The organism is Flavobacterium davisii (genome assembly GCF_042182265.1).
GTDB classification, from domain to species: Bacteria; Bacteroidota; Bacteroidia; order Flavobacteriales; family Flavobacteriaceae; genus Flavobacterium; species Flavobacterium davisii.
In genome coordinates, this window is record NZ_CP097869.1 from 2,303,186 (window position 1) to 2,360,856 (window position 57,671).

Consider the following 57,671-nt stretch of genomic DNA (forward strand, 5'->3'; position numbering starts at 1 on the left):
TAGTTTTTCCAGAACCCACTTCTTCTGCGGCGGGGACTAGAATTGTACAACTCATTAACTTATATAAAGAGTTAGGATATGAAGTAATTTTTGCTTCAACTGCGCAAAAAACAGAAAACTCATTTGATTTATCATCTATTGATGTTTTAGAATATGCTATTGAGTTAAATCATAATAGTTTTGATGATTTTATTTTAAATCTTGATCCTGTTATGGTTGTTTTTGATCGTTTTATATCAGAAGAACAATTTGGTTGGCGTGTTGCTACAGCTTGTCCTAAAGCAATACGTATATTAGATTCAGAAGATTTGCATTGTTTACGTTATGCTCGACATACAGCCGTAAAGAAAAATAATGTTTTTGATACAAAAGACTTATTAGAGGAACCCTTGGCTTTAAGAGAAATAGCTAGTATATATAGGTGTGATTTAACATTGATTATTTCTGAATTTGAAATGGAAATTTTACAAAATATTTTTAAAATAGATAAATCGTTACTATTTTATCTACCTATATTTTATTCAAATAAAACTAAAACACTTGCTTATGAAGATCGAGTAAATTTTGTTTTTATAGGAAACTTTTTACACGAACCTAATTATGATGCTGTTGTTCAGTTAAAAACAATTTGGAAAGAAATACGTAAAGAATTACCTACTGTAAATCTTACCATATATGGAGCTTATGCTTCATCTAAGATAAATCAAATGAATAATGAAAAGGAAGGTTTTTGTATTAGAGGTAGAGCATCTTGTGTATACGAAATACTGGAGCAAAGTAAGGTACTATTAGCTCCCTTACGATTTGGCGCAGGAATAAAAGGAAAGTTATTAGAAGCTATGGTAGTTAATACTCCTTCCGTTACCACATCTATTGGTGCTGAAGGAATAAGTACTCCAAAGTATTGGAATGGTTATGTAACGAATGATATGAATGATTTTGTCAAAAAAGCAATAAATCTGTACAAAGAAAAACAAATTTGGGATAAAGCATGTAAAGAAGGAGAACGAATTATTTTTACAAAATTTAAAAAAGAATTATACGAACAATTATTCAAAGAATTAATTTTAAAAATAAAAGAAGATATAAACCATCATAGAAATCAAAATTTTATAGGAAAATTATTATTACAAAATCAATTTGCAGCCACAAAATATATGTCAAAATGGATAGAAGAAAAAAATAAAAAAAAGATCGTTTAAGAGAGACGTTTTTTTGTATTTTTAATAGGAGTTTAGAATAAAAAATAAATTTATATTTTTGATTAAGGTTTTGTATTTTCAAATGATTCAGTTGTCAGGATTAAATGTTTACCAATCATCTTGGTTCTTACTTTTTTTCCTATTTGTTGCTTTTTTTGTATTTTATTATTATTTTTTTAAGAAATCTGTGGTTAATCGTGAAATGATGCGTGATTTTTCAGATTTCGATGGTTCTTATGAACAATATCGCTTGTATTTTTTATTTGTAGGGATAGGATTAGCTTTTATAGAATTTACCGTTATTTTTTTACACTTAAGAGAAAAAGAAGTTTTTCCGATTAATTTTACAGTAGCTAGTATTTTACTTTTTGTGTATGCTGCTAGTTATAAAATTTCATTTATAGAAAAGCATTTAAGAGCGTTTTTTACACTCATGTTTTTTACGTACTTTTTAATTACCTTATTACGTATTGTTGCACATCCAGAATATATATTTACTTATTTTGACTGGATTGTTTTATTCTTTTTTTCATATTATCTTTTTACTACCATAAACTATTATTGGGTTTTTGTAGTGTTTAACTATATGTTAATAATATTTTTGTTTTTTTATGAAATACTTAATGAAGTAATGTTTGTTACTTTAGGAAATAGTTGCTTAATGATTTCTCTAATCAATCAGGTACGCTATATTATAAAATATAAAACAAAAGATAATTTTTTATTTACCAATAATGCTATTAATAAAAAAGCAACGTTAGTTATAGCAATCAATAAAAATGGAACAATAGTTTATTGTTCTCAAAATGTAAAAAATATTTTAGGATATACAGTTGAAGATTTACAAGGAATGAGCTTTTTAAGTCTAATTGAAGATCCTGAGTTTACAATTGAAAATTATAAAAATAATCAGGAGTTTTATACTCGTAAGGTATTAGCAAAAGAAGGAACCTACAGATATATACAATGGAAAAATGTTAAGAACTTAAATGATATTTATTTAAGTATTGGACAAGATATTACAGGATTAATTGATTTAGATCATCAGTATAAAAATTTAATAGAAACAGCTACTGATATTATTTATGAAACAGATCGAAGAGGTAAATTTACTTTTGTTAATACATTTGCTAAATCCTTATTTAATTTAAAAAATGAAGATATAATAGGACAAAATTTAATTCTTTTTATTAGAGAAGATTATATAAGAAAAGTACTTAGATTTTATCATTCTAATTTGTTAGGAAGAAAAGAGGCGTCTTCAATAGAGTTTCCTGTTGTTATTAATGAAAATACAGAATTATGGTTGTCTCAAAAAGTTAATGTAAAAAGAAATCAAAAAGGAAAAGTTTTAGGGTTTTCAGCAATAGCAAGAGATATTACCTTGCTTAAAAATGTAGAAATACAACAAAAGAATAGACAAAAGAAAAATGAAATTTTTAATAAAACAATAAATAAATTAGCTACTTTATCTTACAAGGAAGAAGAAACTTTTAGTGATAGAATAAACCTTATACTAAAGTCTACAGCAAAGGGAGCCCTGATAGATAGAGTAAGTTATTGGACTTATGATCCTTTAAGCCTTCAGTGTTTTTCTTTATATGATCTAGAATTAGATGAATTTAAAAAAGGGTTGGTTTCTTTTAAATCAGATCGTCCTAACTATTTTGAACACTTCGAAAAAGAACAATTAGTAGTAGCAACTGATGTCTATGAATACTTTGGTACAAATGAATTGGTAGATGATTATTTCCTTAAAGGAGAAATCAAATCAATGTTAAATCTTCCTGTTTTCATAAATGGCAAATTATGTTCCTTATTAAGTTTTGAAACAACAAAACAAAAAAGAGTATGGGATAATGATGATATTAATTTTGCAAGATCAATAGCGGATATCGTTTCCTTAGCAATTGAAACATATAAGAGAAGAGAAACAGAAGAAAAATTAGAAGAAAAAACAAAAATATTAACAGCAATTGCAGTTTCTACAGAAAAATTACTTAAAAATAATAACCTAGATCCACTATTTGAAGATGTCTTTTCTATAGTAGGACAAGCGACAAACATTGATAGAATTTATTATTTTGAAAATAACGAAGCAGAACATTATTTTAGTTGTAAAAATGAATGGGTAAACAGAGAAAAAGATATACAACCTCAAATTAATAATAAAGCCTTGAAAAAAATGTTTCACCAAGAGAATTTAATTTACTATGAAACATTGTCAAAAAAAGAAGTTTTTAGAGCTAAAAGTGCTCAAATAAAAGATCCTTTTATTTACGAAAGATTATGTTCACAAGGAATATTGTCTATTTTACTATTTCCTATATTTATAAATAATGTATTTAGAGGTTTTTTAGGATTTGATGATTGTTCAAAAGAACGTGAATGGGCAGAGGAAGAAGTTAGTATATTGCAAATATTAGCCAATAACGTTTCTATTACGATAGAAAGAATAGAAAATTTAAATCTGATAGAAGAATCTCAGAAACAGTTTAAATTGTTAGCAGATAATATACCAGGTGTCGTGTTTTTGTCAGAATATAATCAAAAGTTTTCTAAAATATATATTAGCGATAAAATAGAAAATCTGACAGGATATACGCGTGAAGAATTTTTAGATGGTCAAGTATATTTGATTGATTTGACACATAAAGAGGATAAAGAAAAAGTAATATCTGAAAATAAAAAAGCATTTGAATCAAATAATCCTTTTCAATTAATCTATAGAATTAAGAGAAAATCAGGTGAATATATTTGGATTGAAGAGTTTAGTGATACCGTAATTAAAGATGGTAAAGTGTCTTATATAGGAGGAATTTTAGTAGATGTAACGGAAAAAAAAATAATAGAAAAAGAAATTAAAGCCCGTGAATATGCAGAAACCTCTAATAAAGCTAAGTCTGAATTTTTGGCTAATATGAGTCATGAAATTAGAACACCTTTAAATGCTATTATTGGATTTTCTGGTTTAATGAAACAAACTCAATTAAATCATATTCAAAATGAATATTTATCAACAGTAAATGAATCAGCTAAAATTTTATTAGAGGTGGTAAATGATATTCTTGATTTTTCAAAAATTGAAATGGGAAAATTAGAGTTAGAGTTTAAAAAAACTAATCTCTATGATTTGGTCTTGCAAATTGTTAAAATAATACGTTTTGATTCTGAAAAAAAAGGTATTGCTTTAGATTTTATTTTTGACGAAAGAATTCCTAAATACGTTTTAATTGACCCACTAAGAATAAAACAAGTCTTATTAAATTTATTGTCAAATGCCGTTAAATTTACAAATGAAGGAGAAGTAGTTTTAGAATTAAAGCTTAAAGAAATTGAAGGAAATAAAATAAAAATTCAATTTTTGGTTCGAGATAGCGGAATAGGGATCAAAAAAATAAGTCATCAGAGAATTTTTGAACCTTTTTCTCAAGAAGACAATTCAACAACCAGAAAATATGGAGGAACTGGCTTAGGATTGACAATATCTAATAATATTTTGACTCTAATGGGAACTAAACTTCAGTTGGAAAGTGATTATAAATTAGGAAGTACCTTCTTTTTTGAATTAGATTTAGTTTTTTGTTCTCAAGAAGAAAAATGTGTAGAAAATTTAATTCATAATTCAGATGTTGTTGTTTGTGAAAATTTTTCTGCTGAATATTTAGATAGAATCAAAGAATCGAAGTTTAAAGTATTGATAGTAGAAGATAATAAAATTAATATGATGTTGGCTAAAACTCTATTAAAGAAAATTTGGCCTAATTTAATTCTTTTTGAAGCTGAAAATGGAGTTGTTGGAGTTGAGAAATACATTCAAAACACTCCAGATTTAATACTACTAGATATTCAGATGCCTTTAATGAATGGATATGAAGTTACATTAGAAATTAGAAAAAAAGATAAGAATATTCCAATTATAGCTCTTACGGCAGGTACTATTAAAGGTGAAAAAGAAAAATGTTTAGAAGTAGGGATGAATGATTATATATCTAAACCTATAGATAAAGATTTTTTTGAAAAAACAATGTTTAAATGGTTAAATCAAATAACTAAAAAATAAAGATATGAAATGGGAAGGAAGACGTCAAAGCGATAATGTTGAAGATAGAAGAGGTGTGTCTACCAGAGGTAAAATGGTGGCAACAGGAGGCGTTCTAGGTGTTATTATTTTGTTGTTAAATCTTTTTGGAGGTGAAACAGGTAAAATGATTGCCCCAGTTTTAGAACAAATGAACCAATCTACTACTCATCATGCTCCTTTAGTAGAAGGTTCACTTACACCAGAAGAAAAAGAAATGGGGAAATTTGTAGCCACTATTTTTGCTGATACAGAAGATATTTTTGGTAAATTATCAAAAGAAAATAATATTAATTATAGAAATCCCAAAATGGTTTTGTTCACAAATGCTGTTGAAACTGCCTGTGGTAGTGCTTCTGCAGCTTCAGGTCCTTTTTATTGTCCTGGAGATGAAAAAGTTTATATGGATTTAGATTTTTTTGAAGAATTAAGAACTCGTTTTGGAGCTAAAGGAGGGGATTTTGCCATAGCTTATGTTATTGCTCATGAAGTAGGACATCATTTGCAAACGGTTATAGGGACATCTAATAAAGTGCGACAATTGCAACAAAGTATGACACAGGAAGAAGGAAATCGTTTATCCGTAGCTTTAGAATTACAAGCTGACTTTTATGCCGGTGTTTGGGCTAAACATAATCAAAAATATTTAGATGCAGACGATATTGAAGAAGCTTTAAGTGCTGCACAAGCAGTAGGAGATGATGCTATTCAAAAAAAAATGCAAGGTTATGTTGAGCCTGAATCATTTACACATGGTACTTCTGAACAGCGGAAAGAATGGTTTTTAAAAGGTTATCAAACAGGAAATTTATTAGAAGGAGATACTTTTAAAAGGATTCAATAATGTTTTTTTTAACCATATAAATTATTCAAAAAAAATGTTTTACGTGTTAACTAAATAGGATCTGCTGAAAAATTCAAAACCTTATGAGATTTAGTACTTCTTAAGTTGATTGAATGATTTTTTTGGAATTATATTTTTAAACTTAATTTTTAGGAGCTTTATAAGAATTAATATCGCTCAAAAATTACCAAATTCGAAGGTTTTGAATTCATTTGCGCAAGTTATTTTTTAGTAGTCTTAAAATGAATATATTTAAAATAGAAATGAATAAGTTCAAGATCTTATTGTTTCTTGAATTTACCTTAGATTTCGTATTAAACTTTGTTATAAAACAAAAATTCCGAATAGATTCAAGCATTTATGGAAAATTGTAGAAGAAATAAATGAATTACTTTTTATGATTAAGATTTGAATAGATGCTTGGATTGGAGGAGAAATAAAAGGGTATAAATTTGGCTTTGCCAATTTATTTCGAGTTTAACCCAGATTCCGCATTAGACTTCGTTGTGAAACAAAAATTTTCAATAAATTCAAGTGCTCACGGAAAATTTTAGAAGAAGAAATAGTGAACTATTTTGATGATTAAAATTTGAGTACATGCTTGAATTTGAAGAAAAATAAAGTGGAATAGATTTACTTCGTCTATTCGCTACGCTCGGGTCTAATGCGTAATCTGGGTTTAATGCGGTATTTGAGTTAAAATATAAATTTGATAAAAATGTTAAAGCCTGATCATAAGATCAGGCTTTAAAGTAAAAAAACTATTATGAGAAAATATGATTTTATTTTTATTTATTATGGTTGAGCAAATGAAGCTCTAGCTCCACCAGCAGCAAAGATAGCTAATGATCTTTCTTTTTGTCCTTGAGAGAACATATACATACCTCTGTCATCAGTGTAATCCATATAATTCATATACATTTCTAGTGGTGTACCAGTACAAGTTGATCTATGTCCAACAGCAGGTACTCCATAGTTTGAAGAATCATGAAGAGGAGTGTCTGCTACAAAATCATTTCCACAGTTTGCATCACCCCATATATGACGTAAATTCATCCAGTGGCCTACCTCATGAGTAGCTGTTCTTCCTAAATTGAATGGAGCAGTAGCTGTACCCGTTGTTCCTGTATATTTATAGTGTAATACAACACCGTCAGTTGCAGCAGCACCGCCAGGGAATTGAGCGTACCCTAGTAAACTAGAACCTAAATTACAAACCCAAATATTTAGTTTTGTTGTTGGAGAAGTAGGGCTTATTCCACCTTGAGTTGATTTTTTCATAGAATCGTCAGTCCCCCAACTTCTTTTTTTGGTGCTTTTACGAATTACTTGATCTAAGACAAAACGAACATTGAAATTACCACTTCTTACAGAAGAATAAGGGTTGTTAGCCGTGTTATAGTCTGCATTTGTAGCTGCATAATCTGCATTTAAAACATCGATCTGAGACTGTAATTGAGCTAATGAAATATTTTCTGTTGTGCCATTGTATAAAACATTGAAAATAACAGGAATTTCGATAACACCGTTTACCAAACGATTATTTTTGATAACTTCAGATGTTTGTTGTTCGATAGCAGCCATTCTTGAAGCTAATCCTGGGTCTTCTTGCATTTGTCTTTCTAAAACTTCATGAGAGGCACATCCTCTATGAGCTGTAGTATCTACTTGGTCTGTTGAAGAATTATCCTCTTTTTGACAAGAAAACATCATGAATGCTATTGATGCTGACAATAAAACTTTTTTCATAATTAATTGGTTTTGGGTTGATAATTTTTGTTTTATTCTGGTGCAATGGTATAAAATATATTTTAATTTTAAAAATATATTTATCATTAAAATTGATTTTTTTTAGGTTTATATCTATTTTATTTTGTTTTAATATGTATATAATGTATTTATTGTTTGTTTTTGTTGTTTATTTATTAAAAATATAATGTTAATTTTTATTCTTATTTTTTTGCTTTTTTGTTTGTAATGTATAAAAAATCAATATGTTAAATAATTTTAAAATGTATAATTCTGTTTGTAAGTCTAAAAAAAATGAATATAATCAGGTATTAAATGTTTATTGAAAAGGAGTGATTTTTTATTAAAAGATTAGAGGTTGTATATGAAATGGGGAAAACTTTTTGTTTGAAACAAAAAAAAGAAGATTTTTGTTTTTTTACATGACATAGTAGGGCTGTGAAGTGAAAAATAGATAAAATAACGTGAGTTGGACTTAAGAAAACTTTTAACTTGCTAATAAACAGTTCTTTCATATTTCTTTGAGGAACTTTGTGTAATAGCTATACGATGAAAAACACAAAGAAAACGCTAACGGAAGCACAAAGTTTTTGTGTAATGTGTTAAAAATCAATGTTTTTATATCGAACTCATGTTAAAATATGAAATAGAAAGATCATTTGTAGTTAATTAACCTATGAATAAATAAAGTAAATTGCATAAGGCTAATAATGTGATTTTTCTGTTATATAAGAGATATAATGTGTGTTAAGTAGTTGATTTTTAGATTGTAATATCTGTAAGGGGAGTTTTTGTTCATTTTCATCACAAAGTCTAGTACATGATTTAGGTTTATCTTATAAGGGGGGGTAGATTTAAAAACATTTTATATAAATAAATATTTTGTCTGTAAAGTTTTATCCAAAATCTGCTATTAGACTTGAAGTGAATTGGTGAAGCTAAATGTATACTACTTTTTTTAAAATTAAAGCACGTATGTCTTTTTAATCGTCAAAATAATTCGTTATTTCTTCTTTTAAAATTTTCCATGCGCATTTGATTTATTAAAAAATCTTGTTTTATAACGAAGTTTAATTAAGAATTTGGATTTAAATAGGTGTGTTATTCAGATTTTAAAATTATTTTAAAGTAATAATATTATGATGTAATAGATTTTGTTATAAGTGGAATGCTTGAGTTAATTCATAGAGAGCTATAGATAAAGCTTGTACAACATTCATGCTACTGTTATGACCAAACATGGGGATGTGAGTTTGAATAGTTGAAAGTGTTAATATTTCAGGAGAAATACCTTGTATTTCATTGCCAATTATTAAGGTTATGGGAAGGTTTGAAGAAATTTTGATTTTGTTTAAAGGAATGCTAGATTGGGTTATTTCTAATGCAATACAAGTAGAAGGGGTTGTATTGAGGTAGTTTATAAGAGATTTCTGTTCTTTAATGATTTCAAAAGAAATTTTTTTGTGAGTACTTCTAGATGTTTTGTTTATTTTACGTTCAGAAAAAATAAAGTTAGATCCAGAAAAAATGATTTTAGAAACCCCCATGGCATCACAAATTCGGAAAATACTTCCTATGTTTTCTTGAAAGTAAACACCATCGCAGACTACAGTTATAGGGAATTTTTTAGTTTCGAAAGGAGAGTTGTAATGAGTAAGTTGTTCCAAATTATTAATGATTAAAAACGTAATTTAAGATATTGGCTCCCATTTTTAAAGCTTTTTCACGTACTTCTTTAGGGTTGTTATGTACCTCATAATCTTCCCATCCATCGCCTAGGTCACATTCGTATGTGTACAATAGTGTTAGACGATTATTTAGAAATATACCAAAAGCCTGTGGTCTTTTACCCTCATGTTCGTGTATCTTCGGTAATCCAGAAGGAAAAGAATAGGGTTTTTGAAAAATAATATGGGAAGAAGGAATTTCAACTAAAGATTGGTTAGGGAAAAGTTTTTTAATTTCATTTCGAACATACTGATCCATACCATAATTATCGTCTATATGTAAAAAACCTCCTGCATTTAAATAATTTCTTAAATTTTCAGCTTCTTGTGGGTTAAAAATAACATTTCCATGTCCGGTCATGTGTATAAAAGGATAGGAAAAAATATCGTTGCTACCAGGAGTAACTGTTGAAGGTTTACTTTTTATGCGTGTATTGATTGTTTGGTTGCTGAATTTTATTAAATTAGGGAGCGAGGTGGGGTTAGCATACCAGTCGCCACCACCGCTATATTTTAATAAAGCTATTTCTTGAGAAAAAACAGATAAGTTGAAAAAGCTAAAAAAAATAAGATATATTCTGATCATTTTTAAAAACATATAAACTTTATTTATTTAAATAAAATAGAGGTATTGCAGGAATAAAATTATATTTTTTTATATTACGATTAAGGAATTACTATTCTAAAATTGTAAAAAAATAAAAAAGGTCTTTATTCGTTACTAAAAACGACACTATGGCAAGCAACCACAGCAGCAGTTTCTGTTCTTAATCTTGTGTTTCCTAAAGTAACGGGAATAAATCCTTTGCTGATAGCTAATTTTATTTCATTTTCTGAAAAATCACCTTCAGGACCAATTAAAATAGTGTATTTAGAGTTGGCTATAATTTCATTTTTTAAGCTTTTCTTATGGCTATCTTCACAATGAGCAATAAACATTTGTCCTTCAAAATTTTGATTAAGAAAATCTTTAAAAGGAATAGCTTCGTTTAATTTAGGTAAATGAAATTGATTAGATTGTTTCATGGCGGACTGGATGATTTTATCTAAACGGTCTATTTTTATAATAGTTCTTTCAGAATGCTCACAAATAATAGGCGTTATTTCTTGTATGCCTATTTCTGTTGCTTTTTCTAAAAACCACTCATAACGTTCATTCATTTTAGTTGGTGCGACTGCTAAATGTAAACGAAAATGATTTTGTTTAAATTCTTTATGATTTTTTATTATTACTATACATTTTTTTTCTGAGGCTAAAACAATTTCTGTTTCAAATAAAAAACCAGTACCATTGGTAACAAATAAAAGATCATTTTCTTTTTTGCGTAATACTTTAACTATATGCTTACTTTCCTCTTTGTCAAAAGAAAAATCACTAGAAGTAATCGTTATATCTGGATTGTAGAATAATTGCATTATCGCTTTTTTTGTTGTTATTTTTTGTTTTCAATCAAGTGTAGTCTTTTAAAACTCTATTCTAGCTTTAGAAGTGACAGTGTTATTACTAAAATGATTTTCTAAAAATTTGTAGTAGCCAACTATACCTATCATACCTGCATTGTCAGTCGTGTATTCAAATTTAGGGATGAAGGTTGTCCAGTGATATTTTTTTTCAGCTTCCTTTAAAGTTTTACGAATACCGCTGTTGGCAGATACACCGCCTCCTATAGCAATTTGTGTAATGCCTGTTTGTATAGAGGCTTCTTTTATTTTATCCATCAGAATTGTAATGATAATATTTTGTATAGAAGCACAGATATCATTTAGATTTTCATTAATAAAATGGGGGTTTTCTTTTACATTTTTTTGAATAAAATATAAGATTTGTGTTTTAAGTCCACTAAAACTAAAATGAAGTCCATCAACCTTAGGTTTCGTGAAAATAAAACGTTTAGGATTTCCTAGTTGAGCGTATTGATCTATAAGAGGGCCACCAGGGTAAGGTAGACCTAATATTTTAGCAGATTTATCAAAGGCTTCTCCTACGGCATCATCAGTAGTTTCTCCAATGATTTCCATATCAAAAAAACTTTTAACTTTTACAATCTGAGTATGACCTCCTGATATGGTGAGCGCTAAAAAAGGAAAATCAGGTTTAGAATATCCATCTTCATTTATAAAATGAGCTAATATATGAGCGTGCATGTGATTAACTGCTATTAAAGGTATGTTTAAAGCCATGGCCATACTTTTTGCAAAAGAACCACCAACCAATAAAGATCCCATTAATCCAGGGCCTTGTGTAAAGGCTATAGCAGATAACTGCTCTTTCGATATTCCTGCTTTTTTAAGTGCTACATCTACTACAGGAACAATGTTTTGCTGATGTGCTCTAGAGGCTAATTCGGGTACTACGCCTCCATATTCTTCATGAATATTCTGACGTGCAACAACATTTGATAACATTTTATCGTTGTGTAATACGGCACAGGCCGTATCATCACAAGAGCTTTCAATTGCTAATATATAAATATCTTCTATTTTCATTTTAAAGCATAGAATTTGTTTGTAAAGTTGTATAAAATCAAGGAATAGATTATTTTTACAACCCGTGCCAAAGTTACTAAATTTTAACTCAAAAAAATATTTCCTTTGGAAGAGCAAGAAGGTGAAGTAAAAAAAAACAAAAAAAGACTGTGGGTAACGATTTTAAAGTGCAAGATGTATTTTTTTCTTGGCTTAGTATTATTGTTACTCACATTGGTCATAGCACTGTCTATGCCTTCTGTTCAAACTCGATTAGGCCAATATGCAACAGCCTTTTTAAATGAAGAATTTGGTACAGATATTACAGTTCAAGAAGCAAATTTTACAGTTTTTGGGGGAGTTAAACTAAAAAAAGTTTTCATTAAAGACTATAAAAAAGATACACTTTTTCATATAAATGTATTAAAAACCAATATTTTAGATTTGAAAAAATTGATAGATGGTGATTTGCATTTTGGAGAGGTCAGAATGGATGGGCTTACATTTAAAATTAGAAATTATAAAGGTGAACGTGATACAAATTTGGATAAATTTATAGAACTTTTTGATGATGGAACTCCTTCTACTTCCAAGAAAAAATTTCTAATGACCATTAAAAATATTCACTTAATTAATAGCGCATTTTATTATTGGGACGATAACATGAGAGACCCTTTAGTTTTTAGTGCCAAAAAATTAAATGCAGAAACGCATAAATTTAAAATTTTAGGACCTGACGTTACAACTCAGATTGATGAAATGTCATTTGTAGATAACAGAGGTATAGAAATAGAAGAATCCTCGTCTAATTTTACCTATACAAAAAAAAATATTCATCTAGCAGAACTAAAGCTAAAAACATCAGAATCTAATTTAATAGGAGATGTTGAATTACGTTATGATCGCAAAGATTTTGCAGACTTTAATAATAAAGTCCTATTTGATGTGAAAATCCAAGAAGGAATAATTTCATCTAATGATTTAAATAAATTTTACGGAGAGTTCGGTAAAAATTTAAAATACAAAGTAAAAGGTAAATTATTAGGGACTTTAAACAACTTTTTTACTAAAAGATTGGTTTTATTAGATGATTTTGGATCACAGATAAGAGGTGATTTTCGATTTAAAAATCTCTTTTCAAAGAAAAAAAACGCCTATTATGTAAAAGGATATTTCACCAAAATAACATCGACGTATGATCATTTAACTAAAATATTACCCAATATTTTAGGGAAAAAATTGCCAACCAATTTTAAAAAATTAGGTACTTTTTCATTAAATGGACAAGCAGAAATAAATTTTAAAAACCTAAAAGCAAATGTTTCATTAGTTTCTGCACTAGGAATTGCTAAAACAAATTTAGTCATGACCAATATTAATAATATTGATAATGCTACCTATGTAGGTAACGTTAAACTGACAGAGTTTGATTTGGGTAAATTTTTAAATCGAAAAGATTTAGGAATTGTAAATTTAGATACAGCAGTAGACGGTAAAGGATTTACAGAAAAATATTTAAATACAAAAATAAAAGGAACTGTTCAGAGCATTTATTATAATAAATACAATTACAAAAATATAGTTGTAGATGGCGAGATGAATAAATCTGTTTTTGAAGGCTCGATAAAAGCCAATGATCCTAATTTAGTTATGGATTTTGACGGTTTTTTAGACCTGACTAGAAAAGAAAATAAGTACGAATTTCATGCAAAAGTAGAGTATGCCAATCTTAAAAAAATAAATCTTTATACCTCCGATGCAGTTTCTGTCTTTAGAGGAGATGTAAGAATGAATTTACAAGGAAATTCAATAGATAACATTTATGGAAATGTTTATATAAATAAAACATCTTATGAAAATCCAAAAGAAACCTATTTTTTTGATGATTTTATAGTTCAATCTACTTTTGAAAAAGATGGATTCAGAACCATTACAATTAATTCACCCGATATAGTTGAAGGAAAAGTAGAGGGACGATTTAAATTTAAAGAATTACCCGACTTAGTAGAAAATTCATTAGGAAGTCTTTATGCTAATTATTCACCCAATAAGGTAAGTAAGGGACAATTTATGAAATTTGATTTTAATGTTTACAGTAAATTAATAGAAATATTTTATCCTGAAATTTCATTAGGTGAAAACACTTTTATGAAAGGTGAAATAAATTCAAACGAAGGCTTGTTTAAACTAAATTTTAAATCACCCAAAATAAAAGCATACGATAATGAATTTGATAATATTAGTGTAGACATAGATAATAAAAATCCTCTATACAACGCTTATGTTGAAATGGATAGTATTAAAACAAAACACTATAAAGTTTCAAAAATGAGTTTAATAAATATAACCTCAAATGATACTTTATTTGTTAGAACAGAGTTTAAAGGAGGCGATAAAGCAGAAGACTTTTATAATTTAAATTTGTACCATACTATTGATCAAAATAATAAAAGTGTAGTAGGAATTAAAAAATCAGAAATTAATTTTAAAAATTATTTATGGTTTCTGAATGAAAAAGAAGAAGATAATAACAAAATTGTATTTAATAAAAAACTAACCGATTTCTCAATAGAAAAAATCGCTCTTTCACATAAAAACCAAGCAATGGAATTAATGGGAGTGCTAAGAGATTCCACCTATAAAGATCTTCGATTATCATTTAAAGATGTAGAGTTAGATAAAATTACACCTGCAATAGATAGTCTACGATTGAAAGGGAAAGTTAATGGGAATATAGACTTTAAACAAGAAAAAAGTATCTATGAACCTGCTTCGGAACTGACAATTGATGATTTTAGAATTAATAATTTGCCGTTAGGAAAATTTGATATAGCTGTTACAGGAGATGATAGTTTTAGAAATTTTAAAATTAATTCAGTCTTAAATAACAAAGGAAATGATATTCTAAAAACAGAAGGAAGTTTGTACTTTCAAGGTAAAAAAACTTTGATGGATCTAGATGTCAGACTCAAAGATTTTGATCTCTCCTTTTTTACACCTATGGGAGCAGATATAATTACAGACATAAGAGGACTGGCCTCTGGATCGGCTAAATTTGAAGGAGATATTTATAATCCAGAAATAAATGGACGACTTTATTTAAATCAGTCAGGTATTAAAGTACCTTACTTAAATACAGATTATAATTTTGGCAATAACTCGATAGTAGAAGTAACAGAAAATCAATTTTCATTTCGAGATATAAAAGTAACAGATACTAAATTTAAAACAACAGGTACCATGGATGGTTGGGTAAAACACAACAAATTAAGTGATTGGTATCTGAATTTTAATATTAATTCTGATCGTATTGTTGTACTTGATACCAAAGATCATGAAGACGCATTGTATTACGGAACAGCTTATATGGATGGAAAAGCAAGTATTAAAGGGCCAACAAATGCCTTAGTAATAAATGTTAATGCTTCTTCTGCAGAAGGATCTTCCTTGAAAATACCAATTAATGATGATCAAGCTAGCTCTGAAAAAAAATATATTAAATTTATAAATTCAAAAAACATATCGGATAACGTAAAAAGTAAAGAAAAAGATTATAGTGGTTTAGAATTAAAATTTGAATTAGATATCACTCCTGTTGCAGAAATAGAAGTCATCATTAATAAAAATAATGGACATGGACTAAAAGGACGTGGTCGGGGTTCCTTGCTAATGGAGATAAATACATTAGGTAAATTTAATATGTGGGGAGATTTTCAAGTGTACGATGGGGTATATAATTTTAAATATGGAGGATTCATAGATAAAAAAATAAAAGTTAAAAACGGAGGATATATTTCTTGGGATGGAGATCCATTAAATGCGACTCTAAATATGGAAGCTATTTATAAAACAGAAGCCAACCCATCTATTTTGCTAGATAATCCTAGTTTTAATAAAAAAATACCAACAGAAGTAGTTATAAAACTAACAGATAAATTAACCAACCCGAAACCTGATATTTTTATTAATTTTCCAACAGTAAACTCTGTTCTACGTTCAGAAATAGATTACAAACTTAACGATTTCGATACACGCCAAAAACAAGCATTATCTTTAATCTCATCCGGAAGTTTCTTATCAGATAAAGGAGTCGTAGAAAATGTAATTAGCGGTAATATCTTGGAACGAGCAAATAGCTTGTTTGATGAATTATTTGCAAATGATGAACGTTTTAAATTGGGGCTGAATTATGTACAAAACGATCGATTAAATCAAGAAACAACCACAGGAGGACGAGTAGGATTTACCGTTTCAACCCAAATAAGCGATAAAATTACTATTAACGGTAAATTTGGAGTGCCCGTTGGCGGAATAAACGAATCGGTTGTAGTAGGAGATGTAGAAGTTCAATTACGTCTAAATGAAGATGGCTCACTAAAAGCACGCGTATTTAATCGTGAAAATGATATAACCTATTTAGGTCAAGGAGGAATAGGTTATACACAAGGATTAGGGTTAAGTTACGAGGTAGATTTTAATACATTTAAAGAATTAATGTATAAAGTTTTTAATTCTAAAAAAATTAAAGATCAAAGAAAATCAGATCAGCAAAAAGATCAAATACCAGATTCTGACTTATTACCAGAAATCATTCAGTTTACAGAAAAAAGGAATAAGAAATCTTCAGAAAAAAGAAAAGAAGATGAAGATAGAATTCCTGAATTAAATTAGTTGTTTATTTCTGCAAAAAATAGTACCTTAGATCTCCGTTGAGAGATTTGTCAATCTTTTTTACCTTTTTGATTGTAAAAAAAATCGCTCAAAAAATAATATTTATCATTTTTAAGTAAAGAGAACGTTTGTAACTTTACTTATTAAGAAAACCCTTTTTTAATGTCAAATACTAACATAAAGAAAATAGGAGTCTTGACCTCTGGTGGAGATTCCCCAGGAATGAACGCGGCAATTCGATCCGTTGTTAGAACATGTGCCTTTTATAATGTAGAATGCGTAGGTATTTATAGAGGTTATCAAGGACTGATAGAAGGCGATTTTAAAGAAATGGGACCTCGTTCTGTAAATCATATAATCGATAAAGGAGGAACCATACTTAAATCAGCCCGTTCAAAAGATTTTAGAACTTTTGAAGGAAGAAAATTAGCTTTTCAAAAAATAATAGAAGCTCAAATAGACGCATTAGTCGTAATAGGGGGAGATGGAACCTTTACGGGAGCCGAAATATTTAATAAAGAATTTAATTTCCCAGTTATGGGAATTCCAGGTACCATAGATAATGATATTTATGGAACAAGTCATACATTAGGCTATGATACCGCCTTAAATACAGTAGTAGAAGCTATTGATAAAATAAGAGATACAGCAAGCTCCCATAATAGACTCTTTTTTGTAGAAGTAATGGGACGAGATGCAGGACATATTGCACTAAATGCTGGTATTGGAGCAGGTGCAGAAGAAATCCTTATTCCTGAGGAAGATTTAGGATTAGAAAGATTATTAGAATCCTTAAAAAGAAGCAAAACTTCTGGTAAATCCTCTAGTATAGTAGTCGTGTCAGAAGGCGATAAAATAGGTAAAAATGTATTTGAATTAAAAGAATATGTAGAAGAAAATCTACCTGAATACGATGTTCGAGTTTCCGTATTAGGTCACATGCAAAGAGGAGGTTCTCCTTCGTGTTTTGATAGGGTATTAGCTGCTCGTTTAGGTGTAAAAGCAGTAGAGTCCCTTTTAGAAGGAAAATCCAATTATATGGTAGGATTATTAGAAGATAAAGTAGCCTTAACCCCTTTAGAACAAGCTATAAAAGGACATTCTAGAATTGATCAAGAACTACTTAAAGTTTCCGATATTATGTCTATCTAATAAAAAAACTAGAAATTAAAAAATAAAACAATACAAAAATCGTGAAAATAGATATGAGTAATCTGTTGCGTTGCTAAATAATTTTATAATTATTTAAAGTGTTGAAAACCAAAGGTTATCTGCGATTAGAAATGAATAAAAAAAATATATATGAAAGTAAAAATAGGAATTAATGGTTTTGGTCGTATAGGACGTATAGTATTTAGAGAAATAGTAAAAAGAGATAATGTAGAAGTAGTCGCAATTAATGATCTTTTAGATATAAATCATTTAGCTTATTTGTTAAAATATGATTCAGTTCATGGCCGTTTTGATGGCAAAGTAGAAGTAAAGGAAGGAAAATTATTTGTAAATGATCGCCCTATAAGAGTAACAGCCGAAAAAAATCCACAATTAATAAAATGGGATGAGGTAGATACCGAAATAGTAGCAGAATGTACAGGGATTTTTACAAAACTAGAAACGGCTCAAGCGCATATTGATGGAGGAGCAAAAAAAGTAGTAATATCAGCTCCTTCGGCAGATGCTCCAATGTATGTAATGGGAGTAAATCATACAGATGCTTCAGCTAAAGATACAATAGTATCAAACGCATCATGTACAACAAATTGCTTAGCTCCCTTAGCAAAAGTTATTCATGATAATTTTGAAATCGTAGAAGGATTGATGACCACAATACATGCAACAACAGCTACTCAACTAACCGTAGATGGTCCTTCTAAAAAAGATTTTAGAGGAGGACGTTCTGCATTGGTAAATATAATACCATCTCAAACAGGAGCCGCTAAAGCAGTTGCTAAAGTCATACCAAGTTTAAAAGGAAAACTAACAGGGATGTCTATGAGAGTGCCTACAGCAGATGTATCCGTAGTAGATTTAACAGTAAAATTAGCTAAAGAAACATCTTATGAAGAAGTTATGGCAGTACTTAAAAAAGCATCTGAAACCACAATGAAAGGAATTCTTGGATTTACAGAGGATGATGTAGTTTCGCAAGACTTTATAGGCGATACCAGAATATCAATTGTTGATGCTAAAGCAGGTATTGGGCTTAATTCAACTTTTTTTAAAATTGTATCATGGTATGATAACGAATACGGTTATTCAAGTAAATTAATAGATTTAGCCGTACATATAGCTAATTTATAACGAAAATGATTATTTTTATCTCCCGTTTCTTCATCTTAACGAAACGGGATTTTTATTATAAATAAATCAGTATTATTCAATTGATCGTATTATTCCTTAAATTCAGATTCTGTATTAGACTTCGTTGTGAGACAAAAAAACAAATACTTACGGAAAATTTTAGAAGAAGGAATAGCAACTATTTTGGTCATTAAAATAGGAGTACGTGCTTGAATTGGAAGAAAAATAAAAAGGAATAGATTGGCTTCACCAATTTAATTTGTTCGAGTCTAATGCAAAATTTGGATTAAAAGTGTATCCAAAAAAAATACTAAAAAATAAAATAAATATTTAAAAAGAAAAGATTTACGCATTAATGAAAGTCTTTTAATTATTGTATAAATAAAAAAGAAAATATAAAGAGAAAAACTATACAAATGAAATTAATAATAGACAGTGGTTCTACTAAGGCAGATTGGATTGCAATAGATGATTTGGGAAATATTTTATTTTCTACCCATACATTAGGTTTAAATCCTGAAATTTTAACAGAAATAGAAGTTTTAAAACGTCTAAATGATAATTCGGAATTAAACAAAAATAAAGAAAATATTTCAAATTTATATTTTTACGGAGCAGGATGCGGAACGGATCGTATGAAGAACTTTTTAGTTTCTATCTTTGAACAATACTTTTTGAATGCAAAAATTATTATTTATGAAGATACATACGCAGCAGTGTATGCTACAACCTTAAAAGGAGAAAAGGCCATTGTTAGTATTCTAGGAACAGGATCTAATTGTAGTTATTTTGATGGTGATATATTACACCAAAAAGTACAGTCGCTAGGTTATATTATTATGGATGACTGTTCTGGTAACCGTTTTGGACGTCATTTGTTAAGAGAATATTATTATAACAAAATGCCTAAAAAATTAGCAGAAACTTTTGAAGCATCCTATAACCTAGATGCAGATGTGATTAAACAAAATTTATATAAAGAACCAAATCCAAATGCTTATTTAGCCTCATTTACAGAGTTTTTAATAAAACATAAAAACGAGTCATTCTGCCAGCAAATTATAAATGAAGAAATAGAATCTTTTATAGAAAACAGTATCAAACAGTTTGATAATTATAAAGAAGTATCCAATCATTTCATAGGATCAGTTGCATATTTTTTACAAGATGAAATTAAGTCTGCTTTAGAAAAACACAATATAAAAATTGGCAAGATCTTACAACGTCCAATAGACGGGTTAATAACATATCATTTACAAACCAATTAAAAATATGGTAATAGCACTAATAGCACATGATGTAAAAAAAGCAGATATGGTTCAGTTTGTAAGTAGAAACCTAGATTTGCTTTTAAAAGAAAATATTAAAATTATAGCAACAGGTACAACAGGAAGCCAGGTAGAAGTAACCGGAATTAAGGTTGAAAAATTGTTGAGTGGCCCTTTAGGAGGAGATGCACAGATAGCAGCTAGAGTTGCAGTTGGAAAATGTAAAATGGTTTTGTTTTTTAAAGATCCAATGAGCAGCCATCCACACGAACCAGATATTAATATGCTTATAAGAATTTGTGATGTACACAATATTCCTTTAGCAACAAATGAAGCAACCGCACAATTGTTATTAGATGCTATAGCCAAACAAGATTAAATAGAGGTGAAATTTCGTAAATAAAATATTTTATTATAAAACAATGTATTTTCTTTTAAAAAGGGGTATATTAGTATAGTACTTGCTGTCAGTAAGATAGGCGTTGCGTTCTAATAGATCTTAATAAGAATTTAATTAAACATATAAAATTTATATTTATGAATAAAACAATTTTCTTGCTCAGTCTCAGTTTTCTGGTATTAAATTCAATTCAAGCTCAAAAAAAGAAACCAACAGACAATACAGTTAATCTTTTATTAATTAAAAATGGAGAAGCCAGTATTGTATTTAATAAGAAAAAAGATTTGTATTTAGTTGTTATAAAAGATAGTATGCTTTTAACTAAAAATAAGCCAGAATTTGTACCGAATACAGTTAAAGTTGCTCCGATAAAAGTTAAAAATAAGACATTTTACCATGTTAGTTGGAAAGCTGTTGAAAAAAAGGAGACTTCCTTAGGAAAAGAATTTGTAAACCTTACTGAAAATCAGATTTGGAATCCTGTAAAAAAAACACTTTTAATAGCTAATATTGAAAAGTCGATAGATATAACAGAAATAGAATATTTAGATAAATTTAAAAATGCTTCGCAAACGATTTCCAAAAAAAGAAATGAAGGCTATTTATTTAGCCTATTATCTAATGGAGATTTTAGTTTGAGTAATAAAAATAACATGACTAAATATAGTTATAATGAAAAGACAGATAAATACGAATCTGTCAAACGTTAAGAAAGTTTATTTGAAGATTTCATAAAATAAAAGAATCTGTTGATGAAATATGAAAGAAGGAGGTAAAAATCTTTTACCCCTTCTTCTTAAAAGTCATTTTTTTAGATTTTGCTTCTTGAAATATAGTATTCATAAAAAGTATTTAATACTATTTTACAGTATTTATTCTAAAAGCAGGCTAATAAAAATGTACGATTTTTTTGTAGATATGGAAGTAAAAGATATAATTTGATGGGCATTTGTTACTTCGATCAAAGGAAGAAGTCATAATCTAAAATATGATTTCTACTTTTGTTATATAAATGACAAGATTGAGAATTTTTAAGACAACTTGATTGCTCTCAAAAAATGTACTTTTTTAGATTCAAAAAAAAAATTAAAAACAAGTGTTAAATAAAGAAAAATTAATTTAAGTATTTATTGTATATATTATTTCTTAAATGTGGCTAGATATCGTTTTATTATAAAGAGTGCAAAAAAATACGCATCATTTTTAAACCCAGATTCCGCATTAGACTTCGTTGTGAAACAAAATTTTTCAATAAATTCAATTGCTCACGGAAAATTTTAAAAGAAGAAATAGTGAACTATTTTGATGATTAAAATTTGAGTACGTGCTTGAATTTGAATAAAAATAAAGTGGAATAGATTTACTTCGTCTATTCGCTACGCTCGGGTCTAATGCGTAATTCTATCTAACTTATTTTAAGTAATTGAGAAAAATTAAAATCTCTAATTTGATTTTATCTTGTCCTATGGCTACAAAATGAGAACGTGATCCGACATTAATTGCTGCACATTGGGATTTACAATTCGCATTTTTTCGAAACTTTTCATAAATTTTCTTTTTATTAAAATGCGAGGAAATGTAATATCTTAGCTAAAATTATTCTATACGAGATAACATGATGTTTCATCATTGATTGTCTCAAAGGGCTTCCAAATGGAAGCCTTTTTACATTTCAGCCAAAATCTGGGAGGGGATAAATTCACCATTTTATACATAGGCTTCGCTCACAAGTACAAGTTAGCTCTCATTTGTCAAAGAACAATACTTTCTTGAAATCTGGGTTAAAGACATTAATTTAAAAATTTTCAAAAACACCCAAACCAAATAATGCAAAGTCATATTTAACAGGATCTTTTGGATCTAATAAACGTAAATTAATGTCTAATTCATACAATGCTTTTGAATCATTTTGTTTACGATTTAAAAGACCTAATTTTCTAGCTACATTACCTGAATGAACATCCAACGGACAAGATAGTGAAGAAGGAGAAATTTTTTTCCATATTCCAAAATCAACACCAGCGGAATCTTGTCTACACATCCAGCGTAAAAACATATTAATACGTTTAGCAGCAGAGTTATTAAAAGGATCTGATATATGTTTTTGAGTTCTTGTAGTATGAGGAATTTCAAAAAAAACTTTTTTAAATGCACTAATTGCTTTTTGTGTAGAGCTATTTTCTACATGTTTAGTGAAAACAGTTTCCAACCCTCCATGATGTAAATAAATATGTTGAAGACTTTTAACAAATTGTATAAAGTCTTCTCCATTAAAAGTTCTGTGTACAAATGAGTTTAATTTATCAAGCTGTGACAAATTGTGATTTATAATAAAGTCATAGGGAGAATCACCTAATAAATTCATCATTTTTTGTGCGTTTTTTATAATCATCTTTCGGTTCCCCCAAGCTATAGTAGCACTTAAGAAAGCGGCTATTTCAATGTCTTCTTTAGTATTGAATAAATGAGGGATTTGTATAGGATCACTCTCTATAAAATCAAAACGATTATATAAATTCACTTTTTCATCTAAAAAATCTTTTAATTCTAGAAACTCCATGTCAATTAAAGATGACTTCTATGTCATTTATATCTTTTATGTTACCATCCACAATAGTTATTTTTCGATCAGCCATATTAGCTAAATCTTCATTATGAGTAACAATTACAAAAGTTTGGTTTAATTCATCACGAAGTTTAAAAAACAATTGATGTAGATTTTCTGCTGTTATAGTATCTAAGTTACCAGATGGTTCATCAGCAAAAATGACCTTCGGTTTATTTATCATAGCTCTAGCAACAGCAACCCGTTGTTGTTCACCTCCAGATAATTCCATAGGTTTATGGTTTATTCTATGTTCTAAACCTAAATAACTTAATAATTTTTTAGCTTCCTCTTCGACTTCTTTCTTGCGTCTTTTGGCAATATAACCAGGTATACAAACATTTTCTAAAGCAGTAAATTCAGGAAGTAGTTGATGAAATTGAAAAATAAAACCAAGATTTAAATTTCGAAATTTTGATAGTTCTTTATCATTCATTTTTAATACATCTTGACCATTGATTTCTAAAGAGGAAGAAAGATTAACTCCTTTTCTGTTTTTAAAACTAGGTTGGTCCAAAGTGCCTAAAATTTGAAGTAAAGTAGTTTTTCCTGCTCCAGATGCACCAACTATTGATACGATTTCACCCTTTTTAATTTGAAGATTAACTCTTTTTAAAACTTTTAGCTGTCCAAAGTATTTATGAATATTTGTGGCTTTGATCATTATTAAGTATTTTCACAAATAAACAAAGAATTTTATTCAACTTCAAATAAAGTTTTATTAAGATTGATGCTATGTTTTTTTAACCCGAATTTTGAGTTAGAAATTTATTACAAATAAAAAGAATTTTAAATCTAAAAAAGGATGTTATTTTTTAACCTCAATTAAGATGTGCTAAAGGATCACAATTTTTTCATTTTAACCCTGATTACACGTTAGAGATCTTTTAAAAAAGATACACATTTTGTTGATTGGCAGTACTATAAGAATTAAGGATTAGAAGTGCTAGAAACAGAAGCCATTTTATTTCAATGAGTTATAAAATTTATTTTTTCTAATGCTGAATTTGGGTTTACGCAAAAGAAGGCAAGAATGAAATGGATAAGCGAAGTTTTTATATAGTATTTATTTATAACATCATTTATTTCCCTGTTTGAAGATAGCCCTCGGGATTCCTATTGTGTGAAAAACGGTTGCTTTTAGGTGAAAAGAAATCGGTGTATTTATATCTTCTATACTCTTTTTATTTTCATTATAAAGTTTATGCCGCAATTTAGTTTTAAATGAGATGTAAAAAATAAGTATTTGTTAAATATTTATTTATTTTGTTATATAGTAGTTGTTTAGTTTTTTAAGTATTAAAAAAGTTGTTTTAACATATTTTTAAGTCTACATTGTTAAAAAAGTGATTAATTTTGCATGCTTGCATAATAAAATAACAAATGAAGAAAATTGTAATTTTTGGTTCTGGTGTTACAGGACTTAAACTGGCTCACGAATTAGTTAAAACAGGAAATATGGTTACTGTTTATGAAAAAAAAAATCAACCAGGAGGAAAATGTATAGGAACCTTTCAAAATGGCTTACCAACAGAGCTTACACATAGACAAATGTTTGCCTCTAATATGAATTTTATTAACACATTAAATGAAATAGAATATAATGGAGGTAGCTTACTAAAAAATATTGAACCATTAAATAATGTTCAGTTTTATTGGGCAAAAGAAAATAAATTTATGGATTTCAAACGAAATTTTTTTAATTTTTTTGAACAATTAATCGATAATTTAAAATCAGCAAACTCTTTGTTTTTTTCAGGAGTACCTTTAAATGATATTTATTGGTTTAGATCTAAGTTATTGGTAAATAAAAAGGATAAGAATACATTGAATATGCCTTTATCTGAATACTTAGAATTTGATAAAAGACCAAAACTTGCCAATTTTGTCCTAAAAATAATATCTACATGGATAGGAGGAAATGGAGACACAAAGACAGGAGATTTCTTATTATTATTTAATTATAAAAATTTAACAAAAGAAAAAGTATATACTAAAACAAATACAACAAGTATTACTCTTAATGGGCCTATATCTGATTCTTTAATACAACCATGGTATGATTTTTTAAAGCAAAAGGGAGTCATTTTTCATTTTAATGAAGGTGTGAAAAAGTTGAATATTAGTAACGGAAAAGCTTTAAGTGCAATTTCTGAAAAAGAGAATGTTATTGAAGCAGACGCATTTATTTTAGCAATACCTCCTAAACAGGTTATAGATATGTTCCCTACAATAGGAGAAAGACTATCGGTTAACTATATTAAAAGCCATGGTTTTCAATTCCATTTTAAAGAAATTCCAGATTTATTTGTTGATAAAACAATTGGAATTATTGCTGATTCAGCTTGGGGGTTAAGTTATAAATTATATCATACCAAAAAATACGCAAATAAAGAGTTTTCTAACGATGTTAAACTTACAATTTCTGTTACAGCTACAAAAACTGAAAAAGAAAAAGGATCTTTATATAATAAACCCCTAATAGAATGTACTTTGAAAGAAGTAGAGGAAGAAATATTATTCCAAATGGGTATTAAGGAAAATATGCACAAGGATATTATGTACGGAAATTTAAATATTGGAGTGGGAGCAAAGTATTTAGAATATACAGACTTTAATATAGAAAAATATAGAAATTGGTATCATGGTCCATTAATTAGAGAAAATGATAATGGTAAATTTTTCTGGGCATTCGAAAATGAATTAATTAATCCAGATTACAATAATAGAGTCGGAATTAATTCTGCTAGTTGTGATAACGTTTTTATTTCAGGAGAATGGATCAATGATGAGAATCAGGTATGGACAGTTCCTTCAACAATAGAAAGATGTATGGAAAATGCAGCAATCTGTTCAAAAGTTGTAGATAATTATTTAATAGAGGCGTAAAATATTGTTAAACTCAGATTCCGCATTAGACTTCGTTTTTTGAATAAATTGAGGTGCTTATGAAAATTTTAGAAGAAGGAATAGAAAATTACTTTGATGATTAAAATTTGAGTACCTGCCTGAATTGAAATATAAATAAAGAGAAATAAATTCACTTCGTTCGAGTTTAATGCTAAATTTGGGTTCAATATTAGGTTATAACTTTTTATGATTTATTAATCGTAATTAGTGTTTTTATTTTAAAAATATTTTTAAAACCAAGCTATTACTATGTGTATTGTTTGGATTAATAAATTGAATAAGATTGTTAAAATAAATGAAACCTATAATAAATTATAGATCCTATAATGTTTTATTTCCTCATTTTTGTCAATACCTAGCTAAATATAAATGTAAGAAAAATTAAAAATAAGAAGAAAATGAATTCATTGTCAAATAAAAAATACCAATTATATACTACGTCATTATTTTTCTTTTTAAGTTTATTATATTGTTTTTTTATTCAATATTTAATTGAAAAGAGTGTTTATAATGAGGTTATTATTAGTTTACTTTTCCCATTGTTAGCTATTCCTTTTTTTAATAAAGAAAATTTAACACCAGACATTAAAAGATTACTCGTATTAGAAACTTTTTTTAATCTGATATGTATCACTTTAAAATTTAATACATCTTTAAAAATAGAAATGATTATTTTTGATATTGTATTTGCCATATTCTTTTTTTTTCAATCAGGAGGTTTTTTACTTTCTTTATTAGTTAAGAAAACATATTATAATTTGATACCCACTATTGCGTTAACAATAGGACTTTTTATCTATTATTTTAGATCAACAGGAACAACACTTTCACCAGATAATAAAGTTCTTATTTATGGATATGATGCTCCTCTTGAATTGCAGTTAATCTATTGCTCTTGGTTAATAGGAGTCTTACTAATAGACAATAAACTAATATTACCTAAGGCTACAGTATTAATGGTTCATCTAGCTTCATTTATAGTAGCTTTTCAATCGAGTGAATTTTTTCATTCAAGAATAGCAACAGCATGTCATCTTTTTGTTTTGAATTCCTTATTAGTTTATAAATCAAGAAATTGGGTAAATGAAAACTTTGTGTCTATAGATTCTTTAAAAGAAGTTTTAGATAAACCTATATATTACAAAACCTTATCATTAATGATAAGTATTTTATCTGTGTTTTTTCTAATTTGTCTGTTTTTTAATACACAATGGTAATAATTTTTATAAAAAAATAAGACGAAAATATATAACTTAATGATTCCTTCTTCTTTTGTATTCTACAATAGAAAAAGGAATCATTTTATTTCAAAAATGAATAGATTCTACATTTTAAAATATTAAAAAAGTTGATATTTTTATCACGGATAAAAAATGTTTTTTATTCGGCATTATAGTAAAAATTGAAAGATACAATACGTATTAAAATGCTAAAAAATAATAAATAGAGGTTTTCAACCCAGATTTCGTATTAGACTTTGTTTTGAAACAAAAAAAGAATAAATTTAGTTGTTCATAAAAATTTTAAAAGAAAAAAAGGAAACTATTTTGGTGTTTAAAAAGGAGTACGGACTTGAATTGTAAGAAAGATAAATAGGAATAAACGGGCTTTGCTAATTCACTTCCTTCGAATCTAATGTAAGATCTGGGTTAAAACAAAAGAAAATATTAATCATTTATAATTATTGTCGTGAATCTAACAAAAGATCAACTAATACAAAAAAGTAAAAGAAATAAGCAAGCAACAATTGGAAAACTAATGGTGAGTATCATTATGGATTTTGTAGGTTATTTCAGTTATCTATTTCCTGGAATAGGAGAGTTTTTGGATCTTGTTTGGGCCCCTTTTGCTGCATTTATGATGATCTTACTTTATAAAGGAACAGTAGGTAAAATTGCAGGTTTTTTAACATTTGTTGAAGAAATAACGCCAGGTTTAGATTTTATCCCATCTTTTACAATTACTTGGATTTATGAATATTACCAAGATAAAAAAGAAGAAAAGTAATTTTATATCCCTTTAATTATAAACAAACTCAATCTTTAAAATTTTATGGTTATTAAAAAAATATTTGTTTTAATAATGGTTCTCTTTTCAATGAACAATTTCTCCCAAAATGAAAAAAAAGCTATTTTGCATGATACAACTTTTGTTAATATAAATGAGTACTCCAAGAATTTTGTTTTAGATATCAAATATGCAACGGATGATAATTTTTTAAAAAAGAAAGTATATGATTGTAATGCCTGCTATTTGCGATATAAAACAGTAAAACAATTAATAAAGGCTAACAAAGAATTTGCCCAAAGAGGATACCGAATAAAATTATTTGATTGTTATCGACCTTTGAGTGTACAAAAAAAAATGTGGCAAATTGTTTCAAACCCTAATTATGTGGCAAATCCAGAAAGAGGATCTATCCATAATAGAGGAGGAGCGGTAGATTTGACCTTAATTGATAAACAAGGAAATGATGTAAATATGGGGACTGCTTTTGATCATTTTGGAAAAGAATCGTCACATACTTATACTAATTTACCTCAAAAAGTATTAGAAAATCGAAAATGGTTAAAGGAAATAATGAAAAAACATCACTTTGACTCATTAGAATCAGAGTGGTGGCATTATAGTTTAGAAGGAGCCCGTCAGTTTCAACTATCTAATTTTAATTGGCAATGCAATTAAAATCATTTGAGAAATAAGTTTTAATTTGAGTGTTTCTTTAGATTTTTAAATGATACTTTAAAAAGGAATTAAATTCTATAAAACTTTTCATTATAAATCAAATGATAAAAATCAACGTTATTATCATAAAATACAGTTTTTTCAAAAATTCATACATAAAAAACGATTAGTTCCTTTGTGAAACTAATAAAATTAGTAATATCTGTCGCTAATATACAAGACTTTTGTGATTCAACCCAGATTTCAAGAAAGTATTGTTCTTTGACAAATGAGAGCTAACTTGCACTTGCGAGCAAAGCCTATGTATAAAATGGTGAATTTATCCCCTCCCAGATTTTGGCTGAAATGTAAAAAGGCTTCCATTTGGAAGCCCTTTGAGACAATCAATGATGAAACACCATGTTATCTCGTATAGAATAATTTAAGCAAAGATATTACATTTCCTCGCATTTTAATAAAAAGATATTTTATGAAAAGTTTCGAAAAAATGCAAATTGTAAATCCCAATGCTGCAGGAATTGATGTTGGGTCACGTTCTCATTTTGTAGCCATAGGACAGGATGAAAATCAAATTAGAGAATTTAATGTTTATCAATCAGGATTATGCGCTTTGGTAGCTTATCTTCAAGAGAACAAGATTCGTAGTGTTGCTTTGGAGTCCACAGGGAGTTATTGGCAATCATTGTTTATGATCTTGCAGGGAAATGGTTTTGAAGTTCTTTTGGTTCAAGGGACTCAAACAAAAAACCTTAAAGCAAAGACAGATGTGAAAGATGCACAATGGATACAGAAACTTCATTCTTTAGGGCTATTACGAGGTTCTTTTTTGCCCTCTGAAACCACTTTGCAGATAAGAACACTTCATAGACATCGTTCTAGTTTGATTGAACAAAGTTCAAGCTTTGTAAACAAAATGCAAAAAGCATTACGTTTAATGAACTTCAGACTCGACGTTGTGATAAGTGACATCACAGGAGTTTCTGGAATAAGAGTAATTGAGATGATACTATCAGGTGAAACTTCAGGTGAAAAATTAGCTGAATATTGCGACAAACGAGTTAAAAAAAGCAAAGAAGAAATAGCCGACGCTTTGCAAGGTAAAATAAACAATGAATACCTACATGAGCTTTCCGATTGTTATGATATTTACAGACTTATTCAAGATAAAATAAAAAACACCGATACTCGTATTGATCAAGTGCTGAAAAATCAAACCAGAGAAATTGTTTTATCAGAAGATATCGAATTGGTAAAGAAACAGAATAAAGGGAAAAACCAACCCAAATTTGATGTACAGAAATATAGTTTAAAACTTTTTGGAGTAGATCTCTTTGCTATAGAATCAGTTTGCTCAGGAACCGTTACTAGTTTTTTAGCCGAAATAGGCACCGATATATATAAATTCAAGACCTCCAAGCAATTTGTGAATTGGCTCAGGTTAGCTCCAAATAATAAAATTAGTGGAGGTAAGGTTTTGAGTAGCAGAACTCCAAAAGGGAAAAATAAATTTGCATTGACATTAAGAAATGCGGCAAATACAATTGAAAGAAAAAAAGAAGGTTACCTCGTTATGTTCTTTAAAAGGATTTCTTTTAAAAAAGGAAGAGGTGCTGCAATTACAGCAACAGCAAGAAAAATAGCAGTTATAATTTGGAATATGATAGTCAAAAAACAACATTATATACCAATAAATACAGACCAATATATTCAAGAAATGAAGAATAAAAAAACGATACAAATTAAAAAAATGATTAAAAAATACGGAATCGAAACTACTTCTTTATCAATTCCTTAAATTAAGTTAGATAGAATTCCGCATTAGACTTGGTTGTGAAACAAAATTTTTCAATAAATTCAAGTGCTCACGGAAAATTTTAGAAGAAGAAATGGTGAACTATTTTGATGATTAAAATTTGAGTACGTGCTTGAATTGGAAGAAAAATAAAGTGGAATAGATTTACTTCGTCTATTCGCTACGCTCGGGTCTAATGCGTAATCTGGGTTAAATTTTTTCGCAAAGTAAAATAATCTTATTATTATCTAAATCCGTTGTAAAAAAGGTATACAAATTCCCTCCTTCTTTTATTTTCCATTTTTTTCTAATTGTTTCTACAGTTTCAGGAAAATTACGAGTCGTAATATTTGCTTTTTTGCCTTCTAAATGTTTCTTTATATCTATTTTGTTATACGAAATGGTTTCAATTATTTTAAATTTCCTGCCAGGAAAATAAATAAGTTCAGTATTCGTATATAAATGTGAAAAAGGATGTAGCTTTTTAACAGGAAATAAATGACAGATATAGTCAAAAGCTCCTGATTTCATAATAGCATTATTAGGTTCATATAAAAAAAATAAAGGCTTTGAGTAATTACAATTAAAATTTTCTTTTCCCCATGTAAATTCTATAACTTCATTTTCTTCTTTCGTAATATTAACAGCTTTTATTAAAATAGTATCATTATAATTTTTTTCAATAATCCAAAGGAGTTCTTTTACCTCATTTTGTAAAGCTACAATATGAACTTCTTTTACATTTTTTAATTCGTTCAGACCAGCTGATATGTCTAATATAGGAGCTGTCTTAATTAGAATACGCTCTGTAAATTGAAAATAAAATGCTAAAAAATCAGGAACATTAGGGAGGCAATCTTTTAATAAAAAAACTTTCCCTTTAGTGTCATTTCTTCTAGAAGGATCAATATAAATCCAGTCAAAAGATTGATTTAATTTTTTTAAAGTTTCATGGCTATCTCCAAGATGACATTCAATATTATTGATTTTAAGGAGATTAAAATTGTGTTTTGTGATTTCGTGTAAAAAGGTTTTGATTTCACAATGAATTAAATGATCAAAATTTTTAGAAAAATAATAATCATCTACACCAAAACCGCCTGTTAAATCAATCAAATTTTTACCACTAATAAGCGAAGATTTATAATGAGCTGTAGCTTCTGATGAAGTTTGTTCAACTGATAATTTGCTTGGGAAAATAATATTTTTTTGATTGTACCAACTAGGTAGTTTTTCTTTTGCTTTTGCTTTAGAAGCAATTTGATTTAAAATTTCATTCCAAGGTATTTCAGGAAAAGGATTTTTCATCAATGCTACTTTCGTAAAGTTGAGCGCTATTGAATCCTCTATGAATTCTTGTACTTTAGGAGCTAATAATGGTTCAAAAATCATTATAAATTTTTTGTAAGGGTATAGATGAATTTGTTGTCAGGAAAAAACTCTTTTCCAATTACTTTAAGTATGGTGTAAGAAGGAACAGCAATGATCATTCCCGTAATTCCGAATAAAAATCCAAAAATTAAGATGATCAAAAATATTTCTAAAGGATGGGAGTTTGTACTGTTTGAAAAAATAATAGGTTGACTAAAATTATTGTCAATAAATTGAACAATAAAAAAACCTATTAAAATATAGAAAGAATGATAAAGCATTTCGGCGTTAATACTTCCATTAAAACTGCCTAATAGAGCTAGGGTAACAGCTAAAACGCTGGCTATAATTGGTCCTATATAAGGGATGATGTTTAAAACGGCACAAATAAAAGCTATAATAAAGGAGTTTTCTACATTAAAAAAGAATAATACTATAAAATAAAGTATAAATACAATGAGAAGTTGTAGTAATATACCACTAAAATATTTTAATAATAAAAAATCTATTTTTTGAATAGAAGTGACTATTTTTTCTTCATGCTCATCGGGTAAAATATTTTTGAATAATCGAAGAAAAAGAGCCCTGTCTTTTAAAAAGAAAAAAGTAATAAAAAAGCAAGAAGCAATTCCCATTCCAAAATTACTAATAGCGTTAATAAAAGAGTTTAAAAATTCACTAAGAAAATGAAAGTTGAGGTATTTTGTTAAGTTACTTCTATTAAGTATTTGATCAGCTTTAAAACCATTTGTGTTTAAAAAGGATTCTAATTGAGTAATTAAGTGTTCTATTTGTATAGATAATGCTTTACTGTCAAGTAATGAAATATGGGTGGCTTGACTATTTATTAGAGGAATGAACATTAGGAAGAAACCTAATATGACAATTCCGAAAAGGAATAAGGTTGTTAATACGGCTAAAATACTTTTAAATTTTAATCTTTTTTTTAAAAAATCTACGATGGGGGATCCAATCATAGAAAGTAATAACGAAATGATTAGATAAATAATGACTGTTTTTATTTTGTAAAGAAAATAGAGTAAAATGGTTATAGAAATTAGCGTAATGACTGCTCTTATAATTCCGTTTGCAATAGCTTTGCTTTCCATATTTTCCGTTTTTGTGACGAATATATAAAAAAAATCCTGAGAAATACTCTCAGGATTTTAATCGTATCAAAAATGCTATTTTTTATGGTTGAGCAAAAGAGTTTCTTGCACCTCCTGAAGCAAATACAGCTAAAGCTCTTGATTTTTGTCCTAAAGAGAACATATACATTCCTCTGTCATCTGTATAATCCATGTAATTCATGTACATTTCAAGAGGAGTACCTGTACAAGTTGATTTATGACCTACTGCAGGAACACCTGAGTTTGGAGAATCGTGAACAGGAGTGTCAGATACTAAGTCAGATCCGCAAGTAGCATCTCCCCAAATATGACGTAAATTAATCCAGTGTCCTACTTCGTGAGTAGCTGTACGTCCTAAGTTAAATGGATAAGTAGCTGTTCCTGTGTTACCCGTGTATTTAGAATCTAAAACCACACCATCAGTAGCTGAAGAACCGCCAGGGAATTGAGCGTATCCTAAGATACCTCCTCCAATTGTACATACCCAAATGTTTAATTTGGTTGTAGGAGAAGTAGGGTTAATACCTCCTTGAGTTGATTTTTTCATAGCATCAGCTGTTCCCCAAGATGTTTTAGTAGTTGATTTTCTTATTACTTGGTCAAGTACGAAACGAATTCCTAAATTACCACTTCTTACATTTGCATAAGGATTATTAGCTGTGTTATAATCTGTATTGGTTGCTGAAAAATCTTTGTTTAAAACATCAATTTGAGATTGTAATTGTGCTAATGAAGTGTTTTCAGCTGTTGTTCTGTATAATACATTAAAAACAACAGGAATTTCAATTACGCCATTTACTAACCTTCCTGATTTGATAATTTCAGTAGTTTGTTTTTCAATAGCATTCATTCTAGATGCCAATGCAGGATCTTCTTGCATTTGTCTTTCTAAAACTTCGTGAGAAGCACACCCTCTATGAGCAGTAGCGTCAACTGTATTGTTTGTAGCATTGTCTTCTTTTTGACAAGAAAACATCATTAAAGCAGCAGAAGCTGATAATAATAATTTTTTCATAATTTGTTTTTTGTTTGGTTTGATTAATAATAAGTTTTTAATTGGTTGCTAAATTATATATATTTTTTTAAAAAGCAAATAAATATTTATTTTATTTTATTTTTTTGATTAAAAAATGAATTTAGTTTAATTTTTTTATTATTTTGATTTTAATATTGTAATTATATTTTTTTGTTTTTTTAAATAGAAATAATATCTAATTAGATGTTTTTGTTAAGGTTGTTTGAAAATTTTAGATAGTGTCTTTAGAAGTTAAAAAAGTAGGTCGTATGATGCTAAGTTGCTTTTTAGTTATTGTTTTTACTTGGTTTAAAGAATAATTTATTATAAATATTCAATCAATATAAAAGACGAGTTAGCTGTAATTTTATAAACCGAACTTGAATGGATTTGTTTGTTGTTTCGTCAAACCCAGATTCCGTATTAGACTTCGCTTTTAAACAAAAACTTTCAATAAATTCAAGTGCTCACGGAAAATTTTAGAAGAAGAAATAAGGAATTGTTTTAATCATGAAAACGGAGTACGTGCTTGATTTGGAAAAAAAATAAAATGGAATAAATTGGCTTCGTTCGAAGCTAATGTGGAATTTAGGTTAAAATGAGATAGAGAGAATTACTTATTTTAAAGAACTGCTATTTTAAATAATAAACTTATAACCTATACGTTTAAATTATATTTAACAGAAAGTACTACATTTGAATTACAAAAGATATTCTATGCGTCAATTACCTTTTCTTATATGTTCCATTTTTTTTTGGGTCAATTCATCCATTTTTTGTCAACAATCTGAAATTTATACAAATCCTCTTAGTTCCTACCAAAAGGGGATTCATCTTTTAAAAAGTAAACACTATTTAGCTGCGCAGTTGATTTTTGATAAAGTACAAAAGACAGCTGAGTTTGAAATAGCATCGGATTGCGCCTTTTACAGTGCATTAGCTTCTTTACGATTGAAACAAGAAAATGCGGATCAAAAAATGCTACAGTTTATAAAAGAATATCCTATTAGTACCAAAATGAATTCTGCTTATACGGAATTAGCAACTTATTTTTTTGAAAGCGGAAGATATGCGTATGCCTTAGAATATTTTGAAAAAGTAGATGAATCAGCATTAACTCGTGATGAACTTGAAAAATACTATTTTTATCGTGGTTACACATTTTTTACAACTCATGATCAAAAATCAGCCAAATATTATTTTAATCGTGTTGTATACTCCCATGAATACGGCTCAAAAGCCAAATATTATTTAGGTTTTTTGGCTTATCAAGGGAATCAGTATGAAGAAGCAAATAAATATTTTGATCAAGTAGATAAAGAAGATAAATATAAAGAAAAGCTTTCTTACTTTCAGGCTGATATGGCGTTTAAATCAGGAGCCTTTCAAAAATCTATTGATTTAGGCTTAAAAGCAATGGCTCATTCAAGCATAGAAGAAAAATCAGAACTAAGCAAAATTATTGGTGAAAGTTATTTTAACTTAAAAGAATATGATAAAAGTATTCCTTATTTAAAAGCATATCAAGGTAGAGAAGGCAAATGGAATAATACAGATTTTTATCAGTTAGGATATGCTTTTTATCAAAAGAAAGATTATGAAACAGCCATAGCATATTTTAATAGGATTGTTGAAGGAAACGATTTAGTAGCCCAGAATGCGTATTACCATTTAGGAGAAAGCTATTTAAAAACAGATAAAAAACAACAAGCATTAAATGCTTTTAAAAACGCTTCTGAAATGATTTTTGATAAAAAAATTCAAGAAGATGCTTATTTAAATTATGCAAAATTGAGTTATGATATAGGGAATTCGTATCAAACAACTCCAGAAATACTAACAGGTTTCTTAACAAAATATCCCAATACATCCCATAAAAACGAAATAGAAAATTTATTGATTAATTCTTTTATAACATCTCGTAATTATAAAGAGGCGTTACAATTACTTGAAAAAAACAAATCAATAACCAATCGAATAGTTTACCAAAAAGTAGCTTTTTATAGAGGACTTGAATTGTATGCTGATGGCAACTATAATGAAGCACTGAATCTATTTAAAAAATCTATAAATGAACAAAAAAATCTTGTTTTTACAGCTCGCGCCACCTTTTGGAAAGGAGAAACAGAGTTTATAAAAAATGATTTTTCAAATGCGTTGTTAAGTTATAAACAATTTTTAGGTTTTGTAGAATCCAAAACAACAACCGAAAATGAAAATATAAATTATAACATAGCCTATACCTATTTTAAATTAAAAGAATACGAGCAAGCCTCAAGATTTTTTCAAAAACATACAGAAAATTCTAAAGAAGATAAAACACGATTAATAGATGCTTATTTGCGATTAGCAGATTGTTATTTCGTAACTTCTAAATACAATTTAGCTATTGAATCCTATGATAAAGCCATCGCTTTAAAAGGAATAGATACAGATTATGCTAGTTTTCAAAAAGCTATTTCGTATGGGTTTGCAGGAAAAAATGATCAAAAAATTAGAGAACTAAATAATTTCATCAAAAAATTTTCAGAATCAGAATATCGTGACGATGCTTTTTATGAGTTAGCGAATACTTACACAACAATAGGACAGTCTACAGCTGCTATAAAAATGTACGACCAGTTAATTTCCGAGTATAACAAGGGGCGCTATACCGCAAAAGCCATTTTACGTCAAGGACTTATATTTTATAATGAAGACAAAGACGATTTGGCCTTGTTAAAATTTAAAAAAGTAGCACAAGAATATCCAGGAACCGAAGAAGCCAATGAATCAGTTCGAACAGCTAGACTTCTTTATATAGATAAAGGACAAGTACAAGAATATGCAAATTGGATTAAAACCCTTGAGTTTGTAGAAGTAAATGATACAGAATTAGATCATGATGCTTGGGAAGCAGTAGAAAAGCAATACGCACAAGAAAATAAAGAACAAGCTTTACTTAATTTAAAAAGTTATATTAATACTTTTCCAAATGGGAAACAAATATTAAAAGCATACTTTTATTTAGCAGAACTATATTACCAAAAAGGTGCAATAGATCTTTCTGTTTCTAATTACGAGTACTTAGTTTCCAAATCAAGAAATGAATATACAGAACAAGCCCTTACTCGTTTATCAGAATTATTTTTAAAAAAACAAAATAATACAGAACAATCCATTATATACCTAATACGTTTAGAAAATGAATCGGATTTTCCACAAAATAAAATGTATGCACAAGCGAACCTAATGAAAATTTATTATGAAAAAAAAGAATATAATAATGCCGTTGTATATGCTGAAAAAGTATTATTAAATCCCAAAACAGATAATAAGCTTAAAACAGATGCTCAAATTATTATTGCGCGTGCAGCTAGAGAATTAGGAGATGAAAATAAAACAAAAGAAGCTTATTTAAATGTTCAAAAAAATGCTAAAGGAGAATTAATGGCCGAGGCACTGTATTATGATTCCTTCTTTAAAAATAAGGAAGGAAAGTTTGAACTTTCTAATGCTATTGTGCAAAAAATAGCAAAAGAATATTCCGGATACAAATATTATGGAGCCAAAAGTTTAATAATTATGGCGAAAAATTTTTACGGACTGAAAGATAGTTATCAGGCAAGTTATATTTTAGAAAGCGTAATTAAAAATTTTAAGAATTTTCAAGATGTACTTACAGAAGCTCAAGAAGAGTTGAATAAAATAAAGGCAGAAGAAGCTAAAACAAATTCCTCCATAAAAGGATAATATTTAAAAAAAATATAGTTCCAAATTGGAAATAAAGCTGTTCTAAAAGCAAAGCATCAACATTTAGTTTACCACTCCCAAACAGAACGAGTTTTTAATGAATATGAAACTATTTTGATTAAAAGGAAAGCCCCGTATTATGGTTTCCTTTATAGATAAAAAATAGTTTATTTTAAATAAGAAAAAAATGAATAGAATTAATATATATACCATAATCTTTTTAATGATTTTCTTTCAGAATGGATCAGCTCAAAAAAAAGAGGACACCATAGGAACTGAAGTTGTAAACGTAGTAAAACCTTATACACCTGCAATTTCCGATGCTTTTAAAATAAAAGAAAATCCACCTGTTATAGAAAAAGAATCTACTCAAAAAGAAATAGTAAAATATCAAATTTTTTCATTTCCTGTTGCATCCATCTTTGTACCTTCCAAAGGAAAAGCAGCTCTGATAGAAAAAGCCAAACAAGAAAAAATAAAGCCTAATTATATATCAGCCGCCTATGGTAATTATAATACACTTTATTCAGAACTTTTTATCTCCCATAGTATAGATGATACTCAAAATATAGGAGGTACTGCTCAATATCTAGGTTCAGGAGGAGGCATATCAGGAACATCACTCAATAATGGATATGAAGATTTGTTACTAGGAGGATTCTATGACTACACATTTAATCAAAATATACTAAAAGTTGATGCCTCTTATGGAAGAGAAGGATACAATTGGTATGGTTTACCATTAAAAAATCCCAACTTCAATTTTAGAAATGTTAATTCTATAAAGCCTCAACATATTTACAATACACTAAAAGCAGATGCTGAATTAATAGTAGCTAAAAGTTTTTTAAACAAAATGAATATTCGTTATATCGGATTTTCAGATGATTATAATTCAAGTGAAAATCGTTTTATATTAAATCCCCGATTTAATTTTGATGTAAATCAAACGAATTTAAAACTTAATTTCAATTTAGACTACGTTAACACTTCTTTTGATAAAAGTTTTCAAATAAATGTAAGCAATCAAGGAAAAGACATATCGATACAACAATCCTCTCTCATTTTTAGTACACATCCCAGTATTACTTTTAAAAAAGATGATGTATCTATAGATTTTGGTGCTGAATTAACCTATCAAGCTAGATTAAAAAATATTTATTCAGGAATAGATCAAGGAACTCAATCAGGCTTCTATATTTATCCTAAAATCTACGCATCCTATAAAGTAGTTAATGACTTAATGGTACTAACAACAGGAGTAGAAGGAGGTTTAGAGCAGCAAACATATCAAAATTTTGTGACTCAAAATAAATTCTTTTCTCCTACATTAGACGCTAAACCAAGTGATCGTCAATATGCCTTATTTATAGGTTTAAATGGTAAATTAGCCAATACGGTTTCTTATCATCTAAAATCAATGTATGAATCAGTAAAAAATAAAGCGCTCTTTGTAAGTAATCCCTATTTATCTAACCCTACAGAAAATTATAGTTACGGAAACTCATTTAATGTTATATACGATGATATTAAGAATTTTAGTTTCTTCGGAGAATTAAAAGCAGATGTTAATAAAGATATAGCATTAGGTATTCATGCAACCTTTAATTCATATCAAACAACAAATCAATTAGAGGCATGGAATTTACCTGTTGTTAAAATAGGCTTTTTAGCAGATTTTACTATAGGACAAAAATTTTATGCAGGAACACAATTATTTTATGTAGGTGAACGAAAAGATCAATTTAAAAATTATACAGGTTTTACTTATCCAGATTCTGTACAAAATGTAGAGGCTTATTTTGATATTAATGCGCATCTAGGTTATAAATACAACGATCGTTGGACATTTTTTGTAAAAGCTAATAATTTAGCCAATCAAAATTATCAAAGATGGTTAAACTATCCTGTACAAGGTACACAAATAATAGGAGGGGCAAGCTACAAGTTTGATTTATAAAATAGTCTAAAAATGCTTAATTATTAGTTTTTTTTAAAAAATAAAATAATTATTTTTCTATAAATAATATACCTGTTTATAATTGAAAATGATGCTAAAACAAGAAATTTACAGCCAGTATCTTCAAATCATACAAGATAAGATAGATGTTTTTCAAGATATGATTATAGATCTTACTAAAGACGCTTCCAATGATGCTAAAGGATCCGCAGGAGATAAGCACGAAACGGCTTTATCTATGATGCATCTTGAACAAGAAAAACTATCAACCAAATTGCGAGAAGCAATTGAATCTAAATCTACTTTAGAAAAAATAGACATAACTCAAGAACATAAAAATATTGTTTTAGGAAGTCTTGTAAAAACCAATAAGCTAACCGTTTTTATTAGTTGCGCTTTGCCTAAACTAATAATTGATAATAAAACTATTTTTGGCATTTCACCAAACTCTCCTCTAGGCAAAAAACTAATAGGACAATCAATAGATTACCAATTTGAACTAAATGGCGTTTTATACCAAGTGTTAGAAATCTATTAAAAGTATCTTTATAAAGAAAAATAACCGAAATGAAAGCATTCTTATCATTAATAATATTAAATCTTTTGACTTATTTTACCTCCTCAGCTCAAAAGCAAAAGGTTGATATGATTCTAGCTAACGGAACAGTTTATACAGTTGATAAAAACTTTTCTAGAACAGAGGCATTTGCCGTAAAAAATGGAAAAATTGTAGCCATAGGTAAATCTGCTGACATCATAAAAAAATACCAATCAACAAAAATGATTAATGCACAAGGAAAATATATCTTTCCAGGACTTTATGATGCGCATGCTCATTTTTATAGCTTTGGATTAAACCTTCAAAGAGTAGACTTAAGAGGTACGAAAAGCTATCAAGAAGTCCTAGATCGAATTGTTAAATTTCAAAAAGAAAAGAATCTCACGTTTATAACAGGACGAGGATGGGATCAGAATGATTGGAATGTTAAAGAATTTCCTACAAAAAAGGAATTGGATGCCCTATTTCCTAATATACCAGTAGTTTTAACTCGAATAGATGGTCATGCTCTTTTAGCTAATAAAAAAGCTTTAGAATTGGCTAAAATTACACCTCAGACTAAAGTATCAGGAGGTGAAATTCAAATCAAAAATGAAGAACTGACAGGTATTTTAATAGATAATCCTATGGATTTAGTCTATAATATTATACCAAAACCAACCAAACAAATTCAAGTACAAGCACTAAAAGATGCAGAAAAAGTAATGTTTCAATATGGTTTGACAACTATTAATGAAGCAGGTTTGGATAAAGAAACGATTAATTTAATAGACTCATTACAACAAAATAAAGAATTAAAAATTAATATTTACGCTATGGTAAATGCCACGCAAGATAATGTAGATTTATACACCCAGTTAGGCCCTTATAAAACAGATCAATTAAATGTTCGATCTTTTAAATTTATGGGAGATGGTGCTTTAGGATCCCGAGGAGCTTGTCTACACCAACCTTATAATGATCGACCAAATCATCATGGGGCATTATTAACATCGATAGAAGATATTCAAAAATTGGCAAAACAAATTGCAAATTCAGAATATCAAATGAATTCACATGCTATAGGAGACTCTACAAACACTGTTTTGCTAAATATTTATAAAGAAGTGTTAAAAGATAAACCCAACAGAAGATGGAAGATAGAACACGCACAGGTAATACAAGAAAGAGATTTTAATACTTTTTCCTCTAATATTATTCCATCTGTTCAACCAACACACGCAACATCCGATATGTATTGGGCAGCAGAACGTTTGGGGGAAAAGCGAATAAAACATTCGTATGCTTATAAAAAAATGTTAGATGCGGGAGGGATAATTGCTTTAGGAACTGATTTTCCTATAGAAGAAGTAAATCCCATGCTCACTTTTTATGCTTCGGTTGCCCGTAAAGATTTAAAAAAATATCCAGAAGGAGGATTTCAAATCGAAAATGCTTTGTCAAGAGAAGAAACAATAAAAGGAATGACCATTTGGTCTGCTTATTCTAATTTTGAAGAAGGCGAAAAAGGAAGTTTAGAAATAGGGAAATGGGCTGATTTTGTAATTTACGATAACGATCTGATGATAGAAGATATAGATGCTATTCCGTATATAAAACCAGTTAACACCTTTATAAAAGGACAACGGGTAAAATGATAAGAAAGAGTTCCTAAATCATCTTAAATCCAAATTTTTCATTCGATTTCTTGGTGAAGATAAAAAGACAAAGAAAATAAAAAGAGACAGAATTTTTTTCTCGCAGATATGGAGACAAAAGCCTAATTTAACGCTTGGTTTGTCACTTTGATCCAAGGGAGAAGAAAAGTAATATTATCAATATTATGTAATTTCTTCTATTGTAAAATAATAAGATTGAAAATTTCAAAACAAGCTAATTGAAGACAAAAGAGTATTTTATTAGATTAGAATTTCTTTTTATTTCTAATAAATTTCTAAGATAGAATACGGGTTAATGCGAAAGAAGTTTACATTTCGAATCTGTTATTCTATATTATTTGAGAAAAAATAAATTCAATAATTTACTTGAGAGCTACTATCCTAAGAACTATTGAAAAAAAAATCTTCTAAAACTTATAAAATTGAGTTTTGAAAATATAATTCCCCAAAAAAAATATTAAATCAACTATAAAAGGGCTGGATTTCATGAGGGGTTCAATTTTTCAACAGATCCTACTTAGTTATAATTGGATATCTATAAGATAAATAAAAGGGATAAAAACTTTTTTTAGGTATGATTATTGATGTTTCTTTTTTTATAACATGTATTTTTGTAGTAAAATACTGATATTTAGTGTGATAACTTTCATGTTTTTGTTAAAATATATAAGGGGTTGGTTTAAAAACATTAACTTTGTAGACGAATTTAAATGTAAGAGGGATGAAAAAAAGATTATTGTTAAGTTTTATTATTTTAAGCTCCATGTTACTTAATGGACAGGTCGGAATAGGTACTGTAACGCCAGAAGGAATATTAGATCTTAATTCTAATACAAACGGATTAGTGCCTCCAAGAGTTGAACTAACGGCATCCAACATTCAAGCACCAGTTTTAAATCCACAAGGAGGAGCAATAGTAGCGGGTACTATTGTTTATAACACCGCAACTGCAGGAGTGTCACCAAATGATGTAATACCAGGTTTTTACTATTGGGATGGTAGTAAGTGGTTACTTTTAACCAGTCAAAATACATCTACTCCTACTAATTGGAGTATTTTAGGAAATAATAATACCACTCCAACTTCCAATTTTATAGGGACAACAAATAATAATGATTTTATAACCAAAACAAATAACATTGAAAGGTTAAGAGTGACAAATACAGGTAATTTAGGGATCGGAACAGCTTCGCCTACCTCTACATTAGATATAAATGGAAGTTTACGAGTTCGTAATATTCCAACTACTACAAGTTCAACTCAAATACTGACGAGCGATAGTAGTGGAAATATAGCGACATTCAATAGCTATCTTCCTTCAGATGTAGATGGTATTGTTGCTTCCAATCCTGTTAGCTATTCAATATCAACTCCAGGAACAGTAAATAATATAAATTTAGGCTTATCCACTAGTATAAGTCTTCCTGCCAATAAAAGTTGTATGATTATCATAAACTATTCAGTACCTATAGGTATTTCTAATTTTCCTAAGCAAGAAGTAGTAGGATATTATGGAATCCGGTTTTTAAAAAATGGGGTAGAGGCAGAAGCAGGCTCTAGAAAATCGACTATTGTAAATAATTATGAAGTTTCATCACCGTATGGATCAACAGCCGATATGTTAACGGTTTCGAATACATATATTGAAAAGTTAACAACAGGAGCATCTCCTGTAAATATAACCTATTCTCTTAATGGTTATATAGAGTATTATTCATCTTTTAATTCAACTTTCCTTTTTAATATGTGGTCTTCATCACCTCCTAATTATAATTGGGGAAGGGCAACCATTACAAAACAAGTTTATATATTATAAAATACTTTAATTTTAATATATAAATTATTTTATAATTAAAAAAAATAGAAACTATCTTTAAAAAGATGTTCAAAAAGTTTACAATTTTCTTATCTAACTTTAGTAACTTTACTTTATATTATCAAAGTAAGATAATGTAAAGATTTAAAAGAAAAGTTATTATTTCTTTTGGATAGGTAAACTAAATGCTAAATTGTTACTTTTTGAACGCCTTTTTTAGTTACAGAATTTGCATAAATCAAATCTAAACCCCGTTAATTTAGTTAATCAAACTTTTTTGTGATTCCAAGAAAAATCAAAAATTAAACAGCATAACATCTTTGTTCTATTCATTGTCTGATTTCTTCTATCTTCCGATGTAAAAAATATGTCAGTCATATAAATACATAGCAGTTTGTCAAAATGGGTATTTAGTATAAAAGTGAATATTCGATTTTAAAATGAATATTAGTACTGAATTGACCCCAGATTCCGCATTAGACTTCGTTGTGAAACAAAAAAAATCAATAAATTTAAGTGCTCACGGAAAATTTTAGAAGATGAAATAGTGAACTATTTCGATGAATAAAAAGGGAGTACGTGTTTAAATTTAAAGAAAAATAAAATGGAATAGATTTACTTCGTCTATTCGCTACGCTCGGGTCTAATGCGTAATTTGGGTTAAAAGTAGATATTTCTAAATTTGCACTTTGCCAAGTTGCAAAATCTTATAAGTAAACAAAACCAGCTGTTTGTTTTTAAAATTAAAGTTTTGAGTAAAAGAAATAAAATTATTTTTTTAGCAGACTTTATTTAGGTTTAACCTAAATTCTGTATTATATTCCGTGCTGAAGATGAAAAGACAAATAAAAAATGTACGAAAATTTTTTCTTGTAGGTGTAAACGGACAAAAGCCCTAACTTAATGTATTCTCTGTCACTTTTATCAAAGAAAGAACTCACATTATCAATAGTATCTTATTTTATTTCTCCTTTTGTGTAAAGGATAAGATTTAGAACTTTTAGGCAACCTAATTAAGGGACAAAAAGCGCCATTTTTGACCACAATGCCTTATTTATTTGTAATCAATCTCTAACGCATAATCTAGGTTTAAGCTAATTTGTATAGTGCAATTTGTTTATAATTTCTTCACTTCTGGCAGATAACAAAAACACAGTAAAACCTTTACAATAAAAAAGAAATTCATTTTCTTATTCTGATAGAGGAAGATTTTTATTAAATAATATGAAAAACAGGGTGTTATAATTTTATTTTTACAATTTTATCATCTTTAATAATGACAAGTTCACTATTACGTTCTTTTTTAAATTCCAACATTTTTTGATAAGCAATAGCCAATCCTTTTATAATATTGTTACGACGTTCAATTTTAGCCTCTTTGGTCATAAATATTTTTAATTTCGTTGAATTTTTTAGCTTCCAATACATTCAATTCATCACTACTTGATTTCTCAGCTATCAACTGATGGTTTCCTTCTGAATTATCAAATAGGAGAACTTGTTCTACAATCGGTAAATATAGATCAAATAAATTTAAAATTCCCTTTTTGTATCTTCTTTCTATAATATCATCAGGAATATTGTGTCCACCTTCTTTTACTCTTGTTTTTACTCTTTCTTTGGCTAGATCAGTTGTTCGTAACCAAAAGAATAACAAAGTTATGTTATAATTTTTATTTTTAGCTTCCATAATTTTGTTTTTGTAACTTCTGGTAGACAAGGTAGTTTCAAATGCAAAGCTTTCATCCTGTGAAAGTAACTCATTAATTCTGTGTAACATAATTCTTCCCGCTTCAAAAGCCACTTTTTCAGGTTGAAAAGGGGAGAGCCCTTTGGCAATTTCATCTGCATTTACAAATTCTTTACAATCTAATATTTCAGGTAATATAGTAAAAGAAGCAGTGGTCTTTCCAGCACCATTACAACCTGAAATAATATAAAGATTCTTTTCTCTCATCCATACAAAGCTAATGAAAATTTTATTGATTTTATCTTTACTTTAAAACCAGATTGCGTATTAGAGTTCGTTTTGAAGAAAAATAAAGTGAAATAAGATTTGTTCTGCCAATTCACTTAGTTCAAGTTTAATACGGAAATTGGGTTAAAATCTTATGGATTGATTGCTTTTTGGATTATAAGAATATAAATTTTATGTTATTTAGTTTGTGTCTTTACTTTTTCAAAAGAAAAAGTAAAGACACATAAACTTTTCAATTGGCTATAAAATAATATTTCTGATTCCCATATAATTTTTATATAAAAACTAAATGTTTAAAATACAACGAATTTTACTCAAACCTATCCTTATATTTTTTAAATAAAGTATTCATTACTAGTAATACCACACCTACGCCCAGTAAGACTAAAGCTCTAATTAGAAAGTCGGCATTAGACAAATCGAAAAACATTAATCGAATAAGACATAAACCAACTAACAAAAGCGATACATATCGGAAATATTTCTCTTTTAAAGTAATACCTAAAATAAGCAAGCCTAAAGCTTCTAATATCCAGAAGAAGGTTAATATTCCTTTATCAAAAGTCAAGTATAAAAAGGAGCCTATACTTAACGTAGCAGGGTAAATTAATAAGCTATTTTTGAGTTTAAACTCTTCCATCCATTTATAACTTAGATAAATATAAACAGCAAGTAGAATGAATATTAATAGATAAAAGATTAAAAATTTGGTTTCATAAAAATTAAAACTAAAGAAAGCTAAATGTAAATTGGCCAACAAATAATACACAAAATGGATATCTTTCACTTTGCTTATTTTCTTATGATACAAGTACAGATTTAGTATAGCTACAACGCACCAAAAAATAGGTAACCATTTATGTTCTAATTGGGAAAACATGATAAAGGATAACCACGCGTTTATGGTAATTTGGTTATACGATTTTAGAGATTCAACTTTTTCTATTTTATCTAATAAAATAACCAATACAAAACCTAGGGTAATTGCTCCTAATTGTAAAAACCAATCACTAAAACTAAAATGATTCCATTGTAACATACTGTAATTTAATGAGTTGGTTATAGAAAGTAAACCAATTATAGAGATGGTAAAAGATTGGATTTTTACTTTTAATCGGGTAATTACAAAGTAATTACTTATAGCTAAAAGCATTAAAAATAACGAAATGCAATTGGTTTCTAATTGAATAAATAATAAGAATAATAGACCTATATTTTGAAGATAAGGTAAGATAAACGAATAATTTTTATCCTCAGGTATATTCTTATCTGTGATATATAAATAGGAATAAGCTAAGGTGATTGTAAAACTTATAAACTGAGACAGGTAAACGTAAAAAAAGGAGTCAGTTGTATTGTTTTTTAATGCAGTTGAAACCATTAGAACAGTAGCTGCTACTGTTAGTACAAATGAATACACTAAAAAGCGTTTACACTCTATGAATTTTTGAAAAGCGATAAAGAAAAGTATTCCTAATGAGGCAATGTATATAGGTAAATACGTTATTCTTATGCAAGAAATACCAAAAATCAAAGTCGTAATAATGATAAACTCGGTATTAAAAACATTTAATTTTTTCCAATTGGGTAAATTGTCTTCTGTGTTTTTTCTAAATCTTTTAATGAATAAAACATACGATTCTATAAGTACTATTCCAATGCTAATTAAAGCTTTGTTTGCATTCGAAAACATAGTTGTTTTGAAAATAAATGTTAAAGTACCTATAATTATAAATAAAAAGTAAAACAGATACAAAATCGATTGATTGTTACTGCAAAGATTTTTTCGTTTGTAGGCAACCCAAAGAAATTCGTGATTCAATAAACCAATACTAAACAAACTAAAAATTTGAAGTATCTCAAAATGGCTTAAATATTTAAAGTTTAAGATTAGTAGTAAGATATTTACCCCCACAATTCCTGAAAAGCCTACGTAAAAATCATTCTTGTAAAATTCTTTTTGGTACCAATTTAGGGTTATGATAGCGAATAAACCAATACTAAATAGTCCATCTTGGTAGGTTTTGTCTTGAATGTTAATTAGAACAAGGCCAATTAAAATAGTTAGCAAATAATAAAGAATTCTTCCTATTTCAAAAGTTTTAGCATCAAATTTCCATTTTAAAAAGAACCATATTCCTGCAAAAGCTATCAAAGCATAGTAAAAAGAATTACCGTGTAAAGCGTTCCATTTTAAAATAACGATGGTAGAAAAAATCATCGCTAATAGGCCATTGATGCTAATGCTTTTTTCTAGGAAAAGAGAATCAACTTCTAGATATTCTTTTTTTATTTGCGAAATAATAGGAACAGCTATTGCTATACAAAAGAGTAGGATCGAAGAAAATAAAATAGTAAAACTCTGGTTTGCCTCAATATTATTTGTTACTAGTAATGCAAAGAAAATGGTCAAGGCTACTACCATAAAGTGATTTACTGACAAGAGTATTTTGTGTAGTAAAACTTCTTTTTCTTTGTAAACAATGAATAAACATACTAGAACTAGGCTATAAAGAATACAAGCAATAATATCAAGTCCTATATTCCAATCATTCAGCATAATGATACTCAATCCAGCAAGAATAAAAGAAACCATACCATCTAGATTATATAACCAGTACACTTTTTTCTTTCGTGCTTTGAGTGCCATAAAAAAGCAAATTATTGCACCTAGAAATAATACAACTATTTTAAATTTGCTTCCCGTTGCGTGCAATAGTAATCCCGTTGCAAACAAAAGCCAATTGGTCAAATGGGTAATAAAAGCAGGTTTGTCAAAATAGGAATTTTCATATATAGCTCTATACTGCATAAATAAACAGCTGCCAGCCACTGTAATGATTCCAAGAATAGCAAAAATATTTTCGGTAGCGGTTAATTTTGTTCCTTGGGCATTAAACCAAATGTCGAATATCACAAAACCTATAATGACTATTAACAGGTGATATTCCCATTTTTCTTTATAAGATAGAAGAATACCTATCGTAGCTGTAATGGCTGCCAAGAGGAATGTAATTAATAATTTATCAGGAATAACACAAAGTATTAAGATACTCAAGACAACGTGAAGCGATAAAAAAGTTTGTTTTTTTATGATGTAACCTACATATAAATTTACCCCTATTCCAAGACCAATAAGAGCGTAACCCATTGTTGTGTTGGAAATAAAAGTCAAAGCATCAATTTGGGATGCACCAAAGCAACTAAATAAAAACAAACTGGCCCCTGCGCTTCGTAACCACAAACCAGTATTTACCCATTTTTCTTTCTTTTTAAGAATATAGTAAGAACCAACAAATAAGCCGGCGTATAACCATAAAATGAATATTCTGAAAAACGGTGATACTTTCAAAGCCGTATAAATACTCAAATAGCCTATACCTAGCACCATAATAGCTGTTCCTAATATACCAGTCCAATTGTCTGCAAATTGTTTTTCGGCTTTTTTTAGAAAAATTGAAAAAGCACTTTCTTGGTATATTTCTTCTTTAGTTGGTTGTTTGGTAAAAGGAATCGCTTCTTTTTCTTCAATACTATTTATCTTATTAATTTCGGTTGGTACTACTTCTTGAATAGTTTTGGATTGAGGTTCTTCAATGAATTCTACTGAAGTTGGTGTAGCAACTGGAGTTTGAGACACTGTTTGAGATAATTCAATAGGAGTATTGATAGTTTCGGCTACAATTTGTTTTTCCTCCGTAGTGCTAGGAGGTACAAATTCAACGTCTATACGTGAAATATTTTCAATGCCTTGTTCCTGAACAACTTCTAAAGGTTTTTCTGTTTCAGGTATAACAGGAGAAGTTGTTATAAAACCTTCTTCAAGTTTATATTTTATGCTTTCTAATTCTTTTTTTAAGAAATTGTTTTCTGATTTTAGTTTGTTAATATCAGATAAAGCGTTGTTGAATCTTTTTTTTAAATCTTTAATTTGAGAATATAAAATGATGAAAAGTATAAGTAGTAGAAATATCCAGAAATCCATTGTTTAATTTTTTGTAAATATAAATTTATTTTATATTGCTTTGTAATTAAATTCTAAGAATCATTAACAGTTTATCACTTTGGGTTATATAATCCAGTTGAATTAAAATTAATTAAGTTTAAAAAGCTATGTGTTACTTACGTTATGTGATCCCTCCTTGGTTAGGGATGACAAGAACGCCGAATAATTTTTTATAGTAAATCATCGTCTAGTTTGTCACTCCGACGATAGGAGGAGTCACATAAAGAATTTAATATTTAATACAGTTATTCAAAAAAATGATTCAAAAATTCAAAGTTAGGATTGAATTCTTTAATTAATTCTAATTTCTTCTCTCGTCTCCAACTTTTTAATTCTTTTTCACGATTTATTACTTCTTGTACCCAAGTAAATGTTTGGTAATAAACCAAATGCTTTAAGTTGTATTTTGCTGCAAATGTTTTATTACCGATTTCTATATTTAATCTATGTTGTTCTAATCTGAGTTTAAGATTGTTTGTCATTCCAATGTAAAAAGTCGAACGAAAATCGTTTGTGATGATATAAACATAATATGTATGAAAACCTTTTTGAGGATTGAATGGATCCATAATATAAGTTATTTTTTGTTATTGAGTTTGTCACTCCGACGAAAGGAGGAGTCGTATAATCTGATTAAATTTTATAAGCTATGTGTTACTTACTTTATGTGATCCCTCCTTGCGTCGGGATGACAAGATACCGAATAATTCATTCCTAAAATCATCGTCCAGTTTGTCACTCCGACGCAAGGAGGAGTTGCATAATCTAGATTAAATTTTATAAGCTATGTATTGCTTACTTTATGAGATCCCTCCTTGCGTCGGGATGACAAAATTTAGCTTTTATCTTTCTCTTTCTTCTGTTGAAATAAATTTATAAATATTCAAAGAACTTATCTAGACAAACATAGGATGACAAGATTACGAGTAATTCATTCCTAAAATCATCGTCCAGTTTGTCACTCCGACGGAAGGAGGAGTCACATAATTTAAGTCAAAGTTTTCTACGAAGCTTTAAAGTATAATATTACCCACTTTATGTGATCCCTCCTTGCGTCGGTATGACAAGATTACGAATAATTCATTCCTAAAATCATCGTCCAGTTTGTCACTCCGACGAAAGGAGGAGTCACATAATCTAAGTAAAAATGAATTCTTTGAGCAATAATTTCCTCCAATTGTGTTTGATTATACCCCGTTAACTAACAAATAATGGTATCGACTTCCGCTTTTGTACGACCCTTTTTCTCCGCTTTAGCTATGTAATGCGGATACACGGAAGTGAATGTGGTTTTGAAGATGCATTGTTTTGCATTTTTTTAAGTGATTTCTTGAAGTTAATTAAAATTTAGTATTTGTAATAGATTTCAATTTGTTTAAATCACTGGGGTCTTCCAGTCTATGAATCATTCTATGGCAATTACTACAAAGAACAGCAAAATCATTTTCAAGATTAACCTCAAAATTCCCTAAATCCAGTTTGGAAATTGGTGTTAAGTGATGAGCTTCAATGAATTTATCTCCAAGAGTACCATATTTTTGCTTGAAATCAAAATTACAAGCTTCACAAGTATAGCCTTTAACATCTTTTACTTTGTTAGAAATAGAAGAATTGCGTTCAATTCTGAAATGTAATCTTAGTTTTTTTTGTTCAATTGCATTTAGTCCTTCTTTTAATTCGTATTGATTATCGTTGAAAATTATCTCATCATAATATTTTAAGAATTTTTGAATATCCGCTTTTAATTCTTCATCACTAGGTAAATTGGTTGATGGATAATATTTAGCAATAATATTTCCCGCTTCATATAATATAGCATTTTTTGACTTTGATTTTAAATCAATTTTAATCAATTCATTGTTGAAATTAATTTTGGCACGAAAATCTTCTGCACGCAATTTAAGTACTTGTTTTGAATCTTTTTTATAGTATTCTAATACTTCAGTAACACCTTGGTTCAAGGATAAATATATCCCGGACATGTCTGCTGTAAAAAGAAAAACAGGATAAAATCCTGATTGAGGGGATTTAGTTATCAAGATATCTAGTATTGCTATCCAAGGACAATCAGTCCAATTACCTTTACCTGGTGAACCTTGAATTTTATACCTTTCCTTATTTGAAATTAATTTTGTTATTTTTTCAGGAATATCCTTCCTTAATTTGTTTGCCAATTGATTTCCTGAAAAATTAGTTTTTTTTTCTTTCAGATATTCAGTAATTGGTTCTCTTAAAATGTTTTCCATTGATTTTAATTTTTTTAAAATGGATATTTACCAAATATAATAAAATCCCCACAAAAAAAGCGGTCTATTACAACCGCTTTCCTTTCTTTATTTCTGTTTTTCAATCCATTTCCTAGCATTAACAAAAGCTTCTAACCAAGGAGAAACTTCGTCCTTCTGTCCGCGGTCTGGGTAGTTTGCCCAGTTCCAAGGGAAGATGGAACGCTCAATATGTGGCATCATTACCAAGTGACGTCCTGTAGTGTCGCACATCATAGCGGTGTTATAGTCAGAACCATTCGGGTTGGCTGGATAACCTTCGTAAGCATATTTACCTACAATGTTGTATTTATCCTCACCGTATGGTAACTTGAATTTACCTTCCCCGTGTGAAATCCAAACGCCTAAAGTCAATCCTTCTAATGAAGATAACATCACCGAGTTGTTTTTTTGGATTTTTACCGAAGTAAAGCCACTTTCGTGTTTGTTAGACGTGTTATGGTGCATTTTTCCGTGTTCTTCGTGTTCTGGATTGATTAATTCCAATTCCATTAACAACTGACAACCGTTACAAATACCTACTGATAACGTGTCTTCACGCTTGAAGAAGTTTTGTAAAGCGGTATTTGCCTTTTCGTTATATAAGAAAGCACCTGCCCAACCTTTAGCTGAACCTAAAACATCAGAGTTAGAGAAACCACCTACAGCTCCAATAAATTGGATGTCTTCAAGCGTTTCACGACCTGAGATTAAATCGGTCATGTGCACGTCTTTTACATCAAAACCAGCTAAGTACATCGCATTGGCCATTTCACGCTCTGAGTTACTTCCTTTTTCACGGATGATGGCAGCCTTAGGAGCCCCCTCCCGACCTCCCCCAAAGGGTGAGGCGATAGTACCGCTGAAGTTTTTAGGGAATACAAACTGTAATGGTTGATTTTTGTAATTATTGTAACGCTCTTGTGCCATTCCATTTTTAGATTGTTTTGAATCTAATAGGAATGATGTTTTATACCAAGTGTCTCTTAACTGAGGAATATCAAAATTGAATTTGTCATTGAAATTTGCTATTGAAATTGTATTTCCTTCGGTTACTGTACCAATTTTAAATACTTTCACATTGCGTTTCGCAAAAGCTAAATCAATAGCTTCGTCTCCTAAATTAGACTGGAATACTACCCCAATATTTTCGTTGAATAAGGCTTTAACAGTATCCGCTTCATTAAGAATAGTCAAGTCGATGTTGGCACCTATGTTTACATCAGCAAAACACATTTCCAATAAAGTTGTGATTAAACCACCACTTCCTACATCGTGACCTGCGCTGATATTTCTTTCTTTAATTTGGTTTTGAATTTCATTAAATGCTTTACGAACGTAAACCGCATCTTTCATTGTTGGTACTTCATTACCAATTTTATTCAAAATCTGATTAAAAGAAGACCCTCCTAATTTGAAAGTATCTTGTGAAAGGTTGATATAGTAGATGTTACCACCGTCTTTCTTAAGTACAGGTTCAACTACTTTAGTGATGTTTGAACAACTTCCCATAGCTGAAATAATAACCGTACCAGGTGCTATTACTTCATCATTAGGGTATTTTTGTTTCATTGAAAGCGAGTCTTTACCTGTTGGGATATTGATACCTAACTCGATAGCAAAATCCGAACAACCTTTTACTGCTTCGTACAAACGAGCATCTTCACCTTCATTTTTACAAGGCCACATCCAGTTAGCCGATAATGAAACCGATTGTAATCCGTCTTTTAAAGGAGCCCAAACTAAGTTGGATAATGCTTCACCAATGGCATTTTTAGAACCTGCTACTGGATCTACAATTGCTGCTATTGGAGCATGTCCAATAGAAGTTGCAATACCTTCTTTGCCTTTATAATCTAATGCCATTACACCTACATTATTCAATGGTAATTGTAACGGACCAGCACATTGTTGTTTTGCTACACGTCCACCTACACAACGGTCAACTTTGTTGGTTAACCAGTCTTTACAAGCCACCGCTTCTAATTGTAATAGTTGGTTTAAGTAGTTTGGTATTTCGGTAACGTTATACTCTGGATTAGCATAATTACGATTAACCTTTTTATCCGTCATTATGGTTTTAGGCGAACTACCAAAGAAATCTTCTAAAGCATAATCCATTGGTTTTGCACCCGTAGTTTTCGATTCGAAAGTAAAACGATTGTCATTGGTTACATCACCCACAGTGTACATAGGAGAGCGCTCTCTTTCTGCAATGCGGTTTAAAGTTTCGATATCTTTTTCACCAATTACTAATCCCATTCTTTCTTGCGATTCGTTACCGATGATTTCTTTAGCCGAAAGGGTAGGGTCACCAACAGGTAATTTGTCTAAATCGATATGTCCACCCGTAGCTTCTACTAATTCTGATAAACAGTTTAAGTGTCCACCAGCACCGTGGTCGTGAATCGAAACGATAGGGTTATTATCACTTTCTACTAAGCCACGAATGGCATTAGCTGCGCGTTTTTGCATTTCTGGGTTAGAACGTTGGATGGCATTTAATTCGATACCCGAACCAAAAGCACCTGTATCTGCCGAAGATACCGCAGCACCACCCATACCAATTCTATAGTTTTCACCACCTAAAATAACGATTTTGTCGCCTGCTTTAGGTTCGTGTTTTTTAGCTTGTTCTAATTTTCCGTAACCAATACCACCCGCTTGCATAATGACTTTGTCGAAACCTAATTTGCGCGCTTCTTCTTCGTGCTCGAAAGTTAAAATTGAACCTGTAATTAACGGTTGACCGAATTTATTTCCAAAATCAGAAGCTCCATTTGAAGCTTTGATTAAAATATCCATTGGAGTTTGGTATAACCAAGCTCTTTCATCCATAGCATTTTCCCACGGACGCGTTTCTTCTAAACGCGAGTAAGAAGTCATATACACCGCTGTACCTGCTAATGGTAAAGAACCTTGACCACCTGCTAAACGGTCACGAATTTCACCTCCTGAACCTGTAGCAGCACCGTTGAAAGGCTCTACTGTAGTAGGGAAATTGTGCGTTTCTGCTTTTAAGGATAAAACCGATTCGAATTCTTTTTCTTGGTAAAAATCAGGTTTGTCAGCACTTTTTGGAGCAAACTGAACGGCTTTTGGTCCTTTTACAAAAGCTACGTTATCTTTATAGGCTGAAACAATCTCGTTAGGATGTGTTTCCGATGTTTTTTTAATTAATTTGAATAAAGAAGTAGGTTGTTCTTCACCGTCAATAACAAAAGTTCCGTTGAAAATTTTGTGACGGCAGTGTTCTGAATTGGCTTGTGAGAAAGCAAAAATTTCAGAATCAGTTAATTTTCTTCCAATTTTAGTTGAAAGATTATGTAAATAAGCAACTTCTTCGGTGCTTAATGCTAAACCTTCTTGTTGGTTGTAAGCTTCAATATCTTCAATTTCAAGAATGGGTTCTGGCTGAATATTGATTGTATAAATTTCTTGATTTAATTCCGAATATTTTTGAGCTAACATCGGGTCAAAATCAGTAAAATCTTCTGTTACTTTTTGAAACTCTTCAATACGGATAATCCCTTGAATACCCATATTTTGAGTGATTTCAACGGCATTCGTACTCCAAGGCGTTACCATAGCGGCACGAGGACCAACAAAAAAATCCGCCAATACGGATTTTTCTATTTTATGTGCGTTGCCAAAAAGCCAGTTTAATTTGTTGATGTCTTCCGTCGATAATTCGTTTTGCGTTTGTACGGCAAAAACAGTGTTGGTTGCGTTACCAAAAAAATGAATCATTTTTATTGTGTTGTTGTGTTTGTTGGGACAAATGTAATATTTACTTTTTGAAAAAAGAAATAAGATTTTTCAAAACACTTTAAGGGATTTATGTGTATTTCGTCGTTTTTTTTAGTTCTTTTGTTATGTTTTTGGGTTATTTTGTATTAAAATAACAAACAATATTATGAAAACTTATTTAATAGCGGCTTTGCTGTTTTTTAATTTTAACTTCTATTCACAATCGTTTGTCTTTGATCAAAAGATGTATAAGTCAATTGAAGATAAGACTATTAAATTTGATGAGATTAATAAAAGAGTTGAAGAATCTTTTAAAAATCGCATTATTGATGCTAAGGGTAGTGGTTGGAAAGTGTATCAAAGATGGAAGTATATGGCAAGCTTTGAGGTAGACGAAAACGGTTATTTGCCTAATTCGATTGCAATTGATAAAATGAAGACTGAATTTAAAGAAAGTCCTTCTTTTAATGACAAAATTTACAGAAAATCATTAAACAATTTATGGGCACCAGCAGGGCCTTTTACATATACTAATAAGGGATCTTGGAGTACAGGTCAAGGTAGGGTGAATTGTTCTGTTACAGATCCTAATAATGAAGATATAATTTATATAGGTGCAGCTGCAGGAGGTGTTTGGAAATCTACAGATGGAGGATTAAATTGGTCGCCTAAAACTGATTTTATAGATTCTATAGGTATTTCAGGTTTAGCAATAGATCCTAATAATACGAATGTAATATATGCAATAACTGGAGATGCAGACGGAGCAGATACCGTTTTTGATGGTCTTTACAAATCTAATGATGGAGGGGATACTTGGATAAAAATGGGGCTAACAGATGTGAATTATGGTAGAACAATATTGATAGATCCTAATAATAGTAATGTTGTAATTGTAGGAACTAATTCAGGTGTATATCGTTCAGAGGATGGAGGACTTTCTTTTGAACTAACTTCAGATAGTGACGTTATCTATCAGTTGGCGTTTCATCCTACTAATTCAAATATAGTGTATGCTTCTAATTCAACAGGAGGAGATACTTTTATTTATAAAAGTGTTGATAATGGGGTAAATTGGGAAATGAAGAAATCTTTTGTGCGAGTAAAAAAGATGCTTATGGCTACTACAAAGGCAGATCCTAATTATTTGTACTTATTAGGTGCTAATACATCTGGAGATTTAAATGGCTTTAAAGGGGTTTATTTATCGGTTGATGCGGGAGAAAATTTTACACTTAAAAATGATAGGACTGATATTTTAGAAAGCTATCAAAGTTATTATGATTTGGCATTGGCTGTATCGCAAACTAATAAAGATTTGATTTATACAGGATGTCTTAATATGTGGGGTTCAAAAGATGGAGGGATAACGTTTACCAAATTGAATCATTGGAGTAATATTTCTGATCCACGATATACGCATGCAGATATACATAATATAAGAACAGTAGGTTCTGATGTATATGTATCTTCAGATGGAGGTATTTATATTTCTAAAGATGCGGGTAATACTTTTGTAAATAGAACATCGGGTTTGCAAATAAGCCAGTTTTATAAAATGGATACTTCACCATTAACTAATTCTAGATTGGTAGGAGGATTACAGGACAATGGGGGATATGTATCAGATAATGATGTTTGGTCTAATTTTTATGGAGGAGATGGTATGGATACCGCAATAAATCCAGTAAAACCTCATTTAGCATACGGTTTTACACAGTATGGCGGAAA

General features: G+C 29.2%; 37 protein-coding genes (2 of these 37 running past the window's edge). 20 read left to right on the top strand and 17 right to left on the bottom strand.

The features are described from left to right. The 3 genes in view from NAB20_RS09840 to NAB20_RS09850 are tightly spaced (at most 58 nt apart) and all read left to right on the top strand, a layout consistent with a single transcriptional unit that may run on beyond the window. A protein-coding gene (locus NAB20_RS09840) for a glycosyltransferase (protein ID WP_375605058.1) crosses the window boundary here: on the top strand, nt 1–1,202 show its 3' portion. It extends 25 nt beyond the left edge of the window; the window shows 1,202 of its 1,227 coding nt (coding positions 26–1,227); the start codon falls outside the window, past its left edge; it ends in the stop codon at nt 1,200–1,202. A gap of 58 nt (nt 1,203–1,260) precedes the next feature. Then, nucleotides 1,261–5,265, top strand: coding sequence for a PAS domain S-box protein (locus NAB20_RS09845; RefSeq protein WP_375605059.1), 4,005 nt, complete (start codon nt 1,261–1,263; stop codon nt 5,263–5,265). Between the two features lie 4 nt (nt 5,266–5,269). Continuing rightward, a complete protein-coding gene (locus tag NAB20_RS09850; protein WP_375605060.1) occupies nt 5,270–6,127 on the top strand; it encodes a neutral zinc metallopeptidase in 858 nt (285 codons plus the stop codon). 795 nt (nt 6,128–6,922) lie between these two features. Here NAB20_RS09850 and NAB20_RS09855 read toward each other — a convergent pair. From NAB20_RS09855 to tsaD, 5 genes are all read right to left on the bottom strand, one after another. Then, nucleotides 6,923–7,876, bottom strand: a complete 954-nt coding sequence (locus tag NAB20_RS09855; RefSeq protein WP_105196809.1) for a zinc metalloprotease — start codon at nt 7,874–7,876, stop codon at nt 6,923–6,925. Nucleotides 7,877–9,033: 1,157 nt separating this feature from the next. Then, nucleotides 9,034–9,543 carry a TrmH family RNA methyltransferase gene (locus tag NAB20_RS09860; RefSeq protein WP_375605061.1) on the bottom strand — a complete coding sequence of 170 codons (510 nt, stop codon included), beginning with the start codon at nt 9,541–9,543 and terminating at the stop codon, nt 9,034–9,036. 4 nt (nt 9,544–9,547) lie between these two features. Further along, nucleotides 9,548–10,189, bottom strand: a complete 642-nt coding sequence (locus tag NAB20_RS09865) for a DUF4159 domain-containing protein (RefSeq protein WP_088393102.1) — start codon at nt 10,187–10,189, stop codon at nt 9,548–9,550. Between the two features lie 125 nt (nt 10,190–10,314). Further along, entirely contained in the window at nt 10,315–11,019 is a 705-nt protein-coding gene (locus NAB20_RS09870; protein ID WP_375605062.1) for a 16S rRNA (uracil(1498)-N(3))-methyltransferase, read from the bottom strand. A gap of 48 nt (nt 11,020–11,067) precedes the next feature. Further along, nucleotides 11,068–12,090, bottom strand: coding sequence for a tRNA (adenosine(37)-N6)-threonylcarbamoyltransferase complex transferase subunit TsaD (gene tsaD / locus NAB20_RS09875; RefSeq protein WP_088393096.1), 1,023 nt, complete (start codon nt 12,088–12,090; stop codon nt 11,068–11,070). 174 nt (nt 12,091–12,264) lie between these two features. Here tsaD and NAB20_RS09880 point away from each other — a divergent pair, with 174 nt between their 5' ends. The 6 genes from NAB20_RS09880 (at nt 12,265) to NAB20_RS09905 (ending at nt 21,419) form a co-directional block, all read left to right on the top strand. Then, entirely contained in the window at nt 12,265–16,740 is a 4,476-nt protein-coding gene (locus NAB20_RS09880) for a translocation/assembly module TamB domain-containing protein (RefSeq protein ID WP_240668943.1), read from the top strand. A gap of 162 nt (nt 16,741–16,902) precedes the next feature. After that, nucleotides 16,903–17,892 carry a 6-phosphofructokinase gene (gene pfkA / locus NAB20_RS09885; RefSeq protein WP_105196799.1) on the top strand — a complete coding sequence of 330 codons (990 nt, stop codon included), beginning with the start codon at nt 16,903–16,905 and terminating at the stop codon, nt 17,890–17,892. A 150-nt stretch (nt 17,893–18,042) separates the two neighbouring features. Further along, nucleotides 18,043–19,041: a type I glyceraldehyde-3-phosphate dehydrogenase gene (gene gap / locus NAB20_RS09890; protein WP_105196798.1), complete on the top strand. Its 999-nt coding sequence runs from the start codon at nt 18,043–18,045 to the stop codon at nt 19,039–19,041. A 416-nt stretch (nt 19,042–19,457) separates the two neighbouring features. After that, complete coding sequence (locus tag NAB20_RS09895; RefSeq protein ID WP_375605063.1) at nt 19,458–20,309, top strand: N-acetylglucosamine kinase; 852 nt, start codon at nt 19,458–19,460, stop codon at nt 20,307–20,309. Between the two features lie 4 nt (nt 20,310–20,313). Beyond that, the gene (locus NAB20_RS09900) at nt 20,314–20,688 is read left to right on the top strand and encodes a methylglyoxal synthase (RefSeq protein ID WP_105196796.1); all 375 of its coding nucleotides are present in this window, start codon (nt 20,314–20,316) and stop codon (nt 20,686–20,688) included. 158 nt (nt 20,689–20,846) lie between these two features. Further along, nucleotides 20,847–21,419: a hypothetical protein gene (locus tag NAB20_RS09905; RefSeq protein WP_105196795.1), complete on the top strand. Its 573-nt coding sequence runs from the start codon at nt 20,847–20,849 to the stop codon at nt 21,417–21,419. 1,085 nt (nt 21,420–22,504) lie between these two features. Here the strand turns inward: NAB20_RS09905 and NAB20_RS09910 are convergent. Further along, nucleotides 22,505–23,269 carry a TIGR02757 family protein gene (locus NAB20_RS09910; protein WP_105196793.1) on the bottom strand — a complete coding sequence of 255 codons (765 nt, stop codon included), beginning with the start codon at nt 23,267–23,269 and terminating at the stop codon, nt 22,505–22,507. Between the two features lies 1 nt (nt 23,270). After that, complete coding sequence (locus NAB20_RS09915; RefSeq protein ID WP_088395000.1) at nt 23,271–23,978, bottom strand: ABC transporter ATP-binding protein; 708 nt, start codon at nt 23,976–23,978, stop codon at nt 23,271–23,273. A 719-nt stretch (nt 23,979–24,697) separates the two neighbouring features. Between NAB20_RS09915 and NAB20_RS09920 the strand changes: the two genes are divergently transcribed. The 5 genes from NAB20_RS09920 to NAB20_RS09940 all read left to right on the top strand — a co-directional run bounded on the left by NAB20_RS09920 (nt 24,698) and on the right by NAB20_RS09940 (nt 30,704). Beyond that, nucleotides 24,698–26,203 carry an oleate hydratase gene (locus tag NAB20_RS09920; RefSeq protein WP_235878117.1) on the top strand — a complete coding sequence of 502 codons (1,506 nt, stop codon included), beginning with the start codon at nt 24,698–24,700 and terminating at the stop codon, nt 26,201–26,203. A gap of 419 nt (nt 26,204–26,622) precedes the next feature. Then, the gene (locus NAB20_RS09925) at nt 26,623–27,441 is read left to right on the top strand and encodes a hypothetical protein (protein WP_127823172.1); all 819 of its coding nucleotides are present in this window, start codon (nt 26,623–26,625) and stop codon (nt 27,439–27,441) included. A 472-nt stretch (nt 27,442–27,913) separates the two neighbouring features. After that, the gene (locus tag NAB20_RS09930) at nt 27,914–28,231 is read left to right on the top strand and encodes a hypothetical protein (protein WP_375605064.1); all 318 of its coding nucleotides are present in this window, start codon (nt 27,914–27,916) and stop codon (nt 28,229–28,231) included. A gap of 90 nt (nt 28,232–28,321) precedes the next feature. Further along, complete coding sequence (ddpX, locus tag NAB20_RS09935) at nt 28,322–28,909, top strand: D-alanyl-D-alanine dipeptidase (RefSeq protein WP_235819754.1); 588 nt, start codon at nt 28,322–28,324, stop codon at nt 28,907–28,909. Nucleotides 28,910–29,378: 469 nt separating this feature from the next. Continuing rightward, nucleotides 29,379–30,704, top strand: coding sequence for an IS110 family transposase (locus NAB20_RS09940; protein ID WP_127823170.1), 1,326 nt, complete (start codon nt 29,379–29,381; stop codon nt 30,702–30,704). A gap of 207 nt (nt 30,705–30,911) precedes the next feature. Here the strand turns inward: NAB20_RS09940 and NAB20_RS09945 are convergent, their stop codons facing one another. The 3 genes from NAB20_RS09945 to NAB20_RS09955 all read right to left on the bottom strand — a co-directional run bounded on the left by NAB20_RS09945 (nt 30,912) and on the right by NAB20_RS09955 (nt 34,217). Then, entirely contained in the window at nt 30,912–32,093 is a 1,182-nt protein-coding gene (locus tag NAB20_RS09945) for a class I SAM-dependent methyltransferase (protein WP_127823169.1), read from the bottom strand. After that, nucleotides 32,093–33,181: an AI-2E family transporter gene (locus tag NAB20_RS09950; RefSeq protein WP_105196790.1), complete on the bottom strand. Its 1,089-nt coding sequence runs from the start codon at nt 33,179–33,181 to the stop codon at nt 32,093–32,095. The genes NAB20_RS09945 and NAB20_RS09950 overlap by 1 nt, the downstream gene beginning before the upstream one ends. Nucleotides 33,182–33,263: 82 nt before the next feature. After that, nucleotides 33,264–34,217, bottom strand: coding sequence for a zinc metalloprotease (locus NAB20_RS09955; RefSeq protein ID WP_105196789.1), 954 nt, complete (start codon nt 34,215–34,217; stop codon nt 33,264–33,266). A 717-nt stretch (nt 34,218–34,934) separates the two neighbouring features. Here NAB20_RS09955 and NAB20_RS09960 point away from each other — a divergent pair. The 5 genes from NAB20_RS09960 to NAB20_RS09980 all read left to right on the top strand — a co-directional run bounded on the left by NAB20_RS09960 (nt 34,935) and on the right by NAB20_RS09980 (nt 43,942). Further along, nucleotides 34,935–37,949 (top strand): tetratricopeptide repeat protein, encoded by a 3,015-nt coding sequence (locus NAB20_RS09960; RefSeq protein ID WP_127823168.1) that lies wholly within the window; start codon nt 34,935–34,937, stop codon nt 37,947–37,949. 187 nt (nt 37,950–38,136) lie between these two features. Next, a complete protein-coding gene (locus NAB20_RS09965) occupies nt 38,137–39,909 on the top strand; it encodes a TonB-dependent receptor (RefSeq protein ID WP_375605065.1) in 1,773 nt (590 codons plus the stop codon). Between the two features lie 88 nt (nt 39,910–39,997). Beyond that, complete coding sequence (locus NAB20_RS09970; protein WP_088392945.1) at nt 39,998–40,447, top strand: hypothetical protein; 450 nt, start codon at nt 39,998–40,000, stop codon at nt 40,445–40,447. 29 nt (nt 40,448–40,476) lie between these two features. Next, complete coding sequence (locus NAB20_RS09975; protein ID WP_127823166.1) at nt 40,477–42,105, top strand: amidohydrolase; 1,629 nt, start codon at nt 40,477–40,479, stop codon at nt 42,103–42,105. Between the two features lie 742 nt (nt 42,106–42,847). Continuing rightward, nucleotides 42,848–43,942 (top strand): hypothetical protein, encoded by a 1,095-nt coding sequence (locus NAB20_RS09980; RefSeq protein WP_375605066.1) that lies wholly within the window; start codon nt 42,848–42,850, stop codon nt 43,940–43,942. Nucleotides 43,943–45,181: 1,239 nt separating this feature from the next. On the opposite strand, the gene NAB20_RS09985 is transcribed toward NAB20_RS09980, so the two are convergent. From NAB20_RS09985 to purL, 7 genes are all read right to left on the bottom strand, one after another. After that, nucleotides 45,182–45,328: a hypothetical protein gene (locus NAB20_RS09985; protein ID WP_163444449.1), complete on the bottom strand. Its 147-nt coding sequence runs from the start codon at nt 45,326–45,328 to the stop codon at nt 45,182–45,184. Next, nucleotides 45,312–45,899, bottom strand: coding sequence for a zeta toxin family protein (locus NAB20_RS09990; RefSeq protein WP_088394704.1), 588 nt, complete (start codon nt 45,897–45,899; stop codon nt 45,312–45,314). The genes NAB20_RS09985 and NAB20_RS09990 overlap by 17 nt, the downstream gene beginning before the upstream one ends. Before the next feature lie 331 nt (nt 45,900–46,230). Beyond that, nucleotides 46,231–49,905, bottom strand: coding sequence for a hypothetical protein (locus tag NAB20_RS09995; protein WP_375605067.1), 3,675 nt, complete (start codon nt 49,903–49,905; stop codon nt 46,231–46,233). A 266-nt stretch (nt 49,906–50,171) separates the two neighbouring features. After that, nucleotides 50,172–50,495: a GIY-YIG nuclease family protein gene (locus tag NAB20_RS10000; protein ID WP_375605068.1), complete on the bottom strand. Its 324-nt coding sequence runs from the start codon at nt 50,493–50,495 to the stop codon at nt 50,172–50,174. A gap of 632 nt (nt 50,496–51,127) precedes the next feature. Beyond that, nucleotides 51,128–51,202 (bottom strand): DUF2200 family protein, encoded by a 75-nt coding sequence (locus tag NAB20_RS10005; protein WP_375605784.1) that lies wholly within the window; start codon nt 51,200–51,202, stop codon nt 51,128–51,130. A gap of 64 nt (nt 51,203–51,266) precedes the next feature. Beyond that, on the bottom strand, nt 51,267–52,172 hold the full coding sequence (locus NAB20_RS10010) for an MrcB family domain-containing protein (protein WP_105196782.1): 906 nt from the start codon (nt 52,170–52,172) through the stop codon (nt 51,267–51,269). Between the two features lie 87 nt (nt 52,173–52,259). Next, nucleotides 52,260–55,940: a phosphoribosylformylglycinamidine synthase gene (purL, locus tag NAB20_RS10015; protein ID WP_375605069.1), complete on the bottom strand. Its 3,681-nt coding sequence runs from the start codon at nt 55,938–55,940 to the stop codon at nt 52,260–52,262. A 244-nt stretch (nt 55,941–56,184) separates the two neighbouring features. Between purL and NAB20_RS10020 the strand changes: the two genes are divergently transcribed. Next, on the top strand, nt 56,185–57,671 hold the 5' portion of the coding sequence (locus NAB20_RS10020; protein WP_164849080.1) for a T9SS type A sorting domain-containing protein. Its footprint extends 982 nt past the window's final position; the window shows 1,487 of its 2,469 coding nt (coding positions 1–1,487); its start codon is at nt 56,185–56,187; its stop codon lies off the right edge, out of view.

Coding starts and splice junctions, on each gene's coding strand:
- NAB20_RS09850 (WP_375605060.1), top strand. CDS start 5,270: ATGAAATGGGAAGGAAGACGTCAAAGCGATAATGTTGAAGATAGAAGA.
- NAB20_RS09855 (WP_105196809.1), bottom strand. CDS start 7,876: ATGAAAAAAGTTTTATTGTCAGCATCAATAGCATTCATGATGTTTTCT.
- NAB20_RS09865 (WP_088393102.1), bottom strand. CDS start 10,189: ATGATCAGAATATATCTTATTTTTTTTAGCTTTTTCAACTTATCTGTT.
- NAB20_RS09870 (WP_375605062.1), bottom strand. CDS start 11,019: ATGCAATTATTCTACAATCCAGATATAACGATTACTTCTAGTGATTTT.
- tsaD (WP_088393096.1), bottom strand. CDS start 12,090: ATGAAAATAGAAGATATTTATATATTAGCAATTGAAAGCTCTTGTGAT.
- NAB20_RS09880 (WP_240668943.1), top strand. CDS start 12,265: ATGTATTTTTTTCTTGGCTTAGTATTATTGTTACTCACATTGGTCATA.
- pfkA (WP_105196799.1), top strand. CDS start 16,903: ATGTCAAATACTAACATAAAGAAAATAGGAGTCTTGACCTCTGGTGGA.
- gap (WP_105196798.1), top strand. CDS start 18,043: ATGAAAGTAAAAATAGGAATTAATGGTTTTGGTCGTATAGGACGTATA.
- NAB20_RS09895 (WP_375605063.1), top strand. CDS start 19,458: ATGAAATTAATAATAGACAGTGGTTCTACTAAGGCAGATTGGATTGCA.
- NAB20_RS09900 (WP_105196796.1), top strand. CDS start 20,314: ATGGTAATAGCACTAATAGCACATGATGTAAAAAAAGCAGATATGGTT.
- NAB20_RS09905 (WP_105196795.1), top strand. CDS start 20,847: ATGAATAAAACAATTTTCTTGCTCAGTCTCAGTTTTCTGGTATTAAAT.
- NAB20_RS09910 (WP_105196793.1), bottom strand. CDS start 23,269: ATGGAGTTTCTAGAATTAAAAGATTTTTTAGATGAAAAAGTGAATTTA.
- NAB20_RS09915 (WP_088395000.1), bottom strand. CDS start 23,978: ATGATCAAAGCCACAAATATTCATAAATACTTTGGACAGCTAAAAGTT.
- NAB20_RS09920 (WP_235878117.1), top strand. CDS start 24,698: ATGAAGAAAATTGTAATTTTTGGTTCTGGTGTTACAGGACTTAAACTG.
- NAB20_RS09925 (WP_127823172.1), top strand. CDS start 26,623: ATGAATTCATTGTCAAATAAAAAATACCAATTATATACTACGTCATTA.
- ddpX (WP_235819754.1), top strand. CDS start 28,322: ATGAACAATTTCTCCCAAAATGAAAAAAAAGCTATTTTGCATGATACA.
- NAB20_RS09940 (WP_127823170.1), top strand. CDS start 29,379: ATGAAAAGTTTCGAAAAAATGCAAATTGTAAATCCCAATGCTGCAGGA.
- NAB20_RS09945 (WP_127823169.1), bottom strand. CDS start 32,093: ATGATTTTTGAACCATTATTAGCTCCTAAAGTACAAGAATTCATAGAG.
- NAB20_RS09950 (WP_105196790.1), bottom strand. CDS start 33,181: ATGGAAAGCAAAGCTATTGCAAACGGAATTATAAGAGCAGTCATTACG.
- NAB20_RS09955 (WP_105196789.1), bottom strand. CDS start 34,217: ATGAAAAAATTATTATTATCAGCTTCTGCTGCTTTAATGATGTTTTCT.
- NAB20_RS09960 (WP_127823168.1), top strand. CDS start 34,935: ATGCGTCAATTACCTTTTCTTATATGTTCCATTTTTTTTTGGGTCAAT.
- NAB20_RS09965 (WP_375605065.1), top strand. CDS start 38,137: ATGAATAGAATTAATATATATACCATAATCTTTTTAATGATTTTCTTT.
- NAB20_RS09970 (WP_088392945.1), top strand. CDS start 39,998: ATGATGCTAAAACAAGAAATTTACAGCCAGTATCTTCAAATCATACAA.
- NAB20_RS09975 (WP_127823166.1), top strand. CDS start 40,477: ATGAAAGCATTCTTATCATTAATAATATTAAATCTTTTGACTTATTTT.
- NAB20_RS09980 (WP_375605066.1), top strand. CDS start 42,848: ATGAAAAAAAGATTATTGTTAAGTTTTATTATTTTAAGCTCCATGTTA.
- NAB20_RS09985 (WP_163444449.1), bottom strand. CDS start 45,328: ATGACCAAAGAGGCTAAAATTGAACGTCGTAACAATATTATAAAAGGA.
- NAB20_RS09990 (WP_088394704.1), bottom strand. CDS start 45,899: ATGAGAGAAAAGAATCTTTATATTATTTCAGGTTGTAATGGTGCTGGA.
- NAB20_RS09995 (WP_375605067.1), bottom strand. CDS start 49,905: ATGGATTTCTGGATATTTCTACTACTTATACTTTTCATCATTTTATAT.
- NAB20_RS10000 (WP_375605068.1), bottom strand. CDS start 50,495: ATGGATCCATTCAATCCTCAAAAAGGTTTTCATACATATTATGTTTAT.
- NAB20_RS10010 (WP_105196782.1), bottom strand. CDS start 52,172: ATGGAAAACATTTTAAGAGAACCAATTACTGAATATCTGAAAGAAAAA.
- purL (WP_375605069.1), bottom strand. CDS start 55,940: ATGATTCATTTTTTTGGTAACGCAACCAACACTGTTTTTGCCGTACAA.